The organism is Pseudomonas rossensis (genome assembly GCF_039888995.1).
Lineage (GTDB): Bacteria > Pseudomonadota > Gammaproteobacteria > Pseudomonadales > Pseudomonadaceae > Aquipseudomonas > Aquipseudomonas rossensis.
Genome location: NZ_JBBWCB010000001.1, coordinates 1 through 57671 on the forward strand (window position 1 = coordinate 1; position 57671 = coordinate 57671).

Below are 57671 nucleotides of genomic sequence, written 5' to 3' on the forward strand. Positions count from 1 at the left end.
CTTTTGATTTTGCCCTTAAAAACAAGATCAAAAGATCGCAGCCTGCGGCAGCTCCTACAGGGAATCGATAGGGCGATTAAACAGCCGCGTTATAGAACTGCTCGCTGCTCTTCTGCTCAACCAGCGCTTGTTCGATCGCTGCCTGGTGGACTTCGTCAGCGTGCTCTTCGCGCGCTTCCGGCAGGATGCCCAGGCGCGAAAACAGTTGCATGTCCTTGTCGGCCTGCGGGTTGGCGGTGGTCAGCAGCTTGTCGCCGTAGAAAATCGAGTTGGCACCGGCGAAGAACGCCAGGGCCTGCATCTGCTCGTTCATCGCTTCGCGGCCGGCGGACAGGCGCACGTGGGATTGCGGCATCAGGATACGGGCGACAGCGAGCATGCGGATGAAGTCGAACGGGTCGATATCGTCGGCATTTTCCAGCGGCGTTCCGGCGACTTTCACCAGCATGTTGATCGGCACCGACTCCGGGTGCTCCGGCAGGTTGGCCAGCTGGATCAGCAGATTGGCGCGATCATCAAGCGACTCGCCCATGCCGAGAATGCCGCCGGAGCAGATCTTCATCCCGGACTCACGTACGTAGGCCAGCGTTTGCAGGCGCTCGCTGTAAGTGCGGGTGGTGATGATGCTGCCGTAGAACTCAGGCGAGGTATCCAGGTTGTGGTTGTAGTAGTCGAGGCCGGCGTCAGCCAGAGCGACGGTCTGGTCCTGATCAAGGCGACCGAGGGTCATGCAGGTTTCCAGGCCCATGGCTTTCACGCCTTTGACCATTTCCAGCACGTAAGGCATGTCTTTGGCCGACGGATGTTTCCACGCCGCACCCATGCAGAAACGGGTCGAACCGATGGCCTTGGCGCGAGCGGCCTCTTCGAGGACCTTCTGCACTTCCATCAGTTTTTCTTTTTCCAGGCCGGTGTTGTAGTGACCGGACTGCGGACAATATTTGCAATCTTCCGGGCAGGCACCGGTTTTGATCGACAGCAGCGTCGACACCTGGACCCGATTGGCGTCGAAATGCGCGCGGTGCACCGTCTGCGCCTGGAACAACAGGTCGTTGAATGGCTGAACGAAGAGTGCTTTGACTTCGGCCAAAGACCAGTCATGACGCAGGGTTGCAGTGGTGCTGGCGCTCATGGGTGTTTCCTTTGTTTTATGCTTGGCAAGCGGCAGGGGAATGGAATACCCACAGACGCGACACGGATGTTCGGCATATTTAAGGAAGACTCATGCGCTGTCAACCACGATACGAAGGACCGGTTTACATCTGGTTAAAAAACGACCAATTCTGTTTGCTCTGTGCAGAACCTGCCGATGAATGCACACCCATCTGCATGGCCTGTGAAACAGAGTTGCCCTGGCTTGGCGATCAATGCCAAACCTGCGCCCTGCCGTTGCCCACTGCCGGCCTGACCTGCGGCCAATGCCTGAAACAACCGCCTGCCTTTGAACGGGTCGCTACGCCCTGGACTTACAGCTTTCCGGTGGACACGTTGATCACACGCTTCAAACACTCTGCGAAGTGGCCGTTTGGTCGCCTGCTCGCCGAACTTCTCGCTCAGTTCCTGCAACATCGCTTCGATGAAGACCTGAATCGACCCGACGCGCTCATCCCGGTTCCGCTGGCCTCCAACCGACTGCGTAAACGGGGTTTCAACCAGGCCGCGATGCTCGCCCGGTGGCTCAGCACCAGCCTCGACATTCCGTGCGATGAAACGCTGTTGCTGAGGATTCAGGACACCAACGCCCAACAGGACCTGAATGCCGAGGCCCGCAAAAAGAACCTGCGCAACGCCTTCGCTCTGGCACCCGATGCTTTCATCAACGGTCGTCACCTGGCGCTGGTGGATGACGTACTGACCACCGGCGCCACGGCCCAGGCCCTGGCTCGCATGCTGATGGACGCCGGCGCCGCGCGGGTGGACGTCTATTGCCTGGCCCGCACACCCAAACCCGGCGATGCGCCCTGACTTGACTCCCGAGCCCCAAGCCGCCAACGTCCTTCCCATCGCCACAGCCCAAAGCGTCTTGCCATGTCCTTGCCTACGTTGTTGTCCCAGCACATTGTCCGTCGTCCGCAGCGCATTGCGCTGCTGCAACACATCGCCGAACAAGGCTCGATTACCCGCGCTGCGAAAAGCGCGGGCCTGAGTTACAAAGCGGCGTGGGACGCCATCGACGAGCTGAACAACCTCGCGCAAAAACCGTTGGTGGAGCGCAGTGTCGGCGGCAAGGGCGGCGGTGGCGCCAAACTCTCCAGCGAAGGTGAGCGCGTATTGCGCCTGTATCAAAAGCTGCAAGCCTTGCAGGCTCAGGTGCTGGAAGCCGCCGAAGATGCCAGCGATCTCGACCTGCTCGGCCGACTGATGCTCAGAACCAGCGCGCGCAATCAACTGCATGGCAAGGTTGTGGCGATTGATACCCAAGGGCACAACGACCGAATTCGCCTTGAACTGGCCGAAGGCTTGAGCATCGATGCACAGATCACTCACGACAGCACCCTGCGTCTGGACCTCGAAACCGGCACCGAAGTGGTCGCACTGATCAAGGCCGGTTGGCTGGAGTTGCTGGGCATCGCTCAAGTGACAACACCCGGCAGTAATTGCCTGAAGGGCATCATCGAAGAAATTCTCGACGCCGAGGACGGCCCCAGCGAAGTGCGCATCGGCCTGCCCAATGGCCAGACACTCTGCGCGCTGGCCGAACCGCTGCACTTGAAAACCCTCGGTCTGGCCGCCGATAAACCGGTGCTGGTGCAGTTCGCGCCATCCAACGTTTTACTCGGTACACCGCTTTGAAACACAAGTGTCATTAACGCTCATTAAGGTGACTGCAAAAACCCGCAGGGAGCCTGATGTGAGCCTATTAGAAGACAACCAATCCACCGACCTCGAGAAAATGGTCGGCCTCAGCCGTCGAGGTTTCATCAGCGCCGGCGCCCTTTGCGGTGCAGCAATGTTCCTGGGCGGCAACCTGCTGAGCCGCAGCGTGCTGGCCGCCAGCGTCAGCGCCGGCTCCAGCAAACTATTGGGTTTTGACAGTATTCCCGCCGCCACCAGCGACGCCATCACCCTGCCGCCAGGTTACAAATCTTCGGTATTGATCAGTTGGGGCCAGCCCCTGCAGAAGAACGGCCCGGCATTCGACCCGAGCGGCAACGGCACGGCCGAACATCAGGAAGTCCAGTTCGGCGACAACAACGACGGCATGAGCCTGTTCGAGTTTCCCGGTGACAACAACCGGGCGCTGATGGCGATCAACAACGAGTACACCAACTATCGCTACCTCTACGCCCACGGCGGCATGCCGCAATCGGCTGCTGACGTGCGCAAGGCACTGGCCTGTGAAGGCGTGTCGGTGATCGAAGTGCAGCGCAAGAACGGCCAGTGGCATTTCGTCCAGGGCTCACGCTACAACCGGCGCATTCACGGCAACGCGCCGATCAGCCTGAGCGGCCCGGCCGCCGGCCACGCCTTGGTAAAAACCAGCGCCGACCCGCACGGCAAAAATGTCCTCGGCACCTTCCAGAACTGCGCCAACGGCAAGACGCCATGGGGCACGTATCTAACCTGCGAAGAGAACTTCACCGATTGCTTCGGCAGCAGCAATGCCGAACAAAAGTTCGACGCCGCACAGAAACGCTACGGCGCGGTGGCGGCCAGCAAAGAGATCAACTGGCACCCACACGACGAGCGTTTCGACCTGGCGAAAAACCCCAACGAACTCAACCGTCACGGCTGGGTCGTGGAGATCGACCCGTTCGATCCGCAATCGACGCCAGTCAAACGCACCGCGCTGGGCCGCTTCAAACATGAAAACGCCGCCCTGGCCGAAACCAGTGACGGTCACGCCGTGGTGTACATGGGCGACGATGAGCGCGGCGAGTTCATCTATAAATTCGTCAGCCGCGACAAGATTAACCACAAAAACCCCAAGGCCAACCGCGACCTGCTGGACCACGGCACTTTGTACGTGGCGCGCTTCGATGCGGGCGACGGCAATGCCGATCATCCTAAAGGCCAGGGCGAATGGGTCGAACTGACCCACGGTAAAAACGGCATCGACGCCAGCAGCGGTTTCGCCGATCAGGCCGAAGTGTTGATTCACGTCCGCCTCGCGGCCAGCGTGGTGAAAGCCACGCGCATGGACCGTCCGGAATGGATCGTCGTCAGCCCCAAGGATGGCCAGGTCTATTGCACGCTGACCAACAACGCCAAGCGTGGCGACGATGGCCAGCCGGTGGGCGGACCGAACCCGCGCGAGAAGAACGTCTACGGGCAGATTCTGCGCTGGCGCACTGACCGCGATGATCACGGGGCCAAAAGCTTTTCCTGGGACCTGTTTGTGGTCGCCGGCAACCCAGGGGTTCACGCCGGCACGCCGAAGGGCGGTTCATCGAACATCACACCGCAAAACATGTTCAACAGCCCGGATGGGTTGGCTTTCGATGATGCCGGACGGTTGTGGATTCAAACCGATGGCGATTCGAGCAATGCCGGTGATTTCGCGGGCATGGGCAACAATCAGATGCTCTGCGCTGATCCGGTCACCGGGGAGATACGTCGCTTCATGGTCGGGCCGGTGGGCTGCGAGGTGACGGGGATCAGTTTCTCGCCAGACCAAAAGACCTTGTTTGTCGGAATTCAGCACCCAGGGGAGAACGGTGGGTCAACGTTCCCTGAGCATCTGCCGAATGGCAAGCCGCGGTCTTCGGTGATGGCGATTTCCCGGGAAGATGGAGGGATCGTCGGCGCCTGATAGGGCCTCTTCGCGGGCAAGCCCGCTCCCACAGGGATCTCCTTTGTGTCACAAATCGTGTGCACAACACGGGCCCATGTGGGAGCGAGCTTGCTCGCGATGGCGTCGGTGTGAACAACACTTACCTCAAGCCCAACCCCTAAAGACACCCCGTCTGCGCTAACATGCTTGGCCGGACGCGGCAGCCTGCTGCGCGCAGGAGTCAGCATGGCCCACCCGTTTGCAACCCTCACCCCAGACCTCGTGCTCGATGCCGTCGAAAGCATCGGCTTTCTCAGCGACGCGCGCATTCTGGCGCTCAACAGCTACGAGAATCGTGTCTATCAGGTTGGTATCGAAGACTCCGAGCCGCTGATCGCCAAGTTCTACCGTCCGCAGCGCTGGACCAATGAAGCGATTCTCGAAGAACACCAATTCACCTTCGAACTCGCCGAGTGCGACGTGCCGGTGGTCGCACCGATGATCCACAACGGTGCCAGCCTGCACGAACACAACGGTTTCCGTTTTACCCTGTTCCCCCGCCGTGGCGGCCGTGCGCCGGAGCCCGGTAACCTCGATCAGTTGTATCGTTTGGGGCAACTGCTCGGTCGCCTGCACGCCGTCGGCACTACAAAACCGTTCGAACACCGCGAAGCGCTGGGTGTGAAGAACTTCGGTCATGACTCGCTGACGACATTGCTCGAAGGCAATTTCGTACCCAAAAGTCTGCTGCCAGCCTACGAGTCCGTGGCCCGTGACCTGCTCAAGCGTGTGGAAGAGGTCTACAACGTTACACCGCACAAGAACATCCGCATGCACGGCGACTGCCACCCCGGCAACATGATGTGCCGCGACGAGATGTTCCACATCGTCGACCTGGACGACTGCCGCATGGGCCCGGCGGTGCAGGACATCTGGATGATGCTGGCGGGTGATCGTCAGGAATGTCTCGGTCAGTTGTCGGAATTGATGGACGGCTACAGTGAGTTCCACGACTTCGATCCGCGAGAACTGGCGTTGATCGAACCGCTGCGCGCCTTGCGCCTGATGCACTACAGCGCCTGGCTCGCTCGCCGCTGGGACGACCCGGCGTTCCCGCACAGTTTTCCGTGGTTCGGCAGTGAACGGTATTGGGGCGACCAAGTGTTGGCCTTGCGCGAACAACTCGCCGCGCTCAATGAAGAACCACTGAAGCTCTTTTAATTTCAAGATCAAAAGATCGCAGCCTTCGGCAGCTCCTACACGGTGGACGCAATCACTCTGTAGGAGCTGCCGAAGGCTGCGATCTTTTGCTTTCAGAAGCGACACATCTATACAACCTCCTTACAATCCCCTCTTTGTTAGCTGCCTAAGCAAGGATTCTGCATGCAAGCCGCCAACCCGCGTCGCGGGTACATCCTGGGCCTGAGTGCCTACATCATCTGGGGACTTTTCCCGCTCTACTTCAAAGCCATTGCCAACGTGCCCGCCGTGGAGATCATCATCCACCGAGTGCTCTGGTCCGCGCTGTTCGGCGCCTTGCTGCTGATGGTGTGGAAACATCCGGGCTGGTGGCGCGAGTTGCGTGATAACCCGAAACGGCTGGCGATCCTGGCCCTGAGCGGCACGCTGATCGCGGCCAACTGGCTGACCTACGTCTGGTCGGTGAACAACGGCCGCATGCTCGAAGCCAGTCTCGGTTACTACATCAACCCGCTGGTGAACGTGCTGTTGGGCATGCTGATCCTTGGCGAACGACTGCGGCGCATGCAATGGCTGGCGGTTGGCCTGGCGGCGGTCGGTGTCGCGCAACAGGTCTGGCAAGTCGGCAGTTTGCCGTGGGTTTCCCTGGTGCTGGCGCTGACCTTCGGTTTCTACGGACTAATCCGCAAGCAGGCGCCGGTCAAGGCGTTACCTGGTCTGGTGGTGGAAACCTGGATGCTGGTGCCGATTGCCGTCGCGTGGTTGCTGTTCAACCCCACCGCGAGCAGCGCTCAAGCCGAATTCTGGACCACGTCCGAAGCCTGGTGGCTGGTGGCCGCCGGTCCGGTGACGCTGGTACCGCTGGTATGTTTCAACGCCGCTGCACGGCATTTGCCTTACACGACGCTGGGATTTCTCCAGTACTTGGCGCCGACGCTGGTATTGCTGCAAGCCGTTCTGCTGTTTGATGAACACTTGTCATCCAGCACCCTCGTGGCGTTCATCTTTATCTGGGCTGGCCTGGCGGTTTACAGCGTCGATGCGGTGATAAGTTTGCGTCGCCGCCGCTGATCAAAAAACGTACAAATCTCCACAGGCCACGTTCTATGTGGCCTGTACCGATCCTTCCCAAGGTTATCCACAGCCTGATCCCCGGCGTTTGTGCGCAACTTGTTGAAACTGCTGGTTTTTTGACCAGGTTCTGAAGAGCCCCGGCCGACGTGGCCTGGCGGGCTGTCTCTACAGGTTATCCACAGGCAGGTGCACGTATAACTTGGATAACCTTTTCAGGGTTCACTGCGCAGTACCAATTCGACCATCAAATCGTCCGCCAGGGTTTCCAGGCGCGATTGCAGCACGTCCAGGGACAGCGTCAGCGGCACAGCCAGAATTGCTTCAGCGTGAAACAAAGGCTCGCTGCTCATCGGCGCCGGACGTACTTCGGTGACCAACCTTTCCAAACTCACGCCCTGCTCACTTAGCAGACGCGTGATGTCGCGTACGATCCCCGGGCGGTCATTGCCCACCAATTCCATGGCAATCGGTTTCCAGGTGCAGGATTGCTCGATGCCGCTTTCGGCAATCAGCACGCGAATGCCATGGGCGGACAACGCCTGTAGGGCATCCACCAATTCATCGTAGGCCTCGGCCGGCACGCCCACCCGAAGAATCCCGGCGAACTGCCCGGCCATGCGCGACATGCGGCTCTCCAGCCAGTTGCCGCCGTGCTCGGCGATGCATTGGGCAATGCGTTCGACCTGCCCTGGCTTGTCCGGAGCGAATACAGTGAGTACCAGATGGTCCATGGCGCATCCCTCTTGTCATGACTTTTGTTATAGAAAAGCAAGTATAGGCAAGGGGCGGGAATCGGCTCGGCGTCTCAGAAAACCAACGCCCCATAGCAGGGCAATGAAGATTATGTGTACAAGTTTTTATATTTAACTGGAACAATCCAGCAGTTTTTTGAGAACATCCCGCTCCCCGACATGACTGCAATGCGTCATGGGGTCGCAGTACGACGTAATTGGTCTAATTTTCACAACCGCATTTCATCATGTAGTATGCCGCAGCGCGCACTACATAACGTTGGATCGATGTCTGCCACAGGCGCAGTCGCAGCCCTGAAAGCCCTATCAGCAAGGCCTCAAAGCCGTTGATCGGTTCCATCCCAGCCGCCCGAAATGGCATGTACTGGTGGAAGGGGTTTGTGGTTTAAATAGCCAGAGGCTTCATTGTTAAATTGAAGAGCTGAAAAGCGAAATAGCTGAGCAGAGTGAGGCAAGCAATGACTGAACACGTTCAAGTCGGGGGCCTGCAGGTCGCCAAAGTCCTGTTCGACTTCGTGAACAACGAAGCCATTCCCGGTACCGGCCTCACCGCCGATAAGTTCTGGGCCGGTGCCGACAAGGTTATTCATGACCTGGCGCCGAAGAACAAAGCCCTACTCGCCAAACGCGGTGATATCCAGGCTCGTATCGATAGCTGGCACCAATCCCGTGCCGGTCAACCACACGACGCCGTGGCCTATAAAGCCTTCTTGCAAGACATCGGTTATCTGCTGCCAGAAGCGGCTGATTTCCAGGCAACGACGCAAAACGTCGATGACGAAATCGCCCGCATGGCCGGTCCACAGCTCGTGGTTCCGGTGATGAACGCCCGTTTCGCGCTCAATGCCTCGAACGCCCGTTGGGGTTCGCTGTATGACGCGCTCTACGGCACCGATGCCATCAGCGAAGCTGACGGCGCGGAAAAAGGCAAAGGCTACAACAAGGTTCGCGGCGACAAGGTCATCGCCTTCGCCCGTGCCTTCCTCGACGACGCGGCGCCATTGGCTGCCGGCACTCACGTCGATTCCACCGGCTACAAGATCGTTGACGGCAAACTGGTGGTCGCCCTTAAAGGCGGCAGCAACTCCGTTTTGAAGAGCTCGGGCCTGCGCAACGATGCACAGCTGATTGGTTTCCACGGCGATGCAGCCGCACCGACCGCGATCCTGCTGAAAAACAACGGCCTGCACTTCGAAATCCAGGTCGACGCCAGCACCCCGGTCGGCCAGACCGATGCTGCCGGCCTCAAAGACATCCTGATGGAAGCCGCGCTGACCACCATCATGGACTGCGAAGATTCCGTCGCCGCCGTCGATGCCGATGACAAAGTGGTGATCTACCGCAACTGGCTCGGTCTGATGAAGGGTGATCTGTCGGAAGAAGTCTCCAAGGGCGGTCAGACCTTTACCCGCACCATGAATGCCGACCGCACTTATACCGGTATCGATGGTAAAGAACTGAGCCTGCATGGTCGTTCGCTGTTGTTCGTGCGCAACGTCGGTCACCTGATGACCATCGACGCGATCCTCGATAAAGACGGCAACGAAGTGCCGGAAGGCATCCTCGACGGTCTGGTCACCAGCCTCGCAGCAATCCACAGCCTCAACGGCAACAACTCGCGCAAGAACAGCCGCACTGGCTCGGTCTACATCGTGAAGCCGAAGATGCATGGCCCGGAAGAAGCGGCGTTCACCAACGAGCTGTTCGGTCGCATCGAAGAAGTACTCGGTCTGCCGCGCAACACGCTGAAAGTCGGGATCATGGACGAGGAACGCCGTACCACGGTCAACCTCAAGGCCTGCATCAAGGCGGCCAGCGAGCGTGTAGTGTTCATCAACACCGGTTTCCTCGACCGTACCGGCGATGAAATCCACACTTCCATGGAAGCCGGCCCGATGGTTCGCAAGGCGGACATGAAGGCTGAGAAGTGGATCGGCGCCTACGAGAACTGGAACGTCGATATCGGCTTGACTACCGGCCTGCAAGGTCGCGCGCAGATCGGTAAAGGCATGTGGGCCATGCCGGACCTGATGGCAGCGATGCTCGAACAGAAAATCGCTCACCCGATGGCCGGCGCCAACACCGCCTGGGTTCCATCGCCGACCGCTGCTGCGCTGCATGCCCTGCATTACCACAAGGTCGATGTGTTCGCCCGTCAGGCCGAACTGGTCAAACGTGCACGCGCTTCGGTGGATGACATCCTGACCATCCCGTTGGCCGTCAATCCAGACTGGACCGCAGAACAAATCAAGAACGAACTGGACAACAACGCCCAGGGCATTCTTGGTTATGTGGTGCGCTGGATCGACCAGGGCGTGGGCTGCTCGAAAGTGCCGGACATCAACGACGTCGGCCTGATGGAAGACCGTGCGACGCTGCGGATTTCCAGCCAGCACATCGCCAACTGGCTGCGTCACGGCATCGTCACCGAAGATCAGGTCATGGAAAGCCTCAAGCGCATGGCGCCGGTGGTTGACCGTCAGAACGCCAATGACCCGCTGTATCGCCCGCTGTCACCGAACTTCGACAGCAACATCGCCTTCCAGGCGGCGGTCGAACTGGTGGTCGAAGGCACGAAGCAGCCGAACGGCTACACCGAGCCGGTTCTGCACCGCCGCCGCCGCGAGTTCAAGGCTGCCAATGGCCTGTAACTAAGCGCTGACGTCGGACAAAAAAAGGCCCTGATCGAAAGATCAGGGCCTTTCTGTTTAAAGCAAAGTCAAAAGATCGCAGCCTTCGGCAGCTCCTACAGATGTACGCAATCCCATGTAGGAGCTGCCGAAGGCTGCGATCTTTTGATCCTTTAACAATTTACACATCCATTCCCAACTCATGCTTGACCAGCGCCAACAACTTGCCGGTATCGACAGGCTTGAGCAGGAAGTCGACCACGCTCAAGTGCATCGCAGCGATCGCATCTTTTACGTCAGCGTCACCGGAAACGATGATGATCGGCATTGCCGCCCGAACCGATTCACGAACCTGACGAATCAGGTCCAGACCATCGACATTTCCCATCCGCAGATCGGTAATCACCAGGCCAATCGATGGCATCGTCTCCAACATCTTGAGTGCAGTTTCGCCACTGGCCGCAGTCATGCAGCGCACCCCGTCCAGCGCCAGAATCTCCGACAGCAGCTCACGCGCGTCTTTATCGTCGTCGACGATCAGCACCCGCTGCGGCGGCAGGTCAGGTTCCTGCATGACGGCACTCAGCGCCTCGCGCTCGGCGTCACTCAAAATATCGTGGTCGGACATGGCTTACTCTACGTTTTCATTTCAATTCCCTAGCTCATCCGTCAGACATCGCTAAGCAGACCTTCAATGTGCACTTCGTCGGAAATTTTTCCTATAGCCAATGCAGGAGGTTTTTCCCACAGTTGCGTCAGACATATCCCAAATGCCGACAGCTTCACTGCCTACCTAGACTTACGTCCAATGGGCACCCTGCACGCAGGGGCCGACCATGAGTAGTCATCCGACAACAACAATTCAAAAAAGACTGCGGTAATAGTTATGAGTAAAGCGGACGCCTTCACACAGGCAGGGAAAACCGCGGTGTTGCAGAACATCCAGGGCACTTCGCAATTCCTTCAGCGCTTCCCGCCCTTCAATCAAATGGAACACGCCCACCTGGCGTACCTGGTCGAGCAATGTCAGCTGCGTTTTTATGCCCCCGGCGAGAGCATCATCAAGCCCGCCGACGGCCCGGTTGAACATTTCTACATCGTCAAGCAAGGCCGGGTCGTGGGTGAGCGTCCCCACACGGCCAAGGGCGGGACCGAAACCACTTTCGAAATCACCACCGGCGAGTGCTTCCCCCTCGCCGCGCTGCTGGGGGAGCGTGCAACCCGCACCGAACACCTCGCGGCCGAAGACACCTTTTGCCTACAGCTGAACAAGCTGGCGTTCATCAAACTGTTCGCGCTTTCCAACGCGTTTCGCGACTTTTCCCTACGCGGCGTGAGCAGCCTGCTGGATCAGGTTAACCAGCAAGTCCAGCAAAAAGCCGTGGAAACCCTCGGCACCCAGTACTCACTCAATACCCGACTGGGCGAATTGGCCATGCGCCACCCGGTGATCTGTAGCCCGGCCACGCCGCTGCGTGAAGCCGTGACCCTGATGCACGAGCAGCAGGTCGGCAGCATTGTGGTGGTTGACGAACATCAAGCGCCGCTGGGGATTTTCACCCTGCGCGACCTGCGCCATGTGGTGGCCGACGGCACTAACGACTTCAACGAAGCCATCGAACGGCACATGACCCAGGCGCCGTTTTTCCTGTCGCCGGACCACAGCGCCTTCGATGCGGCGATTGCCATGACCGAGCGGCACATCGCCCACGTCTGCCTGGTGAAGGATCATCGCCTGTGCGGCGTGGTCTCGGAACGTGACCTGTTTTCCCTGCAACGGGTCGACCTGGTGCATCTGGCGCGGACCATCCGCAGCGCCCAGCGCGTAGAAAACCTGGTGGCGCTGCGCGGCGAAATCGGTCAACTGGTGGAGCGCATGCTGGCCCATGGCGCGTCATCGACCCAGATCACCCACATCATCACCCTGCTCAACGACCACACGGTGTGCCGGGTGATCGAGCTGACACTCGCCGAGAAAGGCGACCCAGGTGTGCCGTTCAGTTGGCTGTGCTTCGGTAGCGAAGGTCGCCGCGAACAGACACTGCACACCGATCAGGACAACGGCATTCTGTTCGAAGCCCGGGACGCGGCCCATGCCGCCGAAATTCGCGGCAAATTGCTGCCCATTGCCCAGCAGATCAACCAGAGCCTGGCGCTCTGCGGCTTCACCCTGTGCAAGGGCAACATCATGGCCGGCAACCCCGAACTGTGTTTGTCTCGGGCCGAATGGGCGCGGCGTTTTGCGGCGTTTATCCGCGAGGCCACGCCGGAGAACCTGTTGGGTTCGAGTATTTATTTCGACTTGCGGGTGGTCTGGGGTGACGAGCAAGGCTGCGAGCAACTGCGCCGGAGCATTCTCGATCAGGTGAATGACAACCGACTGTTCCAACGGATGATGGCCGAGAACGCCCTGCGCAACCGTCCGCCCGTGGGGCGTTTCCGTGAGTTCGTACTGGCGCGCAAGAATGGCGAGAAAGCCACCCTGGATTTGAAGGTCCAGGGGCTGACGCCGTTTGTCGACGGTGCCCGACTGCTCGCGTTGGCCCATGGGGTCGAGGCGAACAACACGCTGGAGCGCTTTCGCCAACTGGTGGACAAAGAAGTCATCGAACGGCTGGATGGTGCCGCGTACGAAGAGGCCTATCACTTCATCCAGCAAGCCCGCATGCAGCAACATCAGCTACAGACCCGGGAGAACTTGCCCTACTCCAATCGGGTCGATCCAGACAGCCTCAATCATCTGGATCGACGGATCCTGCGTGAATCCCTGCGCCAGGCACAACGCCTGCAAAGCAGCCTGGCCCTGCGGTATCAGCTATGAGCCTGTTTTCATGGCTGCGCCCGGCAGGTCCGAGCCTTCCCGGCGAACTCCAACAACGTCTGCAACGCTTGCCCTCGGCGGCAGAGCTGGGCGAATGCAGCCTGCGCGAACAGCGCTGGGTGGTGCTCGACCTGGAAACCACCGGATTGAACCTGAACAGGGATCGGGTGTTGTCCATCGGCGCGGTAGTGATCGAGGACGGGGCGATTGATTTCAGCCAGCAGTTCGAACGCACGTTGCAATGCGCCGACATGAAGTTGGCTCCCAGCGTGCTGATCCATGGCCTGGGGCCGAGTGCGATTGCCGCGGGCAGTGATCCGGCTCAGGCCCTGGTCGAATTCATGGAGTTTGTTGGCGACAGCCCGGTGCTGGCGTTTCACGCGCCGTTCGATCAGCACATGCTCGGGCGCGCCTTGAAAGATCATCTGGGCTACAAGTTGCAGCATCCATTTCTGGATGTGGCTGATATCGCACCGCTGCTTTGCCCTCAGGCGCACATTCGCGATGCCGGTCTGGATGAGTGGATCGACTGGTTCAAACTGGAAGTGTTCGAGCGCCACAATGCCAGTGCCGATGCGTTGGCCACCGCTGAGCTGGCGTTGATTCTGTTCAGCCGGGCGCGGCAGCTGCAGATTCATAGCCCGTTGAATCTGCAGCAGCGGTTGAGTCAGTGGAAGCGGCGGCAGCACGCGCCTTCCTTCTGACATCCACCGCAATTCTTTGTAGGAGCTGCCGAAGGCTGCGATCTTTTGATCTTAAAATCCAAAGTCAAAGTCAAAGTCAAAAGATCGCAGCCTTCGGCAGCTCCTGCAGGGTTTTGCGCCAACACACCGACGTTGGCGGCCACCCGACCAGCGCCAATTGCTTACCTCCCCCGCCTCTGCCACAATCGCGAACAATTCTCGTTAGTTAACACTTCCCAATCGGTGATGCTGCGTGTCGTCAGTCCAAAGCCCTCAAAGTGAGCTCGTTGGTGCGTTGTATCGCGACCATCGCGGTTGGCTATTGGCCTGGCTGCGAAGCAATGTGGCCTGTCCGCAACGGGCCGAAGACCTGAGTCAGGACACGTTCGTGCGCTTGCTGGGGCGTGAAGAGCTGAAGGAACCGCGCGAGCCACGCGCGTTTCTGGTGGCGATTGCCAAGGGTCTGCTGTTCGACTATTTCCGCCGCGCTGCGCTGGAACAGGCCTACCTCACCGAACTGATGCTGATCCCCGCAGGTGAACAACCGTCGGTGGAGGAACAGCAACTGATTCTCGAAGACCTCAAAGCCATCGACCACCTGCTCGGCAAGCTCTCAAGCAAAGCCCGGGCGGCGTTTCTCTATAACCGTCTCGACGGCCTCGGCCACGCCGAAATCGCCGAGCGTCTGGGTGTGTCAGTACCGCGGGTGCGTCAGTACCTGGCCCAAGGCATTCGTCAGTGCTACATCGCGTTGTACGGGGAGCCGGTATGAGTCCAGTCAGCTCCAAACCCGTCTCGGCGCAGGTGCTGGATGCCGCGATTGCCTGGCAGTTGTCCCTGGACTCCGGCAACCCGGTGGAACGCGAGGAGTTCGCCAAATGGCACGCCGCCCACGAAGAACATGCGCGGGCCTGGCGGCAACTGGGCATGCTCGACCAGCGCTTCAGCGTTGCCAGCGGCCCGGCCCGCACCGCGTTACTGCAATCGCGCGAAAGCATCCGCCGTCGAGTGCGCAAACTCGGCAGCGGCGTGGCCAGCATCGTCGCGGTGATCGGGTTGGCGTTGTTCGCCGGTGATCGTTATCTGCCGATCGACTATTGGCTGGCCGACCAGCGCACCGCCACCGGTGAGCAACGCACCCTGCGCCTGACCGACGGCACGCTGCTCAACCTCAACACCCACAGTGCCGTGGATGTGCGTTTCGATGAAAAACAACGGCTGATCATCCTCCTGGAAGGGGAAATCCTCGTCGAAACCGGCCATGGCGACGCTCGGCCGTTTATCGTCGAAACCCGCGAAGGCAGCATGCGTGCACTGGGGACAAGGTTCCTGGTCAAGCGTGAAGAAGAAGGTACGCGCCTGAGCGTGCTGAAATCGGCGGTGGCCGCCCATCCCGAGTCGAGTCCTGAAGAGCAGATTCTGCGTGAAGGCCAACAAGTCCTGATGCGCAGCAATGGCCTCGGGCCGATCGTCGCGCTCAACCTCGGCGCCGATGCCTGGACCCGCGGCATGCTGGTGGTGGACAACACACGGCTGGAAGACCTGATCCATGAACTCGGTCGTTATCGACGCGGACATCTTGGCGTTGCTCCAGAAATCGCCGACCTGCGCATCACCGGCAGCTTCCCGCTACACGACACCGATCTGGCCCTGAGCGCCCTGCTGCCGACCCTGCCGGTGCAGATCGAACAGCACACGCCGTGGTGGGTGACGGTCGCGAAGGCTGAAGCCAAACCCGTAGGAGCTGTCGAGTGAAACGAGGCTGCGATCTTTTGATCTGCTCCTAAAAAAACAAAGTCAAAAGATCGCAGCCTCGTTTCACTCGACAGCTCCTACACGGCTCCTACAAAGGCGGGTAATCACTGAATCGAAATTATTTTCAATCAGCCCTATCACTTTTGAATTCTCGTCCGGCACCTAGGCAATTGAGAAATATTTCCATTCAGGAGCCGCTGTATGTCCCGTTCGCTCGACACCTTGTTGCGTCCCAGTTTGCTGGCGATTGCCATTGCCCTTTGCGCCCCTCTGGCCAGCAGTCAGCTGATGGCCGCTGAACAGGCGTCCAGCGTTCGCGCCTACAACCTGCCGGCCTTGCCATTGGCCAGCACCCTGAACCAGATCGCCAGCCAGGCCGGCCTGGCGCTGTCGTTGAATCCTTCACTGGCGGCAGGCAAGACCTCGGCGCCGGTCAAAGGTCAGTTCGACGCTGCCGGCGCCCTGCGCGAAGCTTTGCGCGGCACCGGTCTGCAACTGGAACAGAGCAGCGCTGGCACCTACAGCCTGGTGGCCGTGCCCCAAGGTGTGATGGCCCTGCCGGAAACCGCCGTCATTGGCGTGGAAAACACTGAAAGTGCCTGGGGCCCGGTCGACGGCTACGTCGCTACGCGCACCGCGGCGGGCACCAAGACCGACACGCCGATCGTCGAAGCGCCACGCTCGATGTCGGTGATCACCCGTGCCCAGATGGAAGATCGCGGCGTACAGAACCTCGATGATGCCGTGCGTTACATGCCCGGCGTGATCGCCAGCAGTTACGGCAGTGACTCCCGCGCCGACTGGCTGCGCGTGCGCGGCTTCGAGCCGACTCAGTTCCTCGACGGCCTACCGCTTCCCAAAGGCTCTTACGCCAACCCAAAGGCTGAAACCTGGGACCTGGAGCGCATCACCCTTCTGCGCGGCCCGGCCTCCTCGGTGTACGGTCAGACCCCGCCGGGCGGCATGCTCGACATGGTCAGTCGTCGCCCCGAAGCCCTTGCCAGCCACGAAGTGCGCGCCGAAGTCGGTAGCAACAATCGTAAACAGATCAGCTTCGACAGCACCGGCAAAGTCGGTGAAGCAGGCCAGGTCCTGTACCGCGTCGATGGCGTGGTTCGTGACAGCGGCATGCCGATCGACCACAGCGACGACAAGCGTTACAACATCGCGCCGAGCCTGACTTGGAACATGGATGATGACACCCACCTGACCTTCCTCTCGCAGTTCACTCGCGACGATACCGGAGTCAGTGGCCAATTCCTGCCGCTGCAAGGCACCAAACTGGCCTCGCCGGCAGGCACGAAGATTTCCCACCACAAGAACCTCGGCGATCCGGATTCCGACCACTACGACCGCACTTACTACGCGCTGGGTTACGCCTTCGACCACCGCCTGAACGATGTCTGGCAGTTCAAGCAAAACCTGCGTTACACCAAAAGCGATCTGTCGTTCCAGCAGGCCTATGCCTCCTTCGGTGACGTCGTCGCGCCGGACGGCACCCTCAAGCGCCTGGTTGACCAGGTGGACGAGGACATCAGTCAGTTCGCCGTGGACAACAACTTCCAGGCCGATTTCCAGACCGGTGCGCTGAGCCACACCGTGCTGCTGGGCCTGGATCACCAACGCACCAACACCAACTACAAATGGCTGGAAGGCAACGCGCCGGACAGCAACGTGATCCATCCGATCCGTGGCGCAGATTTCTCCAACGTCGCGTACAACACGTTTTACGATTACAACCAGAAGACCAACCAGACCGGCCTCTACGCTCAGGACCAGATCTCCCTGGACAAATGGCGTCTGACGTTGGGTGGTCGTGAAGACTGGATTCACAGCTCGACGCTATTTCACAACCAGGGTGATGCGACCAACACCCAACGCGACAAGGCCTTCAGCGGCAACGCTGGTCTGAGTTACGTGTTCGATTCCGGTATCACGCCGTACATTTCCTACACAGAGTCCTTCCAGCCTTCCATGGGCGCCGACGCCAGCTCCACCCAGTCGTTCAAACCGACCGAAGGCAAGCAGACCGAAGTCGGCGTGAAGTACCAACCGCCGGGCACCCGCACCTTGCTGACCGCCGCTGCGTTCGACCTGCGCCAGCAAAACGTTTCGGTTTCGCAGAACAACGTCACCAGCCAGATCGGCGAACTGAAAGTGCGCGGGATCGAGCTGGAAGCCATTTCCGACGTCACCGACAACCTGAAGCTGGTCGGCTCCTACACCTACACCGACACCGAAATCCTCAAGGGGGACGACAAGGGCAACCGGATGAAACTGGTCCCTCGCAACCAGGCTTCGCTGTGGTCCGACTACACTTGGCACGCCGGTGTGCTTGACGGTTTTGGCGTGGGCGCGGGCGTGCGTTACGTCGGCGATACTTACGGCAACACCGCCAACACCGACAACGGCCATGTGGGTTCGTACACCGTGTACGACGCCGCCGTGCATTACGACCTCAGCCGCATTAATCCGGTATTGACGGGTGTTTCGGTCGATGTAACGGCGAAGAACCTGTTCAACAAGGACTACTTGTCGACCTGCGATGGCACCTGGTGCTACTACGGCGACGAACGCAACGTCGTGGCTGCGGTGAACTACAAGTGGTAAACCGCTGAGCGGATTGCAGCTAACAAGGGTCACGGTTCAGCCGTGGCCCTTTTGCATTTGGATGACTCATGAAAAGCACTACCATCCGCCGCTGGTCCTTAGTCCACACCTGGACCAGCCTCATCTGCACCGTGTTCCTGCTGATGCTCGCGCTGACCGGCCTGCCATTGATCTTCCATCACGAGATCGACCACTTGCTGGGCGATGCCGCTGAATTGAAGGCGATGCCGGCGGACACCCCGCTGCTGAATTTGCAGCAGTTGGTGCAGGCGGCTGAAAAGCATCGTCCCGGCGAGGTCATGCAGTACTTCGGCTTCGATGAAGATGAGCCCAACGCCGCGATCACAATCATGGCGGCCACCGCCGGCACTGAACCGAATTCGTCTCACACCTTCATGCTCGACGCCCGCACCGGCGAAGCGCTGGAAATGCCGTCGGCCAACGGTGGCTTCATGATGATCATGTTGCGCCTGCACGTGGACATGTTCGCCGGTCTGCCGGGCAAGTTGCTGCTGGCGTTCATGGGCCTTCTGTTCGTGGTGGCGATTGTGTCCGGGACGGTGCTGTACCTGCCGTTCATGCGGCGTTTGACATTTGCCACCGTGCGCCAGGACAAATCCACCCGTCTGCGCTGGCTCGATCTGCATAACCTGATCGGCGTGGTAACCCTGACCTGGGCCTTGGTGGTCGGTGTCACCGGCGTCATCAGCGCCTGCGCCGACCTGCTGATCGCCGCGTGGCGCAACGACAGCCTGAGCGCGATGGTCGCGCCGTACCGCGATGCGCCGCCACTGACACAATTGGCGCCTGCGACCCGCTTGCTCGACATCGCCAAGGAAGTCGCACCGGGCATGCAGCCGGACTTCATCGCCTTCCCCGGCACACGATTCTCCAGCGAACACCATTACGCGGTGTTCATGAAAGGCAGCACTCACCTGACCTCGCACCTGCTGACACCGGTGCTGATCGACGCCAGCACCCTGCAAGTCACCGCCGTGGCCGAACGCCCGTGGTACATGGACGCCATGGGCATGTCACAACCGTTGCACTTCGGTGATTACGGTGGCATGCCGATGAAGATCCTCTGGGCGACGCTGGACGTGCTGACCATCGTCGTGCTCGGCAGCGGGGTTTACCTGTGGGTGGTGCGGCGCAAGGCGGCGAAACCGGTGCTCGAGAACGCGGAGAGTCCAGCATGAGGCCGCGGCAGTCGAATTTCTGGAAGGTCTTTTCCACCCCAACGGTTATCGCCCTGCTCAGCGCCGCGGGGTTGTTTGCCGCGTTGCTGGGGGATGGCGTGTGGGACGCATTGAGCTGGTTGGGCCTGGGCATTCCCACAATCCTCGCCCTGCGCGGCCTGCTGCAACGCCGATAACAACACCGAACCTGTTGCGTGATCCACGCGCTATGCTGCCCAGCACTGCCCCATACCGAGACGCTGCCATGTCCGCCGCCAGCATGACCCTGTTCCACAATCCTTTATCGCCCTTCGTTCGCAAAGTCATGGTGCTGCTGCACGAAACCGGTCAACAGGACCGCGTGGCGCTGCAAGACTGCGTGCTCACACCAGTCAGCCCGGACCTGATACTCAACGAAGACAATCCGCTGGGTAAAATTCCGGCCTTGCGCCTGGCCGATGGCAACGTCATCCATGACAGCCGGGTGATCCTCGATTACCTCGACCACCAGCACGTCGGCAACCCGCTGATACCGCGCGACGGTTCGGCCCGCTGGCGGCGCCTGACCCTGGCCTCCCTGGCCGACGGGATCATGGACGCCGCGGTGCTGATTCGTTATGAAGTCGCCCTGCGTGCCCCGGAAAAACACTGGGACGAGTGGCTCGATGGCCAGCGCGAGAAGATTCGTCGCGGCCTGGCATTGCTGGAAGTCGACGCGATTGCCGAGCTGACCAGCCATTTCGATGTGGCGGCGATCAGTGTTGCCTGTGCGTTGGGCTACCTGGATTTGCGCCATCCGGATCTGGAATGGCGCACGACGAATCCGAAGCTGGCGAACTGGTACTTCGAGGTGAGTCAGCGGGCCTCGATGCTGGCGACTATGCCGAAGGTCTGATCTTTGGCCGGCCATGCCGGCCTCAGAAGATCGCAGCCTGCGGCTGCTCCTACGCCGAACGCGTGCTCCTCTAGGAGCTGCCGCAGGCTGCGATCTTTTGATCTTTCGGGAAACAACCTGTAAATCAGCGTCGCCAACACCTCTCCTTCCCGCTGATCCTCACGCAACCCCAACGACCGGCTCATTCCACCGCTCCCATATCAAACGCCAGCGGCTTGGCCGACTTCTGTCCAATCCCATACCAGTCCAGCTTGCGGGTCAGCACCATGAACACGCCCAGCAATCCGAACAACAGCAGCGAACCCATCAACAACGCGTAATCCTCTGCACTGAGCAAGCCATAGAGCAAGCCATACAACGCCGCCAATCCCGCCGAAAAACTCAAGCCGTGACGCACGCTGCGCAGCACGTGGCAGACATAAAAACCGATCAACAACACACAGCCGCCCGCCGACAGCAGGTACGCCAGGGCAAAGCCGATGTGCTCGGACAGTGACAGCAACAGCAGGTAGAAAAACGCCAGGGCCACGCCTACCAGCGCGTATTGCACCGGGTGTACCGCCAGGCTTTTCAGCACTTCGAAGAGGAAGAAACCGGCGAAGGTCAGGACGATAAACAGCAACGCATATTTGATGGCCCGATCACTCTTCAGGTACTGATCCACCGGATCGATGAAGCTCACCCCGAAACTGCGGCCGGTATAGGCTTCGCAACCGCCGCCGGACACGCAGCTGCTCAAGGCCTCTTGCAAATTGGTGGAGAAAAACGAGGTCTGCCAATTGGCGGTGAAACCCTGATCACTGACTTCACGCTGGGCCGGCAGGTAGTTGCCGATGAAACTCGGATGCGGCCAATTGGCGGCCAGCGATACTTTGCTGGTTTTGCCCACCGGAAGAATCTGCAACTGGCCAGTGCCTTGCAGGCGCAGGTCGAAACCGAAGGCCAATTCTGTAGCTTGCTTCGCGTCGAGCGCCGGCAGGGTGACATGCACACCCTCCCCTAACCAGCCCACCTGGCTGCCGGGGACGAAGTCGAGTTTCTGGCCATTGAGTTCGAGTTTCAGGGCGTTTTCGATGCCGCGAATGTCGCTGATCCCGACCGCCAAAAATGGCTGATCGAACTGGTAATCGGCGAAATCGTCCTTGATACCCAATTGAGCCGGGAGCGAGAAATGCCCGCTGATGCGGTTGTCTGCATGAAACAGACGCGCCTCGTAAATGCCCCGGGAACGCAGTTCCGTCTGGACCTGGCCGTCGAGTTCGAAGCGCTCCGGGAGGAAATACAAACGGCCGCGTTCTTCACCCACTTCCTGGTAACGCTCGTTGGTTTTCTCGTTGAGCTTCCAGGTGCGCACCACTTTGCGATACGGCACCACCATCAGCGGCCCGCTCAGTTGCTGGCTATAGCTGGAACTGCGGGCGATGTCTTCGAGGACACCGTCGCGCAGTTGCTGGCGGTCCTGGATCACGCCGTTAATCATCAGGAGCGGGATCAGCAACAACAGAATGAGAAGGGCAATTGCCCCGAGTTTTATGGTCAGGCTGCGGTTCATGGGACTCTCCCTGTTTGGATGGGGCGAGTCTGGGAGGGGTGTGTGGGGGATTTATGGGAGGAATGTGGAGAGTGTGTGGAGACTGGGCCGGCCCTTCGCGAGCAAGCTCGCTCCCACAGGGATCTGGGTGAGTTCACAGATGTAATTCACAACCGAAGCCCAATGTGGGAGCGAGCTTGCTCGCGATGGAAGCGACTCGGTTTTAAGGCAGGCGCAAAGTCACTTCAACGCCGTCGTCGACGTTACCAATGCTCACCGCTCCACCATGCAACTTGACCACCTCTTCAACGAAGTTAAGCCCCAACCCCGTGCTCTTGCGCCCGCTGTCCGGTCGCGGCAGTGAATAGAAGCGCTCGCTCAGTCGGGGCAACGCATAGTCGGGAATGGCCTCAGCCTGGTTGAACAACCTGAACTCAATTTGCTCCCCAATGCGTTCGGCGCTGAATCGCAACAAACCCTGAGCCGGGGTGAAATCCAAACCGTTCTCCAGCAGATTGCCCAGCGCCTGACGCAACAGGAACGGTTCACCGGTCAGCACCAGATCCACTGCAATGGTTTGTTCCACGCGCAACTGTTTGCCTTCGATGCGCGCCGCCTGAGCGCTCAGCAAATCATCTACCAACTTCGCCAGCGGCACCGCCACCCGTTCCTCCAGCCCTTGGCGTTGCTCGACCAGGGCCAGATTCAACAAACGCTCAATCAACTGCTGCATCCGCGCGCTTTCGCTGTCGATGTTGCTGACAAAACGCTGTTGCTGGGCCAGCGGCATCTCGCCTTGCAGCAACTCCGCTGCGCCGCGAATCGCCGCCAGGGGGCTTTTCAGTTCGTGGGTCAATGTGTGCACGTAACGCTCGACATAGGCTTTGCCTTCTAGCTGCGTACGCATCTGCTCCACCGCAGTCGCCAGTTGCTCCAGCTCGCCGCCACGGTAGTGCGGAACCTCGACCCGCCGGCCTTCACTCACTGCCTGTGCATAAGCCGTCAATCGTCGCAGCGCCGCGCTCAGCCACCAGGACAACAACGCGCCAAACAGCAGACCTAGGCCGATGAGCCCGGCACCCCAGGCAAGCAATCGCCGCTCAGTGCGATCAACGTATGGCTGCAACGAGCTGTTGGGTTTGGCCACGGTAACCACGCCGATAATCTGGCCGTTGTCGCGAATCGGGGCGCCGACGTGCATCACCGAGGAGTTCGGATCGTCCGGATCGCTGCGGCTGGAACGAGCGCCGTATTCGCCTCGCAGGGTCAGTAAAACATCGTTCCAGCGCGAGTAATCCTGCCCCACTGCCACACCGCTGGAGTCCAGCACCACAACGCCCTTGGCATCGGTGACGTAGATCCGGTGGTTGACCTGGTTCTTCGGCAATCCCCAGATGTTCGCCTTCGGTTGCCGTTCGCCATAAGCCTTGAGCAGCTCGGGCCAGCGGTTCTGATTCAGGGTGCCGGCCTTGAAGTCGTCTCGCAGGATTTCGGCCATGAGATTGGCGGTGTCGACCAGCGTTTCTTCGGTGGACTGGCGCACACCTGGACGGATTTCTTCCATCACGGTGTTCAGCACAAAGTAGCCGGTCAGGCCGATAAACAGTACGTAGACCAGAAAAATCCGGATCCCCAGCGGCATCAGCTACGCCCCGGGCTGTAGCTGTAGCCGAGGCCGCGATGGGTCTGGATCGGTTCTGCGTCAGCCTTCACCTGACGCAATTTTGCGCGCACGCTCTTGATGTGGCTGTCGATGCTGCGCTCGTACCCGGCATCGGCGGCGACGCCCAGCGCATCGAGCAATTGCTCGCGGCTGAAGACCCGTTCGGGTTGGTCCAGCAGGCATTGCAGCAGACGGAACTCATGGCGGGTCAGGGTTAGAAGCTGACCGCGGTAGCTGATCTGCACCCGCTCGCTGTCAATGCGAAACAGCGCCGATGACACCGCGGCGGTCGCTCGCGGCGCCATGCGCTTGAGAATCGCCCGGACCCGCGCCGCCACTTCCCGTGGGCTGAACGGCTTGACCACGTAATCGTCGGCACCGATTTCCAGGCCCACAACGCGATCGATTTCAGCATCACGAGCGCTGAGGAAGATCACCGGCACTTCGCTGAAACGCCGCAATTGCTTGCAGGTCTCGAAGCCGCTGATGTCCGGCAGACCAATGTCCAGAATGATCAAGTCGGCCGGAGTCTGGCGCTGATGCTCAAGCCCAGCGGCGCCAAGGCTCAGCCAGGTGGTGGTGAAGCCCTCGCCCTGCAAGGCGAAAATCAGGGTGTCGGCAATCGCCGCTTCGTCTTCGACAATCAGGATATGAGGCATGGCGTCCGAGCCCGGGAGTTAAGTGGGCGAACGGTGCCCCAAGGCTCACGTCACGTCAATGAGACCACTTGAAATCAGCAGTCGGGTTTGTCCGCCGTAAAGCGCCGTGCCGGGTTCACCGCCGCGCCGAACTCACGCAAGGCTTTGGCACCGATCAACAAAGGGTAGTTGAAGCTGCTGCGGTCGGTGAGGTTGACCTCAACGGTGCGCTTGACGTTGCCCAGGCACAGTTCCAGATCAACCACCGGACGCTTGGTGGGCTCGACCGCTTCATTGTCGTCCTCGTCTTCTTCGGAGCGGGTCTTGATCTTGCTGATCCGCGCGACCTTGTGTTCGTAGACCTTGTTGCTCGCGCCTTTGGTGGCGAGGCGGAAGCGCACCCACTCGTCGCCATCGCGGGTGAAGGTTTCGATGTCTTTGGCCGACAGCGACGCGGTCAGGGCGCCGGTGTCCATCTTGGCCTTGAGGACTTCACCACCGATTTCCGGCAGCGCGATGTATTCATAGCGCCCGTACAGGGTCGGCTCAGCAGCCAGGACCGGCAGGGCCACGAGGGAAAGCAGTGCAAGGAGGGATTTCACGTAATGGGCTTCCTTGAGGAAATTGGGGCACAGAGGCCAAATTCTAGACCGCAAAAAACAACGATAGTTGGTTCAGTACAACCCTTGTGGCGAGGGAGCTTGCTCCCGTTCGGCTGCGCAGCAGTCGTAGTACGGCTCACAGGGTGTACCTGAAAAATCGAAGTGCATGGTTTTGGGGCCGCTTCGCAGCCCAGCGGGAGCAAGCTCCCTCGCCACAGAGATCTCATAACTCTGGGAGGTTAGCGGTTCGAAGGTGAAACATTCGTCGTCGCCGATTTGGCCTGCCGTCCGAAGCTGCTTATCATTGCTTATCATTGCTGATCAGCGGCAACGTGCCGAGGGTCATCATCGACTTCAAGACCCGCGAAACCATCCAGAACTGGGTCAACCAGCTCTGGATCGAGAAGGATCGGCGCATCGACGCATTGCGCGCCGCGCGCCGCTGAATCAACTACCGGTGCCTGCGCCCCAGATCCCGCCCAGGTTTTGCAGCAGTGAACCGCCGACGCCCTGCTGACCGAAAAATTGCAGAAGCACGGGGGCAAACAGGCCGATCATGCCAGTGTCCATGCCCAATGCGCTGAAGGCACTGTTCAGGTCGTTGGTGTTATTCACGTTGCCCAAGACGTTGTCCAGACCTGCCGCTTTACCGGACGAGCCAAGCAAGCCGCTGAGGAGGCCCAGTTCGCCGCCACCCGACAGTAAGTCGATGCCGGGCACGCTTTTGGACAACTCCGAGTAGTCGGTCGAGCTCAATTGATTCTTCGCCAGACCGAGCATCGCCCCGGCACCGCCAATGGCTTGTTCTGGTGTCACGTTCAATTGGCTGAGCGCACTCAGCAGACCGGCCGTCTGCGCGGTCGTCACAGTCGGCGCGGACGCGGCGGCGTCATCGTTCTGCGTGCCGGAGAGGGCATTGGCCGCATCGAACAGGCTGAACTGAGCAAAGACCGGACTGGCCACCAGACACATCAGCGAAGCCAGTGCAAAACCGCGTGAAATCTTCATTCAGACATCCTCATGTGCCATGAAAACCGCCCGGCAATGGGCGGCGAAAAACCGTGTGTTGGACTGGCATCCCCATGGATTGTTCCCAGCCCAGTGAGTTTGTCGCGGATTCTGTAGGAGCTGCCGAAGGCTGCGATCTTTTGATCCTGATTGTTGGCGGAATTGAATGCGCTGAAGATCAAAAGATCGCAGGCTTCGCCAGCTCAGGTCCACATCAAAAAAGAATGCAGTCGCGCTGCATCCAGTCTGGCCCCGCCCGCGTATATCAAGCACGGACAGACATTCCTGGCCGATTCCCTGCACGAGGACCATCACCATGAAACGCACTTCGATCAAAACGCCGTTGATGGCCAGCCTGCTGATCCTGGCCCTTGGTGGCGGATTCGTCCTGAACACCGTGCAAGCGGCAGACACGGGCCACGCGGTCATCGTCGGCGGCCAGAGCATGATGCCGAGCAAGGACATCATCGATAACGCGGTGAACTCCGCCGACCACACCACCCTGGTCGCCGCCGTGAAAGCCGCTGGCCTGGTGGATACCCTCAAGGGCAAAGGCCCGTTCACCGTGTTCGCCCCGGTCAACTCGGCCTTCGCCGCGCTGCCGGCGGGTACTGTCGACAACCTGCTCAAACCCGCCAACAAGGCGACCCTGACTCACGTCCTCACCTACCACGTCGTCGCCGGGAAACTCGACATGATGACCCTGGCCGAGAAGATCAAGGCCGGTGGCGGCAAAGCCGAACTGACCACCGTCGCAGGCGGCAAGCTGTGGGCGATGATGAACGGCCCGCACAACATCACGATCAAGGATGAAAAAGGTGACGTCGCCGACATCACCACCTATGACGTGTTCCAGTCCAATGGCGTGATTCAGGTCATCGACAAAGTACTGATGCCGAAAAGCTGAGGGGTGCCGCCGACCCTGCACATCGGGGTCGGCGGTTTTTCGAGGTGGCCGCCCGTGAATGGAACAACCGCGCACCGTGAACTAACCTCTGCCTGCAACCAGCACCTCACGCAGCCCACCTCGATTGCCTGGAGAACTGCCATTCACATCGCCGACGCCGATCAGCTCAGGCAGCTTCTGGCCCAGTGTTCACTGGGCGACCGCCGCGCTTTCGAGACGCTTTACCGCAGCGTCGGCCCACGGCTGCATGGCGTAGCGCTGCGTTTCATGGGGCGGCCGGATCTGGCTGAAGAAGTGCTGCAGGAAAGCTTCGTACGCATCTGGAACAACGCCTCGCGCTACGAGGCGCATCTGTCGGCACCGCTGACCTGGATGATCAACATCACCCGTCATCAGGCCATCGATCAGTTGCGCAAACACCGCGACCGGCCGTTGAGCGACTTTGAAGAACAGGCGCTGGTGGATGAAAGCCCTTCGGCCCACGAACAGCTAAGCCGTGCCCGTGAGGCCAACGCCTTAAACCGCTGCCTGGAAAGCCTCGACGGCATGCAGCGTCAATCGATCACCGTGGCTTACTTTCAGGGGTTGTCCTGCTCTGAGCTCGCCGAACACCTGGCCGCGCCGCTGGGCTCGGTGAAATCCTGGATCCGCCGCGGTATGGAGCGACTGCGCAGGTGCCTTGAATCATGAACTATCAAACCCCCACCCTGCGCCGCGCCCTCGCCGCCGATTACGCCATTGGTTTGATGCCTTCTGCTGCTCGTCGGCGTTTCGAACAGTTGTTGTTGGAGGACGCCGCATTGCGCGCGGAACTGGCGCAGTGGCAAGAAAGCCTGGTCAGCTTGACCGAAGCGCTGCCCGAGCAGCCGGTGCCGGAGCGGGTGTGGCTGGGAATTACGGCGCGGATTGAGCCGCAGGTGCTGCATATTCCGGAAAAACGTCCGTTCTGGAGCTGGTTGCGAGTGACGGCTGCGGTTTGCTCGCTGGTGATCGCCGTGACGTTGGGCGTGATTTATAACCGCGACAGCGCGCGTTTCAGCGCCACGCTGCTGACTGCCGACGCGCAGCCTGCGCTGAAGGTTGAAGCGCACGAGAACTACCTGAAGGTCGAGCCACTGACTCTGGCGGCGGTTGATCCGGGGCGCAGTCTGGAGTTGTGGGCGATTCCGGCGGATGGCAAGCCGATTTCACTTGGGGTGATTCCGGCTGACGGTAAGGGGCGCGTAGAGTTGAGCGATGCGCAGAAGACGTTGATCGGCAAACCGATTGCGTTGGCGGTCAGTCTTGAACCGAAGGGCGGTTCGCCGACGGGGCAGCCAACGGGGCCGGTGTTGTATCAAGGGGCGTTGGCAGCCCTTTAATGATCGTTCCAGCCATAGAAAACGGCGACCTGAAGGTCGCCGTTTTGTTTTGCGTGAAGCCTTACGCTGCGCTGAACAGTTTGTGCGGATCGATCACAAACTTCTTCGGTACGCCCGCATCGAACTCGCCATAACCACGTGGCGCGTCATCCAGGCTGATGACTTCCACGCCAACGATGTCGGCAATGTGAATGCGGTCCCACATGATCGCCTGCATCAGCTGGCGGTTGTACTTCATCACTGGCGTCTGGCCGGTGTGGAAGCTGTGGGATTTGGCCCAGCCCAGACCGAAGCGGATGCTCAGGCTGCCCATCTTCGCGGCTGCGTCGACTGCACCCGGATCTTCAGTCACGTACAAGCCTGGGATACCGATTTTGCCGGCGACCCGAACCACGCCCATCAGCGAGTTGAGCACGGTAGCCGGAGCCTCGTGTTTCACGCCGTCATGGCCGTGACCGCGCGCTTCGAAGCCCACGGCGTCGACGGCGCAATCCACTTCTGGCTCGCCCAGCAGTGCAGCGATTTGTTCGTGCAGCGGGGTATCCAGGGACAAGTCGGCGATTTCGAAACCCTGAGCCTTGGCGTGCGCCAGGCGGACGGTGTTGACGTCACCGATGATCACCACGGCTGCGCCCAGCAGGCGAGCGGAAGCGGCGGCGGCCAGACCGACAGGACCGGCACCGGCGATGTACACGGTGCTGCCCGGGCCAACGCCGGCCGTCACTGCGCCGTGGTAACCGGTCGGCAGGATGTCGGAGAGGCAGGTCAGGTCACGGATTTTTTCCATGGCCTTATCACGGTCAGGGAGTTTCAGCAGGTTGAAATCGGCATACGGCACCATCGCGTATTCAGCCTGACCGCCGGTCCAGTCGCCCATGTCGACATAACCGTAAGCACCGCCCGGACGCGCCGGGTTAACGCTCAGGCAGACACCGGTGTGCATTTCCTTGCAGGAACGGCAGCGCCCGCAAGCGACGTTGAACGGGACGGACACCAGGTCGCCGATCTGCAGGTTCTCGACGTCGCTGCCCTTCTCGATCACTTCACCGGTGATTTCGTGACCCAGTACCAGGCCGGTTTGAGCCGTAGTACGACCGCGCACCATGTGCTGGTCGGAACCACAGATGTTGGTGGAAACCACACGCAGGATGACAGCGTGATTAATCTTCCTGCCGCGCGGGTCCTGCATTTTCGGATAGTCGATTTTCTGTATTTCGACTTTGCCATTGCCGAGATACACCACACCACGATTGCCAGACATGCTTTCACCTCGCTGTTGTTTTTATGTAGCGGTCGCGTCGCCATGGATCGGCGGCGCGTTGATTGCTCGGTAAGTCAAAAGATCGCAGCCTTCGGCAGCTCCTACGCCGATCGCATATCCCTGTAGGAGCTGCCGAAGGTTCGGGCCGCGTTCGGACGATCTTTTGGCGGTCTTCAATACGCTACAAAACCACCGTTCTGTTCGCGTTCAAAAACACCCGTCGTTCAATGTGATAACCAACGGCCCGGGCCAGGGTCAGCCCTTCGATATCCCGCCCCTTGGCGATCAGGTCTTCGGGGTAATGACTGTGGTCCACGGCCTCTACGCCCTGGGCGATGATCGGGCCTTCGTCCAGGTCGTTGTTGATGTAGTGCGCCGTGGCGCCGACCAGTTTCACGCCCTTGTTGTAGGCCTGGTGATAGGGCTTGGCGCCCTTGAAACCCGGCAGCAGGGAGTGATGGATATTGATCGCCTTACCGTCGAGTTTGCGGCACAGCTCTGGCGACAGGACTTGCATGTAACGGGCAAGGATCACCAGTTCGGCGCCGGACTCTTCAATCACCTGCCAGACCTGACGCTCCTGCGACGGTTTGTCGTTCGGGTCCAGCGGGAAGTGGTAGTACGGAATCTGGTGCCATTCCGCCAACGGCTTGAGGTCCGGGTGGTTGGAAACCACGGCGGCCACGTCCATCGACAACTGGCCGATGCGCTGGCGGTAGAGCAAATCGTTGAGGCAATGATCGGCCTTGGAGACCATGATCACCACTTTTGGCCGGTAGTTCGGCGCAGTGAGTTCGAAGATCATGCCGAAGGCTTGGCCGCGTTCTTCGAGCCCTGCGCGGAAGGCTTGTTCGTCAAAGCCGTCGGGCTGACGGAATTCCACGCGAATGAAGAAACGGCCCGAGAGCCGATCATCGAAGGAATGGTGCTCGGTGACGTAGCAGCCCTGCTCGAACAGAAAGCGGGTCACCGCGTCCACGGTGCCGAGAACGCTTGGGCAGTCGGCGGTCAGAATCCATGTGTCTGGGGCGCGGCTCATAGTGCGGTGACTCCTGTTCGTGGGTGACGCAGCTCATGTAGCAGCTGCCGCCAGGCTGCGTCCGGCGGCGAAGCCGTCGCAATTCGGGCACCCCGATTTCGATTCTGAATCGGGGTTCAGGTTTTACGACGGCTTCGCCGCCGAACGCAGCCTTCGGCAGCTGCTACATGGACCGCGACCGCCTTCGAACTAATTACGCCTGGACGCTAAGCCCGTACTCAGCCGCCGCATCCTGCAACCACAACCACCAGTAATCCGAGAAGCTGCGGCGAATCAGCAGTTCCCAGGTGTCTTCGGCGGTATGGCGGATCACCAGTTGCGACTTGGCAAACACAGTGCCCACGGCCTTACCCACCGGGAAACTGTTGGGGTGCACGTCGTAGCTGGTGGACTTCATCAGCACCTGGCGCACGTTCGGGCCGCTCAGTTCAAGGATCTGCTGGCCGCCGCTGACGTTGGTGATCGCGATGTGCAGATCGCCCAGCGCTTCGCGCAGCTTTTGCTCGGCGGCGAATTCTTCACCGGTCGGCACGATCAGCAGCCATTCATCCGGTCCCATCCATTGCAGGCTGGTTTCGCCTTTGACGACGACGGTCAGCGCGCCCGGCAATTCGATACCGAGGGCCTTGTGCACGCCAGCGGCGAAGGCAGCATCGTGGCCATCGCCACGAATGGTCAGGTGGCCGAGGAGTTTTTTCTCACGCACGATCACGCCGGCGCTTTTGCGACCCTTGCCCACGAGGCTGGCGAGGTCGGCGTGATGCAGCGACGACTCGGCCTTGGCCCCGGTGGTTGGGCGTTGTTGGTAAACATTGGCTGTGGTCATAAAGCACCTGTCCTGAATTCTTTTTGTACTCCCTGTGGAAGCAGCGTTGCCGCCATCGCGAGCAAGCTCGCTCCCACAGGGAATCGCTGTGTCAGATGTTCTGGCGATCACCTTTTGGATCGAAGAACACCGAAGAAACGATTTCCGCCTCGATCACGCTGCCATCGGCCAGCGGTGCGAACACTCGCTCACCGATACGCTTCAAGCCGCCCTTGACCACACCCATGGCAAACGAATAGCCCAGGGAGTTGTGCAAGTAGCTGGAGGTGACGTGACCGACCATCGTCATCGGGATCGCTTGCTTGGTGTTGAACACCAGTTGCGCACCTTCCGGCAGCCATTTGGTCGGATCGATCGGCTTCAGACCGACCAACTGTTTGCGCTGATCACGCACGCAGTCTTCGCGGTTCATGCCACGCTGGCCGATCCATGAGAAAGGTTTAGTGCGACCGACGCACCAGCCCATGTTCAGGTCATCCGGAGTCATCGAGCTGTCAGTGTCCTGCCCGACGATGATGAAGCCCTTCTCGGCCCGCAGCACGTGCATGGTTTCGGTGCCGTACGGGGTCAGGTTGTATTTCTTGCCGGCCTCGACGATTTTCTCGAGCACGCCCATGGCGTAGTCGGCTTGAACGTTGACTTCGTACGACAGTTCACCGGTAAACGAAATCCGGAACACCCGCGCCGGCACACCGCCGACCAGACCTTCTTTCCAGGTCATGAACGGGAAGGCTTCGTTGGTCAGGTCGATGTCGGTGACTTCGCTGAGCAGCTTGCGGCTGTTCGGCCCGGACAGGGTCATGGTTGCCCAGTGATCCGTCACGGACGTGAAGTACACCTTCAGGTCTGGCCATTCGGTCTGATGGTAGATTTCCAGCCATTGCAGCACGCGTGCCGCGCCGCCGGTGGTGGTGGTCATCACGAAGTGGTTGTCGGCGAGACAGGCGGTTACGCCGTCGTCGAACACCATGCCGTCTTCTTTGCACATCAGGCCGTAGCGGGCCTTGCCCACGTCGAGTTTGGTCCAGGCGTTGGTGTAGATGCGGTTGAGGAACTCGCGTGAGTCCGGGCCCTGGATGTCGATCTTGCCCAGGGTCGAAGCGTCCAGCAGGCCGACGCTGTCGCGCACGGCTTTGCATTCGCGTTTCACGGCAGCGTGCAGGCCTTCACCGTTTTTCGGGAAGTACCAAGGACGCTTCCACTGACCGACGTCTTCGAACTCGGCGCCGTTCTTCACGTGCCAGTGATGCAGCGCGGTGAAACGCACAGGTTCGAAGATGTGCCCACAATGACGACCGGCTACAGCACCGAAGGTGACCGGCGTGTAGTTCGGGCGGAACATGGTGGTACCCATCTGCGGGATGGTCACGTTCAGCGAACGGGCGGCGATGGCCAGACCGTTGACGTTGCCGAGCTTGCCCTGGTCAGTGCCGAAGCCCAGTGCGGTGTAGCGTTTGACGTGCTCGACCGACTCGAAGCCTTCGCGGGTTGCCAGTTCGATGGCGGCCGCGGTGACGTCGTTTTGCAGGTCGACGAATTGCTTCGGCGCACGTGCGGTGTTCTTTTCGTGCGGCACCTGGAACAGCGCCAGTGTTGGCTCTTCCAGACGACTCAGGGCTTTCGGCAAGGTGCCTTCGACCACGCTGAAACCGGCTTCGCTGGCTGCGCGAGCGCCGCCTTCAAAACCATCGGCCAGGGAATCGCCGAGGCCATAGACGCCGTTGATGCCACCGACGCACACGCGTTTCTGCGGTGCCTCGCCCGGTACGAAACCGAGAATGTCTTCACGCCAGATCGGCTTGCCACCCAAGTGCGACGCCAGGTGAACCACCGGGCTGTAACCGCCGGAGCTGGCAACCAGGTCGCATTCAAGCCACTCACCTGGGCTGGTCACGGCGTGTGCTTTGACATCGATCGCGGCAACGCGAGCGGCGGTCACGTGCTTGCTGCCACGCGTCTCGATCACGGCGCTGCCGGTCAGGATGCGGATGCCTTTGGCGCGCGCTTCTTCAACCAGCGCACCGCGCGGATTGCTGCGGGCATCTGCGATGGCGACGACTTGCAGGCTGGCGTCGAGCCAATCCAGTGCAACGCGATAGGCGTGATCGTTGTTGGTCGACAGCACCAGTTTTTTGCCCGGTGCCACGCCGTAACGACGCACGTAAGTCGACACAGCGCCGGCGAGCATGTTGCCCGGCACGTCGTTGTTGCCGTAAACCAGCGGACGCTCGTGAGCGCCGGTCGCCAGCACTACACGCTTGGCGCGAACCCGGTGGATGCGCTGACGGACCTGGCCAATCGGGGCGCGGTCGCCGAGGTGATCGGTCAGGCGCTCGTGAATGGTCAGGAAGTTATGGTCGTGGTAACCGTTGACCGTGGCGCGCGGCAACAGCAGCACGTCCGGGGTGTCTTTCAGTTCGGCGATGACGCTGGCGACCCACTCGGTAGCCGGTTTGCCGTCGAGGCTTTCGCGGGAATCGAGCAGGCTGCCGCCGAACTCTTCCTGCTCATCGGCGAGGATGACGCGAGCACCGCTGCGGGCAGCCGCCAGTGCAGCGGCCAGGCCAGCAGGGCCACCGCCGACGATCAGCACGTCGCAGTGCTGGTTCATGTAGTCGTAGGTGTCCGGATCGTTCTCGGTCGGCGAGCGGCCAAGACCAGCGGCTTTACGAATGTACTTCTCGTAAGTCATCCAGAACGATTGCGGGTACATGAAGGTTTTGTAGTAGAAGCCCGGCGGCATCAGCTTGCCGCCGACCTTGCCGAGAATCCCCATCATGTCGTTGTTCACGCTCGGCCAGCCGTTGGTGCTGGTGGCGACCAGACCTTGATACAGCGCTTGTTGCGTGGCGCGTACGTTCGGGATCTGCGTGGCTTCGGTCGCGCCGATTTGCAGCACAGCGTTCGGCTCTTCGGCGCCGGCGGCAAAGATGCCGCGCGGACGGGAATACTTGAAGCTGCGACCGATGATGTCCACACCGTTGGCCAGCAAGGCGGCGGCCAGGGAATCGCCTTCAAAGCCTTTGTAGCTCTGGCCGTTGAAGGTGAAGCTCAGCACTTTGTTGCGGTCGATCCGTCCGCCGTTGGACAGGCGATTGATCTGGCTCATACCTTCTCTCCCAGAGCCGTGGCGGCCGCTTTCGGGCTATCGGTCTTGTCGGTGAATTGTGGCTTGGTGCCGATCTTGTAGGTTTCGAGAATCTCGTAGGTCACGGTGTCACGGGTGGCGTTGAAGTACTGACGGCAACCGGCGACGTGATCCCACAGCTCGTGGTGCAGACCGCGAGGGTTATCGCGGAAGAACATGTAGTCGCCCCACTCCTCGTCGGTGCAATTGGTCGGATCCAGTGGACGCGGGATGTGCGCCTGGCCGGATGCGTGGAATTCCTCTTCGGAGCGCAGTTCGCCGCAGTGAGGACAGAAGATATGCAACATGGGGATTTCTCCTGTTAGTGGGCAACCGCAGCAGCGCCGTGTTCGTCGATCAACGCACCGTTGTGGAAACGGTCGATGGAGAAAGGTGCAGCCAATGGGTGCATTTCACCCTTGGCCAGACTCGCGGCAAACACGTTGCCCGAGCCAGGTGTTGCCTTGAAGCCACCGGTGCCCCAACCACAGTTGAAGAACATGTTCGGTACCGGGGTTTTCGAGATGATCGGGCACGCATCCGGCGTGGTGTCGACGATGCCGCCCCACTGACGGTTCATGCGTACGCGGGACAAGACAGGGAACATCTCGACGATGGCCTGAATGGTGTGCTCGATCACCGGGTACGAACCACGCTGGCCGTAGCCGTTGTAGCCGTCGATACCGGCGCCGATCACCAGATCGCCCTTGTCGGACTGGCTGATGTAACCGTGTACGGCGTTGGACATGATCACGCTGTCGATAATCGGCTTGATCGGCTCGGACACCAGCGCTTGCAGCGGGTGGGATTCGATCGGCAGACGGAAACCGGCGAGTTTGGCCATGTGCCCCGAGTTACCGGCGGTCACCACACCGACGCGCTTGGCACCGATGAAGCCTTTGTTGGTTTCAACACCGATGCACACGCCGTTTTCCTTGCGGAAGCCGATCACTTCGGTTTGTTGAATCAGGTCCACGCCCAAGGCGTCGGCGGCACGGGCAAAGCCCCAGGCCACGGCATCGTGACGGGCCACGCCGCCGCGACGCTGGACAGTAGCGCCCAAAACCGGGTAGCGCGTGTTCTTCGAGCAGTCGAGGTACGGAATCTCGTCAGCCACTTGTTTGGCATCGAGCAGTTCGCCGTCCACGCCATTGAGGCGGTTGGCGCTGACCCGACGCTCGGAATCACGAATGTCTTGAAGCGTGTGGCACAGGTTATAGACGCCGCGCTGGGAGAACATCACGTTGTAGTTCAGGTCCTGGGACAGGCCTTCCCACAATTTCATTGCGTGTTCGTACAGGTGCGCCGACTCGTCCCACAGGTAGTTGGAGCGAACGATGGTGGTGTTGCGCGCGGTGTTACCGCCGCCCAGCCAGCCTTTCTCGACCACGGCCACGTTGGTGATGCCGTGTTCCTTGGCCAGGTAATAGGCGGTCGCCAGACCATGCCCGCCACCGCCGACGATGACCACGTCATAGACCTTTTTAGGGGTCGGCGTGCGCCACATTTTCTGCCAGTTTTCGTGATGGCTGAGGGAGTGTTTGAAGAGGCCGAAGCCCGAGTAGCGTTGCATAGTCATTTACTCCAAAACCGCGCTCAGCGATAAACCGGGAAGTCCGCGCACAGGGCCGAAACTTGCTGGGCGACATTGGCCTCGACATCGGCGTCGCCGAGGTTGTCGAGGATGTCGCAGATCCAGCCGGCCAGCGTGACGCACTGGGTAACCTTGAAGCCGCGCGTGGTCACCGCCGGGGTGCCAATGCGCAGGCCGGAGGTCACGAACGGCGACTGTGGATCGTTCGGGACAGCGTTCTTGTTCACGGTGATGTGGGCGCGACCGAGTGCTGCATCCGCCTCTTTGCCGGTGAGACCCTGACGGATCAGGCTGACCAGGAACAGGTGGTTGTCGGTACCGCCGGACACTACATCGTAGCCGCGTTTGATAAATACGCCGGCCATGGCCTGGGCGTTGTCGATCACTTGCTGTTGGTAAGCCTTGAAACCGGGCTCCAGCGCTTCCTTGAAGCACACCGCCTTACCGGCGATCACGTGCATCAACGGGCCGCCCTGACCACCGGGGAATACGGCAGCGTTGAATTTCTTTTCCAGCTCTTCGTTGGCCTTGGCCAGGATCAGGCCACCACGTGGACCCCGCAGGGTTTTGTGGGTGGTGGTGGTGACCACGTCGGCGTACGGCAGCGGATTCGGGTACAGACCGGCAGCGACCAGACCGGCAACGTGAGCCATATCAACAAAGAGATAAGCGCCGACTTTGTCAGCGATCTGACGGAAGCGCGGGAAGTCCAGGGTCTTCGAGTAAGCGGAGAACCCGGCGATGATCATTTTTGGCTTGTGCTCGACCGCCATGCGCTCGACTTCGTCGTAATCGATCAGACCGGTGGCGGTGTCGATGCCGTACTGCACAGCGTTATAGAGCTTGCCGGAGAAGCTGACTTTGGCGCCATGGGTCAAGTGACCGCCGTGGGCCAGGCTCATGCCCAGCACGGTGTCGCCGGCCTGCAGCAGCGCAAGGAATACCGCGGCGTTGGCCTGGCTGCCGGAGTGCGGCTGCACGTTGGCGTAATCGGCGCCGAACAGTTGCTTGGCGCGTTCGATGGCCAGCGCTTCAACTTTATCGACGTGCTCGCAGCCACCGTAGTAGCGCTTGCCCGGATAGCCTTCGGCGTATTTGTTAGTCAGGCCACTGCCTTGCGCTTCCATGACGCGTTTGCTGGTGTAGTTCTCTGACGCGATCAGCTCGATGTGATCTTCCTGGCGTTGCTCCTCGGCATTCATCGCCGCCAGCAGTGCATCGTCGTAACCCTGGATCTGGTCTTGCTTGCTGAACATCGCGTCTCTCCCAGCGGCGGCGGTGCGCCATTCGTCTCGGTGAGGCACGTACCTTTCGGCAGTGCCCTTTGGATGCGATGGTATGACCGGCGCAGACAGGCCAAATGCCTACGGACGCCACGCAAAGGTGCGTTTACGACATGGCGGGAAATGGCATGCCGAACACACTCTCCAATTCAGCAGAGAACCCTGTGGGAGCGGGCTTGCCCGCGATGGCGGCATCACATCCAACATTGATGTCAGCTGACCCACCGCTATCGCGGGCAAGCCCGCTCCCACAGGGTCAGGCGGTGATCTGACGGACAAGTAACAGCAGTAGAAAATGCAGTGGATACAAGCCATAAGCCCAACGCCGCATCGGCGGTGGCTGGACGCCTCGGGCGTATCGCAATAACAACAGCCCCAGCAATGGCGCAATCAGACAAGTGGCGATGCCGAAGATGGCTGCACTGTTGCCGAACCGCGCGGAGGAATACAGCACTGTCCACTGATTGGCTGCCAGACAGACCAATCCCGGCAACAGGCTGAAGTACCAGGGACGCTTGATCACCAGCAACATCGCCAGTGGCAACAACACACCGAAGAAGCCGAACATCAGCCGTTCCGGGAACAGCGCCGCCAGCAGCAAGGCGCCTGCCGCCAACAGTCGCGCTGGCAGGGTTCGGTCCTGCCAGCCACGGGCCACCAGCAATCCCAACGCCAATGTAGGCAGCACGTTCAAGGTGTCGGGATGAGGAATGTACATCCGGTAGGGCATTTCGCTGATGGCGCTAAACAGCAGCAACCACCCCAGATAACGCCACTGGCCGTCGGTCGTCACCGCGCGGGCCCGCGCCAGGTTTGCGGCCATCGCCAAACAGAACCACGGGAACGCCAACCGCCCCGGCACATACAGAATATCGACGGAATAACCGACATATCGCAGGTGATCGAGCACCATGCAGAGCAGCGCCAGCCACTTGAGCAGATCCAGTGCCCCATCCCTTTGCGTCATGTGCATAATTGCCCGTCGTCTTTGTATTTTTCTGACAGCATCATCGCGTGTGCTCCCCGGACGATCTTCGGTAAAGTGCGCACCATCATTGACCACGACGCCCTTCACCATAAGAGTCTCGACCACGGAAGCCGGCCATGACCGATAAGAGCCAACAATTCGCCAGCGACAACTATTCCGGTATCTGCCCTGAAGCCTGGGCTGCCATGGAACAGGCCAACCACGGCCACCAACGCGCCTATGGCGACGACGAATGGACCGCTCGCGCGTCCGACGATTTCCGCAAACTGTTCGAAACCGACTGCGAAGTATTCTTCGCCTTCAACGGCACCGCGGCCAACTCCCTGGCCCTGTCGTCGCTGTGCCAGAGTTACCACAGCGTGATCTGCTCGGAAACCGCCCACGTCGAAACCGACGAATGCGGCGCACCTGAATTCTTTTCCAACGGTTCCAAGCTTCTCGTCGCCCGCACCGAAAACGGCAAGCTGACCCCGGAATCGATCCGCGAAATTGCGCTCAAGCGCCAGGACATCCACTACCCGAAACCGCGCGTAGTCACCCTGACCCAGGCCACCGAAGTCGGCAGCGTCTACACCCCGGAAGAAATCCGCGCCATCAGCGCCACGTGCAAAGAACTGGGCCTGAACCTGCACATGGACGGCGCGCGCTTCTCCAACGCCTGCGCTTTCCTTGGCTGCTCGCCGGCCGACCTGACCTGGAAGGCCGGTGTCGACGTGTTGTGCTTCGGCGGCACGAAAAACGGCATGGCGGTGGGGGAAGCGATTCTGTTCTTCAACCACAAGCTGGCTGAAGACTTCGACTACCGCTGCAAACAGGCCGGGCAGCTTGCGTCAAAGATGCGTTTCCTGTCGGCGCCGTGGGTCGGGATTCTGGAAAACGACGCCTGGCTTAAATACGCCCGCCACGCCAACCACTGCGCGCAACTGCTGGCGGAACTGGTGAGCGATATTCCAGGCGTGGAACTGATGTTCCCGGTGCAAGCCAACGGCGTGTTCCTGCAACTCTCGGAACCGGCCATCGCCGCATTGACGGCCAAGGGCTGGCGCTTCTACACCTTCATCGGCAACGGCGGCGCACGCTTCATGTGCTCGTGGGACACCGAAGAAGAACGCGTGCGGGAATTGGCGACGGATATTCGCGAAGTCATGTCCCGCTAACACCCGCGGCAGTCTGCCGCGACGCACGCTCTGTAGCAGCTGGCGAAGCCTGCGTTCGGCTGCGCAGCAGTCGTAAATCCACAAAACGCGGTGTGTATGAAACACCGCGCGGCCTGATCTCACGACTGCTACGCAGCCGAACGCAGGCTGCGCCAGCTGCTACATGAAAAAGCTATCGCTCCTCCCTCCCTGATTGCACCGGACTCTTGGTCTACATTGTTTGTCGAGCCTCCGCTCAGACAACAACAATCAGGAGCGCACGCATGTCATTGAAAGGCAAAACCCTGTTCATTACCGGCGCGAGCCGCGGGATTGGTCGTGAGATCGCGCTGCGGGCTGCGCGGGATGGGGCCAACATTGTGATTGCCGCGAAAAGCGCCGAGCCGCACCCCAAGTTGCCGGGCACGATTTTCAGCGTGGCCAAGGAAGTCGAAGCCGCGGGCGGCAAGGCGTTGGCCTTGCAGGTGGATGTGCGTGATGAAGTCGCGGTGCGCGAGGCTCTGGCCAAGGCCAACGAGCATTTTGGCGGAATTGATGCGCTGATCAACAATGCCGGCGCGATCAAGCTGACCGGGGTTCAACACATCGAACTCAAGCGCTTCGACCTGATGCATCAGATCAACACACGCGCCGTGCTCCTGTGCAGCCAGGCCGCCCTGCCCTATCTGAAGAAAAGCGGAGGACATATCCTCAGCCTTTCCCCGCCACTGAATCTGGCGAGCAAATGGTTTGCCCAATACAGCCCTTACACGGTGACCAAATACGGCATGAGCATGCTGACATTGGGCATGAGCGAGGAGTTTTCGGCCTATGGCATCAGCGTCAATTCGTTGTGGCCGCAGACGATGATTGCGACCGCAGCGATCGAGTTTCAGCTGGGGTCACGCGAGTCGTTCAAGCATGCGCGTACGCCCGCGATCATGGCCGATGCCGCCCATGTGATTCTGAGCAGCAGCGGTCGCAGCATTACTGGGCGGTTGCTGATTGATGAGGAAATACTTCGGGAGAACGGCATAGCCGAGTTCGAACACTATCGGTTCGCCCCCGACACCAGTGACAAGCTGATGCCGGACCTTTTTATCGATTGAGATATCCACAACCCATGTAGGAGCTGTCGAGTGAAACGAGGCTGCGATCTTTTGATCTTGATCGTTGAAATCAAAAGATCGCAGCCTCGTTTCACTCGACAGCTCCTACAGGGTTATTCCGCAACCATTAGAACTCGATGCGCACGTCGCCCTTCGGCACGCTGCAGCACGAAAGAATGAACCCTTCCGCCTCGTCTTCTTCGGTAATCCCGCCGTTGTGTTCCATTTCGACCTCGCCACCCAGCTTCATCACCTTACACGTCCCGCAAATCCCCATCCCGCAGGCCTTCGGAATCAACAGACCCAGCTTGGCAGCGGCGGCGTGAACGGTTTCCCCCGGCGCCACACGAATGCTTTTCCCGGACGCGGTGAATTCCACCTGGTGCAGGTCCGCCACATCGATGTCCGGTGCGTCTGCGGCGATTTCGGCTTGCTCCACCGCATCAGCACGGGCTTCCGGTGGCGTCGCGCCGAAGGATTCCTCGTGATAACGCGACATGTCGAAGCCGACCGCTTCCAGCATGCGCTTGACCGCATTCATATACGGCGTAGGGCCACAGCAGAAAACTTCCCGTTCAAGGAAGTCCGGCGCCATCAATTCGAGCATCTTGTGGTTCAGGTAACCGCGATAACCGGCCCACGGCTCGCCCAGACCATGTTTCTCGCAGATCAGGTGCAGGCTGAAGTTATCGATCCGCGACGCCATATGTTCCAGTTCGCGGTGGTAAATGATGTCTTTCGGCGAACGGGCGCTGTGGATAAACACCATATCGACGTTGCCGTTGGTGTCGTAGAACCAGCGCGCCATCGACATGACCGGCGTGATGCCCACGCCGCCGCTGAGGTACAGCACCTTCGGCGCGGTGAAGTCCATGGCGTTGAACAACCCGACCGGCCCGTGCACGGCCAGCTCCTGGCCTTCATGCAGGGTGTCGTGCAGCCAGTTCGAAACCTTGCCGCCCGGTACGCGCTTGATCGTCACCGAAAAGCTGTACGGCACCGATGGCGAGCTGGAAATGGTGTAGGAGCGCATGATCGGCACGCCTTCGATCTCCAGCTCCAGGGTGACAAACTGCCCCGGTTTAAAGAAGAACAAAATCGGCTGGTCAGCCATAAAGCAGAAGGTGCGCACATCCCAGGTTTCCTGGATGACTTTGACGCAACGGACGATGTGTCGACCATTGGCCCAGGTCTGGGTGGTTACCGGATTCAGGAAGCTGTTGGACATGCTGTTCTCCACCGCCGATGGTCGGCCTTATGTTGGCGATTCTGCGTAACGAGCGAACCACCCATTTACCTATCTGCGACATTCACATACTTATCGCGACCAGCCCGCATCTACCGGGGGTTGCGCGTCGGGAACAGATTGGGCCATGTCGCCCATGGATAAGGTTCTGGCGTGCGCCGGCCCCACACTCGCTCCACACAACTACAGTTTCTTTACGCCTTGCGATGTAACCGTATCAGCCACTTTCGCCGGCCACACAGAATGGCCTTGAGGATCAAATCGATGGACGTCACCGCAAAAATCAGCCTGGGCGATCCGCTGGAACCCGCACGCAAGGCCACCGCGCAGATGCTGCAAGAGCGCGAGCGCACTTTCTCGCTGCCGCAGCCGTTTTACTCTGACGAGCGGCTGTTTGATATCGACATGCAGGAAATCTTCCAGAAAGAGTGGTTGATCGCCGGCATGGCCTGCGAAATCCCGACCAAGGGCAACTACCTGACCCTGCAAGTCGGCAAGAACCCGATCATCGTGATTCGCGGCGCCGAAGGCGTGATTCACGCGTTCCACAACGTTTGCCGCCACCGTGGTTCACGGCTGTGCACCAGCGAAAAAGGCAAGGTCGCCAAACTGGTCTGCCACTACCACCAGTGGACGTACGAACTGGACGGCCGCCTGCTGTTCGCCGGTACCGAAATGGGCGCCGACTTCGACATGAAGCAGTACGGCCTCAAACCGGTGAACGTGAAGACCGCTGGCGGCTACATCTTCATCAGCCTGTCGGAAAATCCGCCAGCCATTGATGACTTCCTGTCGACGCTGAACCATTACATGGAACCGTACGACATGGAGAACACCAAGGTGGCGATCCAGACCACCTTGTTCGAAAAAGCCAACTGGAAACTGGTGCTGGAAAACAACCGCGAGTGCTACCACTGCAATGCGTCGCACCCGGAACTGCTGAAAACCCTGCTGGAATGGGACGACGTCACCGACCCGCGTGCCGACCAGGCCTTCAAGGATCACGTCGCTGCCTCCGCCGCTGCCTGGGAAGCCGAGAAGATTCCGTACGCCCACGCCAGCTTCGGCCTGCGTAACCGCATCGTGCGCATGCCGCTGCTCAAAGGCACCGTGTCGATGACCCTGGACGGCAAACAGGGCTGCGCCAAACTCATGGGCCGGATCAAAAACCCAGACCTGGGCTCGATGCGCATTCTGCACTTGCCGCACTCCTGGAACCACTGCATGGGCGACCACATCATCGTGTTCACCGTGTGGCCGATCAGCGCCCAGGAAACCATGGTCACCACCAAGTGGATCGTGCACAAGGATGCAGTCGAAGGCGTGGATTACGACGTGGAACGCATGCGAAAGGTCTGGGATGCGACCAACGACCAGGACCGTCGCCTGGCCGAAGAGAACCAGCGCGGCATCAACTCCACGGCTTACCAGCCAGGCCCTTACTCCAAGACCTATGAGTTTGGCGTGGTGAACTTCGTGGACTGGTACAGCGAGCGTTTGCTGAACAACCTGGGCGCGGAACCCGCGCCTTACCTCAAAGGGGTTCCGGTTCAGGGCTGACCGATTCGCTGAGACAAAAAACCGCGAACATGTTTCGCGGTTTTTTATTGTTCGAATTTTGATCAATCGCTTTAGAGCTGCCACTGGCATGGGGCTGTAGAGGTTCGCGAACAAGTTATCCACACCTTCGCCCACAGCAAATGGGGACAACTCGGTTTACCGCGCAAAATTTCTCCACAGAAACTGAAGAAAATCCGTGACTTATCCAGAAGCAGGGTTTTGAGCAACGACTGGTTGTTTTTTGATCAAAAGCTTGTAAGGCACGTTATACGTGGCTTGCAGAGGATGGCGAACACCTTATCCACAGAAGCGCCAACAGACTTTGGGGGCAACTTGAGCATATCTGTGGAAAACCGTTGGAAGCCGCAATAAATCGGGGTTTGCGCGAGGTTTATCAGCTTAAAACGATGATTTGGTCGTTTTTTGATCAGTCGCCTGATAAGCCCGTTTTATATGGCCTGTAGAGGACAGCGAACATCTTATCCACAGATGCGCTAACAGAGATTGGGGGCAAGTATTGGCTCGCGTAAAAAGTTATCCTCTGAAAAAAGCTTGAAAAAACCGCGAGTTAGGCTGGTTGTTTTTTGTACGAAGGGTTGCAGGGCTTGATTTGTATGGGGTGTAGCGAAGGGCGAACATGTTATCCACAGAAGCGCTAACAGGGATTGTGGGTAACCACGATCAGGTCCTGTTGAAACACGATAGACCTGAGTCGATATCCAGATTCAACTCAAAGTCCCGGTCGCTGACAAACACCAGGACGTTTCTGAACTCGCTTGAGCCTATCTTTAAAGACTCAAAAATTCCGAGTTTGGCAGACAGGTCCCGTTCACCATAGAACGTACTGTCGCCATAGTGAGAGTCGGTTAATAACCTGATTCCCATCAGCTTCGCGGTTTCGTGGTTGACCCGGGTTCGCGGTGCGCCGGTGTCCAGAATGAAGCGCGACTTGAAACCATTGGCCGCTTTGATATCGAGGTAGGGCAGCACCTCGTCAGTCACGTGACCGTCACTGGCATAAGGATGGATGACAAGTACCTCGTGCCGCTTCGCCCTTGTCACCGAAAAATCGCCGAGCGCCCGCAGGGTTGCGAGGGATTCGCTGCCGAACATGGAAAACATTGCGTTGAGCTCAGGGTCATTCGCGATTGCCTGAGCATGACGCTGCTTGATCGCCAGATAGTATTCGGGAATCTGGTTTGCGGTTTTGGCCTCGAATATTCGGGCGAAAACGGACACTGAACAATTCAGGTTGTCTTCAGCATCCAACACCTTGTCGCATTGCTGTTTCAGCCCCATTCTTGAAAACGAGTCTTGTGAACTAGCGCTGTGGCAACCCTGAGCAGCTCATAGAGAAATGTAGCTCACTAGGGCCGATACATCAGATAGGCCTCACCCGTGACCCGAATCATCGGATGGGGAGTGATCTGGCAGGTATCAACGATACGAAACCCATGTCGCTCATAAAACCGACGGGCACCGGTGTTCACGGCATAGTCGATCAGGCTCAAGCCATTGAGCCCCAGCTGGTTGGCACGGTCGTAAGCGTAGGCGAGGAATTGCTTGCCAAGGCCTTGGTTTCGCCAGCCTTCATGCAGCGCCAGGCTGGAAATATAGAGGGTATCGGGGATTTCCATCCTGGCGTACGGCGCCAGGACCGGATCGGTCACGGGAGCCGCCAGCGGATCGTGACGCATCACGTAGCTGTGCATCATGCCAATGACGTTTCCCCGTGCCTCGGCAATGAGGCAGTTCTGCCAGGAAAAATCCACGTCTTCACGGGCATACCGACTGGCGCCCACGTCCAGTAAATCCTGACCGGGTTGCGCCAGTTGGCTCCAGATGTAATCCGCAGCACCTTCTGATGAAATCTGAAACAAACGAGCAATCTCCCGCGCATCCGCACGCAGGGCCGAACGAAACTCAACGGTCATGATTTTTCCTTGTGGGAGCGGGCTTGCTCCGGGCGGCGATCCGACGAAAACGGCCCTGCCCTCTGTAGGAGCTGCCGCAGGCTGCGATCTTTTGATCTGGAGCTTTAGGATCAAAAGATCGCAGCCTGCGGCAGCTCCTACAAAGAGCGGATTTGCGCTAGCGGACCACGCCTTCTTCGATCAATAACTTGAGAATCGCCTCGGCGCCCGCCTCGGCACTCAACCCTTTTAGCACCTGCCCGCCCCCGCCACTGGCCTTGGCCGTTGCGGCTTTCATTCGGTCCGCACCGCTCTTGGCCTTGATCACCTTCAAGCGTTTAGGCCGTGGCTTGGCCGGTTGCAGCGTGGCGACCGCCAGCAGTTCATCGTCGATCACTTCGACTTCATCCGCCTGCAACACCCCGCGTCGGGCCGGGCCGTAGGCACTCTGCCGAGGCTTCGGCGCGGCGTTATCCACAGTCGCGAGAAACGGCAGTCGCACTTTCAGGCGACGGCGCTGACCGCGCGGCAAAGCTTGCAGCACCAGTGCTGAATTACCATCGATGGATTCAACTTGAGCCAGCCCGACTACCAGCGGCCAGCCCAGACTTTCCGCCAGCAGGAACGGCAACATGCCCGAGCCTTCGCCGGTTTCCGCCTGGCTGCCGGTCAGCACGACCTGAGCCCCGGCGTCACGCAAATACGCGGTCAATGCCGGCAGTGCATCGGCGCCTGAAGGTTGTTCAAGCACGTGTAGCTGTTCCAGGCCCATGCCCAGATAAGCGCGCAGCGCCGGTTCCGCAACGTCGCCGGCATGCAGCACTTGCAGGTTATCCCCAGCCAGTTGCAGACCCAGTTCCACCGCCCGCGCATCCTGCTCAGCGCGACGTGGCCGGCCGGAGGTCGGGTGGGCGCCGATGGACACCAGGCTGATGATTTTCGTGCTCATAACCCTTTCCTTTCCTTAAGCCGCATCGCGCTTGGCTTCATTGCGGTAGGCCTCTACCGCGTCGATCAAGGCTTGAAGAATCTCGGCACTCTCGCCGATCACCGACAGGTCGGCCCGTTTGATCATGTCGCAGCCAGGATCGAGGTTGATCGCCACCACTTTGTCGCAGGCACCGATGCCTTGCAGGTGCTGGATCGCCCCGGAAATCCCCACCGCCACGTAAACCCGTGCGGTGACCCAGGTGCCGGACGCGCCGACCTGCCGGTCGCGCGCCATGAAGCCATCGTCCACTGCCACACGGGACGCGCCTTCGGTAGCGCCCAGCGCTTCGGCGGTCCTGTGGAAAAGTCCCCAGTCCTTGACCCCGTTGCCGCCGGAGAAGATGAACTCGGCTTCGGCCATCGGAATCGCCGCCGGGTCCACCGCCACCGCGCCCAAATCCTCGATGCGCGACAAGCTTCGTGCGACGGCTGTGGATAACTCCACCGGCAACGCTTCGTGACGGGTTTCGCTGACCGGCTCGGCGCATTCGACGGCGGCCAGAATCAAGCGTGCAACCGGACGTGCAAGGTCTTGCAAGCCAGCACCCGCGCGGCCGATGCACTCCTGATCCTTGACCTGCCAGACCCGCGTGGCCGGGCGTTCGCCCAGTGCGGCGGCAAAGCGTCGACCCAATTCACCACCGCCGCTGCGGCTATCCGGCAGCAGCCAGTGACGCGGGCTGAACTGGTTATCCACAGCCCGCAGGCCCTGGACCCGTTGTTCCGGTGCATAACCGCTGAATTCGTCGCCTTCCAGCACCAGCAAGCGATCGACGCCAGCGGTGGCGAAAGCGTTTTCTTTGTGTTCGCCGAAGACTACGGCCAACACCGCGCCGTCCTTGCCGGCCAACTGGTGAGCCAGACCCAGCAAGTCGCGGTCGTGGCTGCTCAAGCGGCCGCCGACCATGTCCGGCACCACGCTGATGTAAAACGCAGGTGCAGGCACTTGATGCAGTGGCAACTGGACTTCAACCGCGGCCGAGCGTTTGCTCGCCCCGCCCTGTTGAGCGCCGCTGCGGTCGATTCGTTTGATGCCGTTGGGACCGATAAAACCGATGCCATGGGGATTCTTGCGGATGACGCCGTTAGGCCCCATCCAGCTGTGTTGCGCCGGTTGCATGGCCGCGTGCAGCGGGTGCAGACGGTTGCGGGCGATCCATTCGGCGCGTGGGTCGCGGCGGATTATGTCGCTCATCAGTGGGCCTCCGCAGGTTCACGTTGGGCCGGTTTGGTCGGCTTGCTCGGGGCAGCGTCTTCGAGCAATGCGTCCGCCACCAGTTCGGCGATGTCCTTGATCAGCGGCCGGGGTTCGACTACGCCTTCGAGCATCGCGGTGCACTGTGGACAACCCACGGCCACCAGTTCGGCGCCGGTTTCGCGGATGTCCTCCATGCGCATGTCGGGGATCCGTTGCTTGCCCGGGATGTCGGTGATCGGCGCACCGCCGCCACCGCCGCAGCAGCGCGAGCGGAAACCGGAGCGTTGCATTTCCTTGATCTCGATACCCAGGGCGCGCAGCACTTCACGCGGCGCCTCGTATTCGCCGTTGTAGCGGCCGAGGTAGCACGGATCGTGATACGTCACGCTGCTGCCTTTGTGCTGGCCGAGGTTCAGGGCGCCAGCGCCGATGATTTCCGCCATGTAGGTGCTGTGGTGCTGCACGAGGTAGTTGCCGTCGAAGGCGCCGTACTCGTTTTTCAGCACGTGGAAGCTGTGCGGGTCGCAGGTAACGATGCGGTTGAAGCTGTATTTGGCCAGGGTCTGGATGTTGCGTTTGGCCAACAACTGGAAGGTGGCTTCGTCGCCCAGACGTCGGGCCACGTCACCGCTGTCGCGCTCTTCGAGACCCAATACCGCGAAGTCGACCTTGGCCGCTTTCAGTACTTTGACGAAGGCGCGCAAGGTGCGCTGGTTGCGCATGTCGAAGGCACCGTCGCCGACCCAGAACAGCACGTCGACCGACTTCTTCTCGCTCATCAGATTGAGGTTCAAATCCGCCGCCCAGTTCATCCGCCCGCCCGGGGCGAAGCCGCCTGGGTTGTCGGTGGCAATCAGGTTTTCCAGGACTTCTGCGCCCTTGTTCGGGGTCGCGCCTTTTTCCAGGGTCAGATGGCGGCGCATGTCGACGATGGCGTCGACGTGCTCGATCATCATCGGGCACTCCTCGACGCAGGCGCGGCAGGTGGTGCAGGACCACAAGGTTTCAGCGTCTACCAGACCGTTGACGATCGGTTGATGCGGATTACCGGCGTGTTCACCGATTGCCTTGCCTGGATACGGGCTGCCGGCGAATTTGGCATCAGTGCCACCGGCAAGGCCGACGACCATGTCCTGAATCAGTTTTTTCGGGTTCAGCGGCTGGCCGGCGGCGAATGCCGGGCACGCAGCTTCGCACTTACCGCACTGCACGCAGGCGTCGAAGCCGAGCAGTTGGTTCCAGGTGAAATCCTTGGGTTTTTCCACGCCCAGTGGCGCGTTTGGATCGTTCAGGTCCAGCGGTTTCAAACCGGTGGAACGGCCGCCACCAAAGCGTTCGGCGCGACGGTGCCAGGCCAAATGCAAGGCACCGGCGAAGGCGTGCTTCATCGGCCCGCCCCAGGTCATGCCGAAGAACAGTTCGCTAACGCCCCACAGCACACCGACGCCGAGGATCGCAGCCACCACCCAACCGCCGAAGTTTTCCGGGAGGATGCCGGCGACCGGCAGGGTCAACAGGAAGAAGCTCGCCGAGAACGCCAACAGGCTTTTCGGCAGACGCATCCACGGGCCTTTGGACAAGCGCGCCGGGGGATTGCGACGGCGCAAGTACATGAAAATCGCGCCAACGAACATCACCGCCGACATCAGCAGCAGTGCATAGCCGAGGATGCGGTTATGCAGGCCAAAGCCGTGCACCAAAATCGCCAGCACGATGGACGCCACCGCCCCACCCGCAGTCGCGACGTGGGTGTTGGCGATGTATTTGTCCCGCGCTACCACGTGGTGCAAGTCGACCATGTAGCGCTTGGGCATGGCGAACAGGCCGCCGATCAGGTCGACCTTGGAGGCTCGGCCCCGGCGCCACATAGCCACCCGCCGTAACGCGCCCAGAACCGCAAGGCCCAGGGCAGCGAACAACAGGATTGGAAGAAGGGTGTTCAACATGGTGAAGCTCCCACCAGTACATCTTGGAGAAACGCGGTCGGCGTAGGAGCTGCCGCAGGCTGCGATCTTTTGATCTGGATCTTAAAAAACAACGTCAAAAGATCGCAGCCTGCGGCAGCTCCTACAGGGGGTTAGGCTGGCTTAGAAATCCTTGCACAACCGCAGCGCGTCGTAGATCGCCGCGTGGGTGTTGCGCTGCGCCACGCAGTCGCCGATGCGGAACAGCAAGTAGCCGTCACCCGATTGGCTCAACGATGGCTGCGGTTTGATCGCGAACAAGGCGTCGATGTCCATCTGGCCCTTGTTGCGCGACGCTTCCTTCAGGGCGTAGTAGATTTCTTCGTCCGGACGCACACCGTTTTCGACGACCACCTGGTCCACCACCCGCTCCTCTTTGGCGCCGGTGTATTCGTTTTCCAGCACCGCCACCAGCTTGTCGCCTTCGCGGTAGACCTTCTCCAGCATCATGTCCCCGGTCATGATCACTTCTTTGGGGTACATGCTGCGGTAGTACGTCGGGAACGAGGTGCCGCCAATCGCCACGCCCGGTTTGATGTCGTCGGTGACGATCTCGACCTGGCTGCCCTTGTCGGCGAGGAAGTCGGCCGTCGACATCCCGGTGAATTCGCAAATGGTGTCGTAGACCAGCACGTTCTTGCCCGGTGCAACCTTGCCATCGAGGATGTCCCAGCTGCTGACCACCAGGCCTTCAGCCGCGCCCCAGTGCTCGTTCTGCTCCAGGAATGGATGGCCGCCGACGGCGAGTACCACCACGTCCGGACGCAGGTCGAGAATGGTTGCCGCATCGGCCGCCACGCCGAGGCGCAGGTCGACTTTCAAACGCGCCAGCTCAAGCTGGAACCAGCGCGTAATACCGGCAATCTGGTCCCGTTGCGGGGCTTTCGAGGCGGTGGTGATCTGGCCACCGATGAATTCTTTCTTCTCGAACAGGGTCACGTCGTGGCCACGTTCGGCCGACACTCGCGCGGCTTCCATCCCGGCAGGACCGGCACCGACGACGACTACCTTGCGCTTCACACCGGTCGACTTCTCGATGATGTGCGGCACGCCCATGTATTCACGGGAGGTCGCAGCGTTCTGGATGCACAACACGTCCAGACCCTGATATTGACGGTCGATGCAGTAGTTGGCGCCGACGCATTGCCTGATCTGGTCGACCTGGCCCATTTTGATCTTGGCGATCAGGTGCGGGTCGGCGATGTGAGCGCGGGTCATACCGACCATATCCACGTAGCCGCCTTCCAGAATACGGGTCGCCTGGTTCGGGTCCTTGATGTTCTGCGCGTGCAAAACAGGGGCCTTGACCACTTCTTTGATACCGGCAGCCAGGTGCAGGAACGGCTCCGGTGGATAACTCATGTTCGGGATAACGTTGGCCAGGGTGTTATGGGTGTCGCAACCCGAACCCACCACGCCGATGAAGTCGATCATGCCGGTGTCATCGTAGTACTTGGCGATCTGCTTCATGTCCTCGTGGGACAAGCCGTCCGGGTGGAATTCGTCACCGCACAGACGAATGCCGACGCAGAAATCCGGGCCGACTTCAGCCCGCACAGCCTTGATCACTTCCAGGCCGAAACGCATGCGGTTCTCGAAACTGCCGCCCCACTCGTCGGTGCGTTTGTTGACCCGCGGACTCCAGAACTGGTCGATCATGTGTTGGTGCACGGCGGACAATTCGACGCCGTCCAGGCCACCGGCCTTGGCGCGGCCAGCCGCAGTGGCGTAGTTGCCGATTACCCGCCAGATTTCTTCAGGCTCGATGGTTTTGCAGGTCGCACGGTGCACCGGTTCACGGATGCCCGACGGCGACAGCAGGGTTGGCCAATGCTCGCCGTCCCAACGGGAACGACGGCCCATGTGGGTAATCTGGATCATGATCTTGGCGCCATGCTTGTGCATGGCATCGGCCAGGTTCTGGAAGTGCGGAATGATCCGGTCGTCGGCCAGGTTGACCGACTTCCACCAGCCTTGCGGGCTGTCGATGGCCACACTGGAGGAACCGCCGCAAATCGCCAGGCCGATCCCACCCTTGGCTTTCTCTTCGTAATACTTGACGTACCGGTCGGTGGTCATGCCGCCGTCGGTGGCATAGACCTCGGCGTGCGCGGTGCTGAGCACGCGGTTGCGGATGGTCAGTTTGCCGATCTGGATCGGCTGGAACATTGCTTCGAAAGCCATGGCGGGTTCCTCGACTTACAACGGCTTGACGGTGAACAGGCCGTCGTCGTGGCCTTCTTCGGAGCCACCGTAAACCTGTTCGGCAACGGTGCGGATCTTGCTGCCGCGGGCTTGCAGAATCTGGTCCATGGCACCGGCAAACCAGCCAGTGAACATGTAGTCGACCTTGCGACCGACCTTGCCGTACACGTAGACGAACGCCGAGTGTTCAAGCTTGACGCTGGCAGTGCCTTTGTCGAGGTCGATGTCCTGGATCTTGAACAGGCCCCAGCCGCGCTGCGACAGACGCTTCATGTAGTGCTCGAACACCGCAACGCCTTCCAGGCCGTGGCATTCAGCTTCTTTCTCACACCAGTGCCAGGCGGATTTGTAGCCGGCCTTGTAGAGGATTTCGGCGTAGGCGTCGGCGCCCAGCACTTCCTCGATGCCCATGTGGTTGTTGACAAAGAAGTGACGCGGTACGTACAGCATTGGCAGGGCGTCGGAGGTCCAGACACCGGTTTCGCTGTCGACTTCGATTGGCAATTGCGGGGCGATCTTGGCCATGGAAACTTAACTCCAGAAAAATTCGTTGTGTGTTTTGCGTAGCAGCTGCCGAGGTACGAGGCTGCGTTGCGTGTCCGTAGGACCGCCCTCGGGGGCCGCTTCGCAGCCCGACGCAGCCTCGTACCTCGGCAGCTGCTACAAGGGATCGTTGTTCAAAGTGGGGTTACTCGCCCCAGACGTCCTTGAGGACGTTGACCCAGTTCTCGCCCATGATCTTGCGGACCACGCGCTCGGAATGGCCGCGCTTGAGCAGGGTTTCGGTCAGGTTCGGGAACTCGCCGACGGTGCGGATGCCCAGCGGGTTGATGATCTTGCCGAAGCTGGTCAGACGGCGGGCGTAGCCCTTGTCATGGGTCAGGTACTCGAAGAAGTCCTGGCCATGGCCCTGGGTGAAGTCGGTGCCGATGCCGATGGCGTCTTCGCCGACGATATTCATGGTGTATTCGATGGCTTCGGCATAATCGTCGATGGTCGAATCGATGCCCTTGGCCAGGAACGGCGCGAACATTGTCACGCCGACGAAACCGCCGTGATCGGCGATGAACTTCAGTTCTTCATCGGATTTGTTGCGCGGGTGAATTTTCAGACCCGACGGCAGGCAGTGGGAGTAGCAGACCGGCTTTTTCGATTCGAGGATGACTTCTTCGGAAGTTTTCGAACCGACGTGGGACAGGTCGCACATGACGCCGACGCGGTTCATCTCGGCAACGATTTCACGACCGAAGCCCGACAGGCCGCCGTCGCGCTCGTAGCAACCGGTACCGACCAGGTTCTGGGTGTTGTAGCACATCTGCACGATACCGACGCCCAGCTGCTTGAACACCTCGACGTAGCCGATCTGGTCTTCAAAGGCATGAGCATTCTGGAAGCCGAAGAGGATGCCAGTCTTGCCCTGCTCCTTGGCCTTGCGGATATCGGCGGTGGTGCGCACTGGAATCACCAGGTCGCTGTTTTCGCGGATCAGCTTCTGGCTGGCGGCGATATTGTTCACAGTGGCCTGAAAGCCCTCCCACACCGACACGGTGCAGTTGGCCGCGGTCAGACCGCCCTTGCGCATGTCTTCGAACAGCTCACGGTTCCACTTGGCAATAATCAGACCGTCGATAACGATGCTGTCGGCGTGCAATTCGGCTGGGCTCATCAGGCTGTCCCCTATTAGCGATTCGTGCGCCGAATCGTGTGTCGGCGCTTTGGGGCCAGCATATGCCTGAGGGAGGGGGCAGCCGGGTGCAAAAACGACAGGGGGTTTGCCGAAAGCGTCAATCCGCGACAAAGGGTCGTCGCCGGACGTCATGGGCCACCTGTTCAAGGGCTTGCGCATGGGCCAGAATTCGCTCCATTACTGGATATTTCACTGAATAAGGGGCGGCGACGTAATGAAATCGATCTTCCTGGCGTTAGCACTGATAGCCACCGGCGTACACGCGGCGGAAGAGTCCGACGACAATCCCTGCGACAAAGTCGAAAACGAGGTCCAGACCCTGGAATGCTCGGTCTACGGCAGAACCACCGCCGAAGACCTGCTGAGCGAAAACTACAAAAGCCTGACCGAGCGCATGCAGACGCTCTACGGCAAAAACCCTGCGCAACTGACCGACATCACCGCCAAGCTCAAGGCGGCGCAACAGCAATGGCTGAAGACGCGTGATGCGGATTGCGCGGTTGAGGCGTTTCCGGCGACGACCGGTAGCAAGGCATTCACCATCGCGCAGAATGATTGCGTGGCGCGGATGAGTGATGAACGGTCGGAGTTTTTGGAGTCGATTGGGCAGGAGTAAGCGCAAACGCCGATCAACTTGAGCTGTAAGCTGCACGCCACCATCCGGGAAAGGAACTCAAATGAAAATCTGCGGCATCGAAATCAAAGGCAGCGAAGCGATCATTGCCGTGGCCTCCCTCGACGGTCAGGCGCTGAGCCACATCGCTCTAGCCAACAAGAAAATCGCACTCGACGATGACGACGAAGCAGCGAACGTCAAAGTCTTTGCCGCTCAGGTGGCGTCGTTTGTGCGCGAGAACTCCATCGACCGGATCGCGATCAAGAAACGCAGCAAGAAAGGCGAGTTCGCCGGTGGGCCGACCACGTTCAAGATCGAGGGCGTTTTCCAGTTGCTGGAAAATTGCGAGGTCACGTTGCTGTCGCCACAGACGATTAATGCGCAGAACAAGAAGTTTGACTTTGCACTGCCGACCACGCTGAACAAGTATCAGCATGAAGCGTTTAAAGCGGCCTGCTCGGCGCTGATGAAGAAGTAAAAGCGAACGCAGATCAAAATGTGGGAGCGAGCTTGCTCGCGATAGCGGTGGATCAGCCGACATCAATGTTGAATGTACTGGCCTCATCGTCGGAACGCCGCCCGGAGCAAGCTCGCTCCCACAGGGTTTTCTGTTGCTGTCAAAATCTGCGCTTAGACCAGTTCCCGGCCATCTCCCAACCGCCGGCGGTCTTCTCGCGGGCACCGCGCAAAGCGTGCCCGATAACTGCGGGTGAAATACGACGGCGATTCAAACCCGCACGCAATACTCACTTCCAGCACGCTCATGTCCGTCTGCCGCAACAGCTGCCGGGCTTTCTCCAGCCGCAAACGCAGGTAGAAATTGCTCGGTGTGTCGTTCAGGTGCAGGCGAAACAGTCGCTCCAGCTGCCGCCGCGTCACCTTGATCGATTCTGCTAACTCCAATGTGCTCAGCGGCGGTTCGCTGTGCTGCTCCATCTCACCGATCACCTGCACCAGTTTCTTGTTGCTGATGCCATAACGCGTGGCGACTTCCATGCGCTGGTGGTCTTTGCGTGGGCGGATGCGGCCGAGCACAAATTGCTCGCTGACCTGGATCGCCAGTTCCGGGCCGTGGGCCTGGCTGATGAGGTCGAGCATCAGGTCGATGGAAGCGGTGCCGCCGGCGGAGGTAATGCGCCGGCGGTCGATCTCGAACAGCTCCTGAGTGACGCTGAGCTGTGGATAGGACTCCTTGAACGCGTCGATGGCTTCCCAGTGCAGGGTCAGGCGATGGCCGTCGAGCAGGCCGGCTTCGGCGAGGACGAAACTGCCGGTGTCGATGGCACCGAGGGTCACGCCTTCGTTGTCCAGACGGCGCAACCAGTGTTCCAGCGCCGGGGTTGCGAATTTCAGGGGTTCGAAGCCGGCGACCACCAATAGCGTTGCGCCTTTCTTCAGCGGTTCCAGCGCCGCATCGGCGTTGACCGACATGCCGTTGCTGGCCAGCACCGCCCCGCCGTCCGCACTGAGCACATGCCAGCGGTAAAGCTCGCCACGAAAGCGATTGGCGACCCGCAGCGGCTCGATGGCCGAGATAAAACCGATGGCCGAGAAACCCGGCATCAACATGAAGTAGAAATCCTGGGACATGGAGCGCACTCGGTTGGCGGGTAGCGTGTTGACGTTGATACGCCAGTTGTCGATGGCAATCAAGAGCACAGGTCGCTGCAGTGCAAGAGCTGGTCGCCGCAGTGCGTTTCAGCAGGGCTTGAGCTGCGTAACTTGGCATCACCGGCGCACGAAGACGACCGGACCCACAATAACGACCTGCCGAGGAACCCGACATGAAACGACTGATCAGCAGCTGTGTTCTTGCACTCAGCGGTACCGCTTTCCTGAGCGCCAGCGTCATGGCGGCCGAACCTGCTTCATGCCAGAACGTGCGCATGGGCGTTGTGAACTGGACCGACGTGATCGCCACCAGTGCCATGACCCAAGTCCTGCTCGATGGCCTCGGCTACAACACCAAACAAACCAGCGCTTCCCAGCAAATCATCTTCGCCGGGATCCGCGACCAGCGCCTGGACTTGTTCCTGGGCTACTGGAACCCGCTGATGACCCAGACCATCACGCCGTTCGTCGCGGCCAATCAGGTCAAGGTGCTTGAGGCGCCAAGCCTGAAAGACGCCCGCGCCACCCTCGCCGTACCGACTTACCTCGCCGACAAGGGCCTGAAAACCTTCGCCGACATCGCCAAGTTCGAGAAAGAATTGGGCGGCAAGATCTACGGCATCGAGCCAGGTTCGGGCGCCAACACCCAGATCAAGGCGATGATCGCCAAGAACCAGTTTGGCCTCGGCAAGTTCCAGTTGGTCGAGTCCAGTGAGGCCGGCATGCTCGCGGCGGTGGATCGCGCCGTGCGACGCAAAGAGGCCGTGGTGTTCTTCGGCTGGGCGCCGCATCCGATGAACGTCAACGTGAAGATGACGTACCTCACCGGCAGCGACGACGCCCTGGGCCCGAACGAAGGCATGGCCACGGTCTGGACCGTCACCGCGCCGAAATACGCCGAGCAATGCCCGAACATCGGTCGTTTGCTGAGCAACCTGACGTTCACCGCCGAAGACGAGAGCCGGATGATGCAGCCGCTGCTGGATCACAAGGACGCCTTCGAATCGGCCAAGCAATGGCTGAAAGATCACCCGCAAGACAAGCAACGCTGGCTCGAAGGCGTGACCACCTTCGATGGCAAGCCAGCCGCTGAAAACCTGCAACTGACCAGCAAATAAACCCGATTGAACCACCGATTCGCAGCCCGACAGGGGCTGCGAACGGAATCATCACGCCTGCAAGGAACCCGCCTCATGAACCACGACGTCATCATCACCTGCGCACTCACCGGTGCTGGCGACACGACCAGCAAGAGCCCACACGTGCCGGTCACCCCGAAACAAATCGCCGCGGCCGCCGTGGAAGCCGCCAAGGCCGGCGCCACCGTGGTCCACTGCCACGTGCGTAACCCCGAAACCGGCAAATTCAGCCGTGATGTAGCGCTGTATCGCGAAGTGATGGAGCGCATCCGCGAGGCGGACGTCGACATCATCGTCAACCTCACCGCTGGCATGGGTGGCGACCTGGAAATCGGCGCGGGCGAGAACCCGATGGAGTTCGGCCCGAACACCGACCTGGTCGGCCCGCTGACCCGTCTGGCTCACGTTGAAGAACTGCTGCCGGAAATCTGCACCCTCGATTGCGGCACCCTGAACTTCGGCGACGGCGACACCATTTACGTGTCCACCCCGGCGCAACTCCGTTCCGGCGCGAAGCGAATTCAAGAGCTGGGCGTGAAAGCCGAGCTGGAAATTTTCGACACCGGTCACCTGTGGTTCGCCAAGCAGATGATCAAGGAAGGGTTGCTCGACGACCCGCTGTTCCAACTCTGCCTGGGCATCCCGTGGGGCGCGCCGGCCGACACCACCACCATGAAAGCCATGGTAGACAACCTGCCTGCCAATGCGATCTGGGCCGGTTTCGGCATCGGTCGCATGCAAATGCCGATGGCTGCGCAAGCGGTGCTGCTTGGCGGCAACGTGCGGGTCGGCCTGGAAGACAACATCTGGCTGGACAAGGGCGTACTGGCGACCAACGGCCAACTGGTCGAACGCGCCTCGGAAATCCTCAGCCGTCTCGGCGCCCGTGTTCTGACGCCGGCGGAAGGCCGGGCAAAAATGGGCCTGACCAAGCGCGGCTGACCTCACACACAAATAGACCTGTAGGAGCTGCCGCAGGCTGCGATCTTTTGATGTTGCTCTTAAAACAAGATCAAAAGATCGCAGCCTTCGGCAGCTCCTACACGGATCATCGAATTCTTTTAGGACGTCGCCATGAGCTTTATCACTGAAATCAAAACCTTCGCAGCCCTGGGCAGCGGTGTCATCGGCAGCGGTTGGGTGTCCCGCGCCCTCGC

General features: G+C 60.1%; 50 protein-coding genes and 2 pseudogenes (1 of these 52 running past the window's edge). 26 read left to right on the forward strand and 26 right to left on the reverse strand.

The genetic code is table 11. From position 1 onward, the window contains the following. Nucleotides 1-76: 76 nt before the first annotated feature. Entirely contained in the window at nucleotides 77-1132 is a 1056-nt protein-coding gene (bioB, locus tag WLY71_RS00005; RefSeq protein ID WP_059407420.1) for a biotin synthase BioB, read from the reverse strand. Between the two features lie 92 nt (nucleotides 1133-1224). On the opposite strand from bioB, the gene WLY71_RS00010 reads away from it, so the two are divergent. The 5 genes from WLY71_RS00010 to rarD all read left to right on the forward strand — a co-directional run bounded on the left by WLY71_RS00010 (nucleotide 1225) and on the right by rarD (nucleotide 6985). Beyond that, complete coding sequence (locus WLY71_RS00010; RefSeq protein WP_347802008.1) at nucleotides 1225-1965, forward strand: ComF family protein; 741 nt, start codon at nucleotides 1225-1227, stop codon at nucleotides 1963-1965. 63 nt (nucleotides 1966-2028) lie between these two features. Next, nucleotides 2029-2793, forward strand: coding sequence for a TOBE domain-containing protein (locus WLY71_RS00015; protein ID WP_347802009.1), 765 nt, complete (start codon nucleotides 2029-2031; stop codon nucleotides 2791-2793). Between the two features lie 58 nt (nucleotides 2794-2851). Next, on the forward strand, nucleotides 2852-4753 hold the full coding sequence (locus tag WLY71_RS00020) for a PhoX family protein (RefSeq protein WP_347802010.1): 1902 nt from the start codon (nucleotides 2852-2854) through the stop codon (nucleotides 4751-4753). 207 nt (nucleotides 4754-4960) lie between these two features. After that, the gene (locus tag WLY71_RS00025) at nucleotides 4961-5935 is read left to right on the forward strand and encodes a serine/threonine protein kinase (RefSeq protein WP_033056251.1); all 975 of its coding nucleotides are present in this window, start codon (nucleotides 4961-4963) and stop codon (nucleotides 5933-5935) included. Between the two features lie 162 nt (nucleotides 5936-6097). Beyond that, nucleotides 6098-6985 (forward strand): EamA family transporter RarD, encoded by an 888-nt coding sequence (rarD, locus tag WLY71_RS00030; RefSeq protein ID WP_283189275.1) that lies wholly within the window; start codon nucleotides 6098-6100, stop codon nucleotides 6983-6985. Nucleotides 6986-7200: 215 nt separating this feature from the next. Here rarD and WLY71_RS00035 read toward each other — a convergent pair whose 3' ends face one another. Continuing rightward, nucleotides 7201-7719, reverse strand: a complete 519-nt coding sequence (locus WLY71_RS00035; protein WP_347802011.1) for a glycine cleavage system transcriptional repressor — start codon at nucleotides 7717-7719, stop codon at nucleotides 7201-7203. Nucleotides 7720-8198: 479 nt separating this feature from the next. On the opposite strand from WLY71_RS00035, the gene WLY71_RS00040 reads away from it, so the two are divergent. Further along, entirely contained in the window at nucleotides 8199-10391 is a 2193-nt protein-coding gene (locus WLY71_RS00040; protein ID WP_347802012.1) for a malate synthase G, read from the forward strand. Between the two features lie 160 nt (nucleotides 10392-10551). Here WLY71_RS00040 and WLY71_RS00045 read toward each other — a convergent pair whose 3' ends face one another. Next, nucleotides 10552-10998, reverse strand: a complete 447-nt coding sequence (locus WLY71_RS00045; protein ID WP_134420510.1) for a response regulator — start codon at nucleotides 10996-10998, stop codon at nucleotides 10552-10554. A 258-nt stretch (nucleotides 10999-11256) separates the two neighbouring features. Between WLY71_RS00045 and WLY71_RS00050 the strand changes: the two genes are divergently transcribed. The 8 genes from WLY71_RS00050 to WLY71_RS00085 all read left to right on the forward strand — a co-directional run bounded on the left by WLY71_RS00050 (nucleotide 11257) and on the right by WLY71_RS00085 (nucleotide 20312). Further along, nucleotides 11257-13191: a putative nucleotidyltransferase substrate binding domain-containing protein gene (locus WLY71_RS00050; RefSeq protein WP_347802013.1), complete on the forward strand. Its 1935-nt coding sequence runs from the start codon at nucleotides 11257-11259 to the stop codon at nucleotides 13189-13191. Then, on the forward strand, nucleotides 13188-13895 hold the full coding sequence (locus tag WLY71_RS00055) for a 3'-5' exonuclease (RefSeq protein WP_347802014.1): 708 nt from the start codon (nucleotides 13188-13190) through the stop codon (nucleotides 13893-13895). Before WLY71_RS00050 ends, WLY71_RS00055 begins: the two co-directional genes overlap by 4 nt. 232 nt (nucleotides 13896-14127) lie before the next feature. Then, a complete protein-coding gene (locus WLY71_RS00060; protein ID WP_347802015.1) occupies nucleotides 14128-14646 on the forward strand; it encodes an RNA polymerase sigma factor in 519 nt (172 codons plus the stop codon). Next, nucleotides 14643-15629 carry a FecR domain-containing protein gene (locus tag WLY71_RS00065; RefSeq protein WP_347802016.1) on the forward strand — a complete coding sequence of 329 codons (987 nt, stop codon included), beginning with the start codon at nucleotides 14643-14645 and terminating at the stop codon, nucleotides 15627-15629. The genes WLY71_RS00060 and WLY71_RS00065 overlap by 4 nt, the downstream gene beginning before the upstream one ends. Before the next feature lie 201 nt (nucleotides 15630-15830). Beyond that, entirely contained in the window at nucleotides 15831-18239 is a 2409-nt protein-coding gene (locus tag WLY71_RS00070) for a TonB-dependent siderophore receptor (protein ID WP_347802017.1), read from the forward strand. 68 nt (nucleotides 18240-18307) lie between these two features. Further along, nucleotides 18308-19438, forward strand: a complete 1131-nt coding sequence (locus tag WLY71_RS00075; protein ID WP_347802018.1) for a PepSY-associated TM helix domain-containing protein — start codon at nucleotides 18308-18310, stop codon at nucleotides 19436-19438. Continuing rightward, entirely contained in the window at nucleotides 19435-19614 is a 180-nt protein-coding gene (locus WLY71_RS00080; RefSeq protein WP_347802019.1) for a hypothetical protein, read from the forward strand. Before WLY71_RS00075 ends, WLY71_RS00080 begins: the two co-directional genes overlap by 4 nt. Nucleotides 19615-19682: 68 nt before the next feature. Further along, nucleotides 19683-20312, forward strand: coding sequence for a glutathione S-transferase (locus tag WLY71_RS00085; protein WP_347802020.1), 630 nt, complete (start codon nucleotides 19683-19685; stop codon nucleotides 20310-20312). 181 nt (nucleotides 20313-20493) lie between these two features. On the opposite strand, the gene creD is transcribed toward WLY71_RS00085, so the two are convergent. The 4 genes from creD to rloA2 form a co-directional block, all read right to left on the reverse strand. Beyond that, complete coding sequence (gene creD, locus WLY71_RS00090; RefSeq protein ID WP_347802021.1) at nucleotides 20494-21864, reverse strand: cell envelope integrity protein CreD; 1371 nt, start codon at nucleotides 21862-21864, stop codon at nucleotides 20494-20496. Between the two features lie 202 nt (nucleotides 21865-22066). Then, a complete protein-coding gene (creC, locus tag WLY71_RS00095) occupies nucleotides 22067-23485 on the reverse strand; it encodes a two-component system sensor histidine kinase CreC (RefSeq protein WP_347802022.1) in 1419 nt (472 codons plus the stop codon). Then, nucleotides 23485-24165 carry a two-component system response regulator CreB gene (creB, locus tag WLY71_RS00100; protein WP_347802023.1) on the reverse strand — a complete coding sequence of 227 codons (681 nt, stop codon included), beginning with the start codon at nucleotides 24163-24165 and terminating at the stop codon, nucleotides 23485-23487. The genes creC and creB overlap by 1 nt, the downstream gene beginning before the upstream one ends. A gap of 74 nt (nucleotides 24166-24239) precedes the next feature. Then, entirely contained in the window at nucleotides 24240-24746 is a 507-nt protein-coding gene (rloA2, locus tag WLY71_RS00105) for a retropepsin-like aspartic peptidase RloA2 (protein WP_095127169.1), read from the reverse strand. Nucleotides 24747-25063: 317 nt separating this feature from the next. Between rloA2 and WLY71_RS00110 the strand changes: the two are divergent. Further along, nucleotides 25064-25192 (forward strand): annotated as a pseudogene (locus WLY71_RS00110) (acyltransferase); the annotation flags it as partial. 1 nt (nucleotide 25193) lies between these two features. On the opposite strand, the gene WLY71_RS00115 reads toward WLY71_RS00110, so the two are convergent. Beyond that, nucleotides 25194-25754, reverse strand: a complete 561-nt coding sequence (locus WLY71_RS00115; RefSeq protein ID WP_347802024.1) for a DUF2780 domain-containing protein — start codon at nucleotides 25752-25754, stop codon at nucleotides 25194-25196. A 316-nt stretch (nucleotides 25755-26070) separates the two neighbouring features. Between WLY71_RS00115 and WLY71_RS00120 the strand changes: the two genes are divergently transcribed. The 3 genes from WLY71_RS00120 to WLY71_RS00130 are packed head-to-tail and all read left to right on the forward strand — an operon-like array spanning nucleotide 26071 to nucleotide 28022. Beyond that, a complete protein-coding gene (locus WLY71_RS00120) occupies nucleotides 26071-26661 on the forward strand; it encodes a fasciclin domain-containing protein (RefSeq protein ID WP_347802025.1) in 591 nt (196 codons plus the stop codon). A 54-nt stretch (nucleotides 26662-26715) separates the two neighbouring features. Then, nucleotides 26716-27351, forward strand: a complete 636-nt coding sequence (locus WLY71_RS00125) for a sigma-70 family RNA polymerase sigma factor (RefSeq protein WP_347802026.1) — start codon at nucleotides 26716-26718, stop codon at nucleotides 27349-27351. After that, a complete protein-coding gene (locus tag WLY71_RS00130; protein WP_347802027.1) occupies nucleotides 27348-28022 on the forward strand; it encodes an anti-sigma factor in 675 nt (224 codons plus the stop codon). The genes WLY71_RS00125 and WLY71_RS00130 overlap by 4 nt, the downstream gene beginning before the upstream one ends. A 61-nt stretch (nucleotides 28023-28083) precedes the next feature. Here the strand turns inward: WLY71_RS00130 and fdhA are convergent, their stop codons facing one another. The 8 genes from fdhA to WLY71_RS00170 all read right to left on the reverse strand — a co-directional run bounded on the left by fdhA (nucleotide 28084) and on the right by WLY71_RS00170 (nucleotide 38125). Beyond that, on the reverse strand, nucleotides 28084-29283 hold the full coding sequence (gene fdhA / locus WLY71_RS00135; RefSeq protein WP_123368613.1) for a formaldehyde dehydrogenase, glutathione-independent: 1200 nt from the start codon (nucleotides 29281-29283) through the stop codon (nucleotides 28084-28086). A gap of 181 nt (nucleotides 29284-29464) precedes the next feature. Next, entirely contained in the window at nucleotides 29465-30322 is an 858-nt protein-coding gene (purU, locus tag WLY71_RS00140) for a formyltetrahydrofolate deformylase (RefSeq protein WP_131060662.1), read from the reverse strand. A gap of 193 nt (nucleotides 30323-30515) precedes the next feature. After that, nucleotides 30516-31148, reverse strand: coding sequence for a sarcosine oxidase subunit gamma (locus WLY71_RS00145; protein ID WP_347802028.1), 633 nt, complete (start codon nucleotides 31146-31148; stop codon nucleotides 30516-30518). Between the two features lie 91 nt (nucleotides 31149-31239). Then, entirely contained in the window at nucleotides 31240-34257 is a 3018-nt protein-coding gene (locus WLY71_RS00150; RefSeq protein ID WP_347802029.1) for a sarcosine oxidase subunit alpha, read from the reverse strand. Further along, nucleotides 34254-34583: a sarcosine oxidase subunit delta gene (locus tag WLY71_RS00155; RefSeq protein ID WP_008147095.1), complete on the reverse strand. Its 330-nt coding sequence runs from the start codon at nucleotides 34581-34583 to the stop codon at nucleotides 34254-34256. Before WLY71_RS00155 ends, WLY71_RS00150 begins: the two co-directional genes overlap by 4 nt. Nucleotides 34584-34597: 14 nt before the next feature. Continuing rightward, nucleotides 34598-35848 carry a sarcosine oxidase subunit beta gene (locus tag WLY71_RS00160; protein WP_123410388.1) on the reverse strand — a complete coding sequence of 417 codons (1251 nt, stop codon included), beginning with the start codon at nucleotides 35846-35848 and terminating at the stop codon, nucleotides 34598-34600. Between the two features lie 23 nt (nucleotides 35849-35871). Then, on the reverse strand, nucleotides 35872-37125 hold the full coding sequence (gene glyA / locus WLY71_RS00165) for a serine hydroxymethyltransferase (protein WP_347802030.1): 1254 nt from the start codon (nucleotides 37123-37125) through the stop codon (nucleotides 35872-35874). Nucleotides 37126-37408: 283 nt separating this feature from the next. Further along, the gene (locus WLY71_RS00170; RefSeq protein WP_347802031.1) at nucleotides 37409-38125 is read right to left on the reverse strand and encodes a TraX family protein; all 717 of its coding nucleotides are present in this window, start codon (nucleotides 38123-38125) and stop codon (nucleotides 37409-37411) included. A gap of 131 nt (nucleotides 38126-38256) precedes the next feature. Between WLY71_RS00170 and WLY71_RS00175 the strand changes: the two genes are divergently transcribed. Together WLY71_RS00175 and WLY71_RS00180 are read left to right on the forward strand one after the other, a co-directional pair. Beyond that, on the forward strand, nucleotides 38257-39297 hold the full coding sequence (locus WLY71_RS00175) for a threonine aldolase family protein (protein ID WP_347802032.1): 1041 nt from the start codon (nucleotides 38257-38259) through the stop codon (nucleotides 39295-39297). Nucleotides 39298-39560: 263 nt separating this feature from the next. Then, nucleotides 39561-40385, forward strand: a complete 825-nt coding sequence (locus WLY71_RS00180; protein ID WP_347802033.1) for an SDR family oxidoreductase — start codon at nucleotides 39561-39563, stop codon at nucleotides 40383-40385. 127 nt (nucleotides 40386-40512) lie between these two features. On the opposite strand, the gene gbcB is transcribed toward WLY71_RS00180, so the two are convergent. Beyond that, nucleotides 40513-41613 carry a glycine-betaine demethylase subunit GbcB gene (gbcB, locus tag WLY71_RS00185; RefSeq protein ID WP_347802034.1) on the reverse strand — a complete coding sequence of 367 codons (1101 nt, stop codon included), beginning with the start codon at nucleotides 41611-41613 and terminating at the stop codon, nucleotides 40513-40515. 282 nt (nucleotides 41614-41895) lie between these two features. Between gbcB and gbcA the strand changes: the two genes are divergently transcribed. After that, on the forward strand, nucleotides 41896-43191 hold the full coding sequence (gene gbcA / locus WLY71_RS00190; RefSeq protein ID WP_347802035.1) for a glycine-betaine demethylase subunit GbcA: 1296 nt from the start codon (nucleotides 41896-41898) through the stop codon (nucleotides 43189-43191). A 702-nt stretch (nucleotides 43192-43893) separates the two neighbouring features. Here the strand turns inward: gbcA and WLY71_RS00195 are convergent. From WLY71_RS00195 to WLY71_RS00230, 8 genes and pseudogenes are all read right to left on the reverse strand, one after another. Continuing rightward, nucleotides 43894-44490, reverse strand: a pseudogene (locus tag WLY71_RS00195) (retropepsin-like aspartic protease); the annotation flags it as partial. A gap of 68 nt (nucleotides 44491-44558) precedes the next feature. Continuing rightward, nucleotides 44559-45125: a GNAT family N-acetyltransferase gene (locus WLY71_RS00200; RefSeq protein WP_347802036.1), complete on the reverse strand. Its 567-nt coding sequence runs from the start codon at nucleotides 45123-45125 to the stop codon at nucleotides 44559-44561. A gap of 157 nt (nucleotides 45126-45282) precedes the next feature. Continuing rightward, the gene (gene etfB / locus WLY71_RS00205) at nucleotides 45283-46053 is read right to left on the reverse strand and encodes an electron transfer flavoprotein subunit beta (protein ID WP_123368597.1); all 771 of its coding nucleotides are present in this window, start codon (nucleotides 46051-46053) and stop codon (nucleotides 45283-45285) included. A 15-nt stretch (nucleotides 46054-46068) separates the two neighbouring features. Further along, complete coding sequence (gene etfA / locus WLY71_RS00210; protein WP_347802037.1) at nucleotides 46069-47289, reverse strand: electron transfer flavoprotein subunit alpha; 1221 nt, start codon at nucleotides 47287-47289, stop codon at nucleotides 46069-46071. Then, nucleotides 47289-49238, reverse strand: a complete 1950-nt coding sequence (gene dgcB / locus WLY71_RS00215; RefSeq protein ID WP_347802038.1) for a dimethylglycine demethylation protein DgcB — start codon at nucleotides 49236-49238, stop codon at nucleotides 47289-47291. The genes etfA and dgcB overlap by 1 nt, the downstream gene beginning before the upstream one ends. 141 nt (nucleotides 49239-49379) lie before the next feature. After that, a complete protein-coding gene (dgcA, locus tag WLY71_RS00220; protein ID WP_347802039.1) occupies nucleotides 49380-51440 on the reverse strand; it encodes a dimethylglycine demethylation protein DgcA in 2061 nt (686 codons plus the stop codon). A 15-nt stretch (nucleotides 51441-51455) separates the two neighbouring features. After that, nucleotides 51456-51986, reverse strand: a complete 531-nt coding sequence (locus WLY71_RS00225) for a DUF5943 domain-containing protein (RefSeq protein WP_008033249.1) — start codon at nucleotides 51984-51986, stop codon at nucleotides 51456-51458. Between the two features lie 163 nt (nucleotides 51987-52149). Then, entirely contained in the window at nucleotides 52150-53127 is a 978-nt protein-coding gene (locus WLY71_RS00230; protein ID WP_008033250.1) for a dipeptidase, read from the reverse strand. A gap of 235 nt (nucleotides 53128-53362) precedes the next feature. Here WLY71_RS00230 and WLY71_RS00235 point away from each other — a divergent pair, with 235 nt between their 5' ends. Further along, nucleotides 53363-53764: a lysozyme inhibitor LprI family protein gene (locus WLY71_RS00235; protein ID WP_347802040.1), complete on the forward strand. Its 402-nt coding sequence runs from the start codon at nucleotides 53363-53365 to the stop codon at nucleotides 53762-53764. 61 nt (nucleotides 53765-53825) lie between these two features. Beyond that, nucleotides 53826-54242, forward strand: coding sequence for a DUF3010 family protein (locus WLY71_RS00240; RefSeq protein WP_347802041.1), 417 nt, complete (start codon nucleotides 53826-53828; stop codon nucleotides 54240-54242). Between the two features lie 152 nt (nucleotides 54243-54394). Here the strand turns inward: WLY71_RS00240 and WLY71_RS00245 are convergent, their stop codons facing one another. After that, nucleotides 54395-55354: a GlxA family transcriptional regulator gene (locus WLY71_RS00245; RefSeq protein WP_347802118.1), complete on the reverse strand. Its 960-nt coding sequence runs from the start codon at nucleotides 55352-55354 to the stop codon at nucleotides 54395-54397. Nucleotides 55355-55548: 194 nt separating this feature from the next. On the opposite strand from WLY71_RS00245, the gene WLY71_RS00250 reads away from it, so the two are divergent. The 3 genes from WLY71_RS00250 to WLY71_RS00260 all read left to right on the forward strand — a co-directional run. Next, on the forward strand, nucleotides 55549-56493 hold the full coding sequence (locus WLY71_RS00250) for a choline ABC transporter substrate-binding protein (protein ID WP_347802042.1): 945 nt from the start codon (nucleotides 55549-55551) through the stop codon (nucleotides 56491-56493). Between the two features lie 75 nt (nucleotides 56494-56568). Next, on the forward strand, nucleotides 56569-57456 hold the full coding sequence (cdhC, locus tag WLY71_RS00255) for a 3-dehydrocarnitine:acetyl-CoA trimethylamine transferase CdhC (RefSeq protein ID WP_347802043.1): 888 nt from the start codon (nucleotides 56569-56571) through the stop codon (nucleotides 57454-57456). Between the two features lie 132 nt (nucleotides 57457-57588). Continuing rightward, a protein-coding gene (locus tag WLY71_RS00260) for an L-carnitine dehydrogenase (RefSeq protein WP_347802044.1) crosses the window boundary here: on the forward strand, nucleotides 57589-57671 show its start. 883 nt of this gene lie beyond the right edge of the window; 83 of the gene's 966 nt are visible here — the first part of the coding sequence; it begins with the start codon at nucleotides 57589-57591; its stop codon lies off the right edge, out of view.

Bases quoted from the DNA above. Each gene is read 5' to 3' on its own strand.
- gbcA (WP_347802035.1), top strand. From the start codon at position 41,896: ATGGACGTCACCGCAAAAATCAGCCTGGGCGATCCGCTGGAACCCGCA.
- WLY71_RS00155 (WP_008147095.1), bottom strand. From the start codon at position 34,583: ATGTTGCATATCTTCTGTCCTCACTGCGGCGAACTGCGCTCCGAAGAG.
- WLY71_RS00065 (WP_347802016.1), top strand. From the start codon at position 14,643: ATGAGTCCAGTCAGCTCCAAACCCGTCTCGGCGCAGGTGCTGGATGCC.
- WLY71_RS00240 (WP_347802041.1), top strand. From the start codon at position 53,826: ATGAAAATCTGCGGCATCGAAATCAAAGGCAGCGAAGCGATCATTGCC.
- WLY71_RS00175 (WP_347802032.1), top strand. From the start codon at position 38,257: ATGACCGATAAGAGCCAACAATTCGCCAGCGACAACTATTCCGGTATC.
- WLY71_RS00040 (WP_347802012.1), top strand. From the start codon at position 8,199: ATGACTGAACACGTTCAAGTCGGGGGCCTGCAGGTCGCCAAAGTCCTG.
- purU (WP_131060662.1), bottom strand. From the start codon at position 30,322: ATGAGCCGCGCCCCAGACACATGGATTCTGACCGCCGACTGCCCAAGC.
- WLY71_RS00025 (WP_033056251.1), top strand. From the start codon at position 4,961: ATGGCCCACCCGTTTGCAACCCTCACCCCAGACCTCGTGCTCGATGCC.
- WLY71_RS00080 (WP_347802019.1), top strand. From the start codon at position 19,435: ATGAGGCCGCGGCAGTCGAATTTCTGGAAGGTCTTTTCCACCCCAACG.
- WLY71_RS00120 (WP_347802025.1), top strand. From the start codon at position 26,071: ATGAAACGCACTTCGATCAAAACGCCGTTGATGGCCAGCCTGCTGATC.
- WLY71_RS00170 (WP_347802031.1), bottom strand. From the start codon at position 38,125: ATGCACATGACGCAAAGGGATGGGGCACTGGATCTGCTCAAGTGGCTG.
- WLY71_RS00075 (WP_347802018.1), top strand. From the start codon at position 18,308: ATGAAAAGCACTACCATCCGCCGCTGGTCCTTAGTCCACACCTGGACC.
- WLY71_RS00200 (WP_347802036.1), bottom strand. From the start codon at position 45,125: ATGACCGTTGAGTTTCGTTCGGCCCTGCGTGCGGATGCGCGGGAGATT.
- creB (WP_347802023.1), bottom strand. From the start codon at position 24,165: ATGCCTCATATCCTGATTGTCGAAGACGAAGCGGCGATTGCCGACACC.
- creD (WP_347802021.1), bottom strand. From the start codon at position 21,864: ATGAACCGCAGCCTGACCATAAAACTCGGGGCAATTGCCCTTCTCATT.
- WLY71_RS00130 (WP_347802027.1), top strand. From the start codon at position 27,348: ATGAACTATCAAACCCCCACCCTGCGCCGCGCCCTCGCCGCCGATTAC.
- WLY71_RS00085 (WP_347802020.1), top strand. From the start codon at position 19,683: ATGTCCGCCGCCAGCATGACCCTGTTCCACAATCCTTTATCGCCCTTC.
- fdhA (WP_123368613.1), bottom strand. From the start codon at position 29,283: ATGTCTGGCAATCGTGGTGTGGTGTATCTCGGCAATGGCAAAGTCGAA.
- WLY71_RS00150 (WP_347802029.1), bottom strand. From the start codon at position 34,257: ATGAGCCAGATCAATCGCCTGTCCAACGGCGGACGGATCGACCGCAAC.
- WLY71_RS00050 (WP_347802013.1), top strand. From the start codon at position 11,257: ATGAGTAAAGCGGACGCCTTCACACAGGCAGGGAAAACCGCGGTGTTG.
- dgcA (WP_347802039.1), bottom strand. From the start codon at position 51,440: ATGGCTTTCGAAGCAATGTTCCAGCCGATCCAGATCGGCAAACTGACC.
- dgcB (WP_347802038.1), bottom strand. From the start codon at position 49,238: ATGTTGAACACCCTTCTTCCAATCCTGTTGTTCGCTGCCCTGGGCCTT.
- gbcB (WP_347802034.1), bottom strand. From the start codon at position 41,613: ATGTCCAACAGCTTCCTGAATCCGGTAACCACCCAGACCTGGGCCAAT.
- etfA (WP_347802037.1), bottom strand. From the start codon at position 47,289: ATGAGCGACATAATCCGCCGCGACCCACGCGCCGAATGGATCGCCCGC.
- WLY71_RS00010 (WP_347802008.1), top strand. From the start codon at position 1,225: ATGCGCTGTCAACCACGATACGAAGGACCGGTTTACATCTGGTTAAAA.
- WLY71_RS00245 (WP_347802118.1), bottom strand. From the start codon at position 55,354: ATGTCCCAGGATTTCTACTTCATGTTGATGCCGGGTTTCTCGGCCATC.
- WLY71_RS00235 (WP_347802040.1), top strand. From the start codon at position 53,363: ATGAAATCGATCTTCCTGGCGTTAGCACTGATAGCCACCGGCGTACAC.
- WLY71_RS00145 (WP_347802028.1), bottom strand. From the start codon at position 31,148: ATGACCACAGCCAATGTTTACCAACAACGCCCAACCACCGGGGCCAAG.
- WLY71_RS00160 (WP_123410388.1), bottom strand. From the start codon at position 35,848: ATGCAACGCTACTCGGGCTTCGGCCTCTTCAAACACTCCCTCAGCCAT.
- glyA (WP_347802030.1), bottom strand. From the start codon at position 37,125: ATGTTCAGCAAGCAAGACCAGATCCAGGGTTACGACGATGCACTGCTG.
- WLY71_RS00230 (WP_008033250.1), bottom strand. From the start codon at position 53,127: ATGAGCCCAGCCGAATTGCACGCCGACAGCATCGTTATCGACGGTCTG.
- WLY71_RS00180 (WP_347802033.1), top strand. From the start codon at position 39,561: ATGTCATTGAAAGGCAAAACCCTGTTCATTACCGGCGCGAGCCGCGGG.
- WLY71_RS00045 (WP_134420510.1), bottom strand. From the start codon at position 10,998: ATGTCCGACCACGATATTTTGAGTGACGCCGAGCGCGAGGCGCTGAGT.
- WLY71_RS00250 (WP_347802042.1), top strand. From the start codon at position 55,549: ATGAAACGACTGATCAGCAGCTGTGTTCTTGCACTCAGCGGTACCGCT.
- WLY71_RS00115 (WP_347802024.1), bottom strand. From the start codon at position 25,754: ATGAAGATTTCACGCGGTTTTGCACTGGCTTCGCTGATGTGTCTGGTG.
- cdhC (WP_347802043.1), top strand. From the start codon at position 56,569: ATGAACCACGACGTCATCATCACCTGCGCACTCACCGGTGCTGGCGAC.
- bioB (WP_059407420.1), bottom strand. From the start codon at position 1,132: ATGAGCGCCAGCACCACTGCAACCCTGCGTCATGACTGGTCTTTGGCC.
- creC (WP_347802022.1), bottom strand. From the start codon at position 23,485: ATGCCGCTGGGGATCCGGATTTTTCTGGTCTACGTACTGTTTATCGGC.
- WLY71_RS00035 (WP_347802011.1), bottom strand. From the start codon at position 7,719: ATGGACCATCTGGTACTCACTGTATTCGCTCCGGACAAGCCAGGGCAG.
- etfB (WP_123368597.1), bottom strand. From the start codon at position 46,053: ATGAGCACGAAAATCATCAGCCTGGTGTCCATCGGCGCCCACCCGACC.
- WLY71_RS00225 (WP_008033249.1), bottom strand. From the start codon at position 51,986: ATGGCCAAGATCGCCCCGCAATTGCCAATCGAAGTCGACAGCGAAACC.
- WLY71_RS00055 (WP_347802014.1), top strand. From the start codon at position 13,188: ATGAGCCTGTTTTCATGGCTGCGCCCGGCAGGTCCGAGCCTTCCCGGC.
- WLY71_RS00070 (WP_347802017.1), top strand. From the start codon at position 15,831: ATGTCCCGTTCGCTCGACACCTTGTTGCGTCCCAGTTTGCTGGCGATT.
- WLY71_RS00015 (WP_347802009.1), top strand. From the start codon at position 2,029: ATGTCCTTGCCTACGTTGTTGTCCCAGCACATTGTCCGTCGTCCGCAG.
- rarD (WP_283189275.1), top strand. From the start codon at position 6,098: ATGCAAGCCGCCAACCCGCGTCGCGGGTACATCCTGGGCCTGAGTGCC.